This is a genomic window from Candidatus Schekmanbacteria bacterium (assembly GCA_016219965.1).
Lineage (GTDB): Bacteria > Schekmanbacteria > GWA2-38-11 > GWA2-38-11 > J061 > JACRJM01.
In genome coordinates, this window is sequence record JACRJM010000003.1 from 173,015 (window position 1) to 230,178 (window position 57,164).

Sequence of the window (57,164 nt, forward strand, 5' to 3'; positions counted from 1 at the left end):
GAAAGGGGATACTTCTCGGAGGGGCCCCGGGTATTGAACCCGCGAAAGTTCTTATCATAGGAGCAGGCTCAGTCGGAAGAACTGCGGCGAAAATAGCAGCGGCAATCGGAGCGGAGGTCCTCATTGTTGACAGAAATGTCAGAAAGCTCCGGCAGATTGAAGATACGATAGGAATGGGTATATCAACAGGGTTTTCAAGCATACATGGACTTTCAGACTGGATAAAAGATGCGGACGTTGTGATCGGGGCAGTTTACCTTAAAGGGGCAAAAAGCCCGGTTGTCGTAACCGAGGAGATGGTAAGCTCTATGAAGAAAGGTTCCATCATTATTGATCTTTCCATCGACCAGGGGGGATGCGTTGAAACAAGCAGAAGGACTACGCTCAGCTCGCCTGTCTTTGAGTATAAAGGAATAATCCATTATTGCGTTCCGAACATACCATCGCTTGCGGCAAAGGCATCTTCTCAGGCATTAAGCCATGCTCTTTATCAATATATTATCCAGATGTCGCATCATGGGAGTGATTTCCTTAAAAACATCCCGGACATTGCACGGGGCACGTACACCCATAAGGGGAAAATCACCATGAAGGTCCTCGCAGAGCTTTTCAGGAAAGAATACTTCCCCATAGAGGGACTTCTCTGATGGAGTGGCCGCTTGTTTATCGCGAAAAGGTGACAACTCCTGAGAAAGCAGTCAGATATATAAAATCCGGGAACAGGATAATTATAGGTTCCGGCTGCGCAGAACCGCAGTCGCTTGTCAAAGCCTTAAACAGCGTTGCTCCGGAACTTCACGAAGTCGAGGTTGTCAGCATGCTCACTACCGGCATTGCAGACTATACCGGACCAGAATTTAAAGGTTCCTTCAGACATAACGCATTCTTTGTAGGTGCAAATGTAAGGGATGCAGTAAACGCTGGCAGGGCTGACTTCATTCCCATATTTCTCTCCGAAATTCCGAGGCTTTTTAAAAAAAAGATCCTCCCCATAGATGTTGCCCTTATACAGGTTTCACCCCCTGACACGCACGGCTTTTGCTCATTCGGCGTCTCTGTTGATATCATAAAACCGGCTGCGGAGAATGCATCAATAATCCTTGCTGAAGTGAACGATAAAATGCCCAGGACTTTGGGAAACAGTTTCATCCATGTAAGCAAGCTTACGGCAATAGTTGAAAGCTCATCTCCAATACTCACACTTGCACGTCCTGAGATATCTGAGACTAACATGAAGATAGGAAAGCATGTTGCCGAGCTTATAGAAGACGGCTCAACTCTTCAGATGGGCATCGGAGGAATCCCTGATGCAACGCTGGCGCAGTTGAAGGATAAAAAAGATCTCGGTGTTCACACGGAAATGTTCTCCGACGGTGTCATAGACCTTGTGGAACTTGGGGTTATAAACAACGAAAAAAAAACCCTTCATCCGGGCAAGATTATTTCAAGCTTCATCATGGGGAGCGAAAGCCTTTATCGCTTTGTTGACAACAATCCCATCATAGAGCTTCACCCTTCGGACCACACTAATGATCCATTTATTGTCTCACAGAACAAAAAAATGGTTGCCATAAACTCAGCCATTCAGGTTGATATCACCGGGCAAGTCTGCTCTGACAGCATGGGGACTTTACAGTTTAGCGGCATTGGCGGTCAGGTAGATTTTATCCGCGGCGCGGCAAAATCTGAAGGGGGAAAACCAATAATAGCTTTACCGGCCACAGCCAAAGGCGGACGCATATCAAGAATAGTCCCCAAGCTAGACGCAGGTTCAGGGGTTGTAACGTCAAGGGGCGATGTACACTGGATTGCGACTGAGTTCGGCGCAGTTGACCTTCATGGTAAAAATCTCCGTCAGCGTGCAAAATCCCTGATCAGCATTTCCCACCCTGATTTCAGGGAAGCCCTCGAATGCGAAGCACGGGAGAGAAAGTTCTGGTGAAGAGCAAAGCAGTCCTTGTCTTCAGCACCACCCATATGACCCTGAAGGCAGAAGAAATCCTCAAAAATAGAAAAATCCCCAACATGGTAATCCCTAAGCCTGAAAGCGCAAAATCAAAATGCGGGATGGCGCTGAGAATCTACGAAGAAGATTTAACGCGGGTTAAGGATTTGCTGCGGAAAGAAAACATAAAAACATTTACTGTCTTGAACAACGAAATATAAAAGGCTTGGCAGTCCCGCTTAGGCTTAAAACTTCATGCGCCTGCCGCGGGAACTGCCAAGCCTTTTTAGAAATTAAATGGTATTCTAATAGGTTTGGGTTACTGATTGAACAATTAAGAAAAAACATTTAGAAAGCGGAGGCAGCCTGCATAGGAGCGCATGTAGTTTTAAGCGAAATGCAGGTTGCCTCCTCTTTTCAACATAAGTATTTTATCTCCACGCTCACTAAGCAACTTCAGATAGCATTGAAATTGAATAAGAGAATAACTGGCTTGGCTGCTTCCGCGGCAGGCACCTGCTTTTTAGTGCCAGAGCGGGAGCTGCCAAGCCAGCCCAGGAACACAATTAATTTGTATTTAATTTTTAACTTCGCTATCGGGTCTTGGCATTAATGGAGGCCTGGTTTTCTTCTCGGGTTTTCTCTGCAGTTCTATTTCTTCAATCAACACGCTTGGTGCTACTGTAGAAACAGGCACTGAGCCGGATTCTGCCGAGCAGTAACCGTTAAACACATCATAATCTTTTCCGGTGGCTATTATCCTGTTTATGCTGATAAGGGGAGTCCCTACTATTTCAACCCCACGGACAAGCTCTTCCTTCCCTGTTTCAACATCAACCCTGTAAACAAACTTGGGTGTACTCCTGAAAGCCTGGAAATTAAGCTTTGCTGTTGAAGTTTCTCCTCCCCCTTCGATATCTTTAACTATGAATCCGAAAGTCTTTCCTCTTTTTTTTGCCTCTGCGATAAGCATCTCTTTGAGTTTGTCTTCGCTAAATTCTCTGGAAGACCTGACTATGATGTTTCCCATTCTCCCCATAGGCTTCTGGAGCCCGCTTGATCTGCCGTGGCCATTTGATTTTGAAAACCCCTCAACAGGAGTTCTTGACATGAGATAGTTTTGAAGTATCCCATTGCTGATAAGCGTTACCTTCTGTGACTTTACTCCTTCATCATCATATTCATAGAAGCCGTTCAGCTCGGTTCCGTTATATTCCTTTAATGTCGGGTCATCTTCAACGGTTATAAAATCAGGAATTACCTTAGCGCCTATTTTCCCCTTGAAAGTCTGCCCTTCCTTTTCAAGCCGTTGCCGTTCTCCCTCAAGCCTGTGTCCCACTGCCTCGTGGAAAAAAACTCCGGTAACCGTTGGGGAAAGTATAGCGGGAGCAGTATAGGGATCACTACGCGGAACTGCTTTAAGCAGTTTTAGCTCTTCCATAACTTTTGACACGCTTTTTGAAAGCGCACTTTCGCTGAATATATCTTCCGGTGTCCTTGCATAGATGTAGTCAGCGTTCCCTATTTCTTCTCCAGTATCAAGGACAAGGCTTGCCGAAGCAGAAGCAAGATAAATGGGATAGGATGTAAATATCAATGAGCCATCGGAGTTTACAAAATACTTTGATTCTATCCTTCCCTCTATCTCAACTTCGCTTGTAGTTATACCCGGAAGCTCCTTAAAAAGCAGGCTTGCTTTGCGAATGCTCTCTTTCCATTTCTCTTCATCCATCTTAAAAGTAAAAGTGTTCGATGTGTGGATCTGTTTTTCTTCAACAGAAAAATCATCAACATCATTCTTTTTTTCAACATTGAACACTTTGTCGCCCTTCTTCTTAAGATATGAAGAAAGCGCTTCTTTGTATTTGTAATCCGTTAATAGCCATAGGGCGCTCTTTAATGCCGGCACATTATCCTCAAGGGGAGCGACAGAGAGCATATAGGAATCCATGAAAGAATAACGGCTGTCGAGCTGGAATCCGGGCGATTCTATATTAGAGCTGTCCAAGTGGTGATTCCCGACTCTCGTCTCGCAGTATATACTCCTCGCCTTGTCTTTGTTATCCGAATAGAGAGCTCCGTCGCGTGCCGAAAAAGAGAAGGTATCTTTCTCTCTCATAAGATAGCTTATAAAATATGGAGATTCAAAATCAGGAAGCTTCAATTTCTCCATGGAGCGGTCGACCTCGCTTTTCATGGCATTTAAAATATTCCCCGCATTGTCATTGCTGCTTCCTTTGTCACTCTTTTCATCAGTTGAAAACCATCCAACCAGGAAAAAAATAAAAATGACAGGAAAGATCTGCCATAACCTTATTCTTTGGCCATATCTCATTAAAATCCTCCATTTATATTAAGGAAACAAAAATATCCCATTAGACCATAAAATGCAAATATGCTTTTCTCTTGAATTAATAATTGGATTAATAATTGACATCATAGGTATTATTATAATTAAATTAATGAGATATACTTTTTTTCAGCTCATAGTTTTTGAGTTTATGATTTAATGGTGTCGGTGCAGAACTTTATTTAGAGGGGGGAATATAAAAATGCTCGGTAAAGAAGAGCTCAAGACAGTTATTTCAAAGCAGAAAACCATATTAAAAGAAAAGATGAAGGAAGAAGGGGACATAGACCTCACAGAACTGAGAAAATGTAAAAAAGACCTCAAACGTTCCCAGAGAAAACTTCGCTCAATTCTTGCAGTAGAAGAAAGAGAAAAAATTAAAAAGGAAAAAAAGAAAAAAGAAGCAGAACAGACAGCTTAACTTCTCTCCATATCTGCTATAGCTGAATTAATAAGACTTTCAGCGCTTTCGCCGTCAGTTGGATAAGTAGCAACTCCTATCTTTATGTCTGGCCATTTTTTCTCTTCTGCAATCTTGAGGAGCCTGTCTTTGATAATATTTGCCGAATTGTCTGCAGTTATATGTGAAAGCACGACTTTGTATCTTCTGTAATCAACCTGCAAAAATTGATCTGATTTCCTTATCTCCTTTTCAACATGCTCAACATTCACAGTTCTGCCCGGGAGGAAATAATGTATTCCTCTTCCCACAGAGTCTTCAATATCCATTATCATTATGCCTGTCCTGTGACCGTGCCTTTTTGCACGTTCAATCTCAGAGACAAGCAAATTCTTTGTCATAGTTTTTTGCGCTGAATAGAAAGTTTCCCTCTGTCTTATCATGAGGAGATAGAGAAGTATTCCAACTACGGCTATTGCGCCAATGGCCGGCAGTAAAATGATAGCAAATGGGGTATCATTCAAATCATTTTGGGTACAGCTGGATATAATTGCCGGTGTTAATAAGGATAAACCAAAGAAACATTTCGTTGCTGATTTCATTGCTTTCCTCCTTTTTCAGGAAGCTTTAGCGGTTTTAACTTCTCTTTTCATTGACGCTATAGTTTCAACTATATGGTCCTGTGCAAGTTTTGCCGCGATTACATCCCTGCAATTGTTTATAATAATGGAAAACACAATCGGTTCTTTTTCATCTGTCATTACATATCCTGATAAAGCTGATGTTCCGTTTACATATCCTGTCTTTGCACGTATGTGTCTTTTAAGCGGCGATTTTTGAAGGCGTCTGTGTAATGTTCCATCAACTCCCATGATTGGCAAAGAGGCAATAAACTCAGGTCCCTGCCCCAAATCTGTATAAAGGTCTTCAAGCACTTTTGTTATAAAATGTGCTGTGAGCCTGTTCTCCTTGGAAAGTCCTGAGCCATCCTTGATCTTAATTCCCTCACTGTATATCTTGTCCTTTTTAAACAGTTCGATCTCGGTACTGATACTTTTTTCAGCAGTTGCCGGCATTCCCAGGGCCTTGGCGCCGACTGCTACAAACAGGTGGTCGGCTATGAAATTATTGCTGTACTTGTTCATATCTACTATTATCTGCGACAGAGGTTTAGAGCCGTGCCTGTAAACGAGAACAGACTTTTCAGGGATTGTGCCCTCTTTTACTTTCCCTGCAACCTTCACCCCGTCAGACAGAAGTAATTTTCTGAAGCTCTCTCCTGTAAAGAGACAGGGGCTATTAACGCGGCTGTAGCCGGTCACAGGAAGTTTACCGTTGAATTTTCCGTTGAAGACTACTTTTTCACCTTTATCATTATTTTTATAGGTTGTTACCTGTGTAGTATTTTCCTCGGTCGGTTCTCCGGGTTTCACGTTGTTTGAAAGGGAAAGATATGATGAAAACGGATCAGCTGAAATGAAAGGTGAGCTTCCGTTCGGAGACTTGTTGTAAGGAGACACTGTATATCTGACTGAGTTAAAATTCAGAGGCAGAGCCGAGAGAACAGTCGAATCTGAGGTGCTGCCGAGTTTTTGCTCTGCTAATGATTTGGCAAGGTAACTGCCGTCTACAACTATATCGCCCTTTACCTCATTGATACCGAGAAGAGAAATCTCTTTTGCCATTATCCATATGTCTTCAGGATAAAGGACAGGATTCCCAAAGCCTTTGATATAAAGATCCCCGTCAATCTTTCCCCCTGAAGGGGTGGACTGCGAGTAAATATCGGTATTAAAAGTATATTCAGGGCCAAGTATATCAAGAGCAACAGCGCTTGTTATTATTTTCATGTTTGAAGCAGGAATAAGCAGCAGGTTTTCATTTGCGCTGTAAATGATTTCGCCTGTCTTTAAAGACTTGATGTAAATGCCATACATTGTATTGCTCAGCAATCCTGATGTGACAACCCGCTTTATCTCATTTTTTATCCCTTCAGGAGAATAGTCTTTTAATACTGCGGGTGCCGGCTTTGGCTTGGCCTTGGGTTTGGCTTTAAGCCTCTGTGCTGAAGAATCAAAGACGCAGGGAAGCAGAAGCATCTGAATAATAAAAACAACAATAGTTCTTTTAAATATTTTTTTTATATTCATTTATTATTCCTGAAAAACTGTATGATGTTTGTTTTGGACTGTCGGTTATTCATCTTCGCTTTCATCTGGTGCTGTTTCATTTTGAGGCTCTGTTTCACCGCTATCAGGCTCGGCAACCGGTGCTTCATCATTTGAGCCAGGTTCTGTCAAGGCCGGAGCATTTTCATCTTCTGTTGAACCAGGCTCCTCTGCATTATCCTCTCCCTGTTGATCTGTGCTTTCCCCGTTTTCTTCGCCTTGTACTTCCGTAGCAGTATCATCAGCATAGTTCTGCGCTATGAGCCTCTTTCCATTGCCTCCCGGCAGGAACACAGCTCCCAATATTAAGAGCAAAACTGCAAAGAGAGACATAGCCCAAAAAAGATACTTCCCGCGGGAATTGTCTTTTTTATTGCTATCCATTCCATTGAGCTTGAATATCCTGCCGCAGGACGGGCAAGCTCTGGCATCAGAATCTGCTTTCTCCCCGCAAAACGGACAGTTTTTTAATTCTTTTTTTTTGGATTTCATTTTTCTGATTTCTTTTCCTTTATTTTTGTAGAGCGTTCATCAGTTCTTTTCAGTTCATCATCTATAAAACTTTTCATTGCCATAAGAAGTTCTTTTTTTGAATTGCAAAGATGTTTTGCAACGTCTTCAGGCATCTTTGAAAGCATGGAATCAACCACCATTTCCCCCATCTCACGCAGGCTTTTCCTGTTGTCTTTTTTCTTTTCTTCTTTATCACAGGTATCAGACATTTTTTTCACCTCCTTTTCACTATAGTCTCATCTGAAAGGATAATCCCTTCCCATCTCCCTTTCAACTCTTTTTGCATGTCTTGACCTATAGTCAAAGAGCCTCCTTGCAGGAAGAAGGAAGGTAAGCGTCATCAGCAGAACGGAAAACCCAAGGAACAGGCATAGAACTATGAGATTCCCGTTCCTGATATATATCATTGAACCTACAACTGCATTTGTCAAAGAAGATATCCCCACAATCACTCTTCTCAGTATATAACCAAGATAACCTTCAATTCTCAAAATATCTACCGGATGAAGCCTTACCCGGAAAAGCTCTCTTTCCGCCCGCTTTAAAATAGTTTCAAGATTTTCTGTCATTTTATACGTATCTTTCATTTTTTGAAACAGAAAATCTATAATGTCAGTTTTTGGTTCGCTCATCGCTTCCCTAAACATCTCTTTCACTATGGGGGTACCGTCCTTAATTCCGTTGAAGGAGGGATCGAATTTCATTCCTATCCCTTCTATCATTACAGCAGACTTGAAGAGATATACGAGGTTGGACGGCAGATTGAGAGGGAACTGATAAAAGGTATTGAAGATCTCATTAGTGAGTTCCTTGATACGTTTTTTGTTTACCTTCTTTTTATCGAATATATCTGTCATCACTGAGATAGCATCCTTCATTACCGAGACATTTATTTCAGGGCCGATTATGTTAAGCTTTATAAGCGCATCAACAAGCCCGTCATAGTCCCGTTTTGCCCCTGATATCGCGGCTTTTACGAGTTCCCTTTTGGTCTCATCATCGATTGGCACCACCATTCCGAAATCAAGAAGTATTATTTTCCCCTCTTCGTTTACAAGGATATTGCCGGGATGCGGGTCTGCATGGAATATACCGTCCACAAGGACCTGATGAGAATAAAGCAGGATGAGTTTTTTAATGAGATCCTCTACGCTTATTCCCATTCCCTTAAGAGCTTCCACATCATCAACCTTTACCCCCTTGTAATATCTGAGCACCAGCACTTTCCTGGAAGTAAGCGCGGTAAAGATTTCGGGGATTATGATATCAGGGTGTCCCTTGAAGTTTTCGCTGAAAATGGAGATGTTCTCAGCCTCTTTGCGAAAATCCATCTCTTCTCTTATTATCTTGGAAAATTCGCTGACTACGGTTGAAAGAATGTCAGCCTCATGGGAAGGATAGAAAAAATTAAATGCATCTGTAAGCCTCATCATGATGTCTAAATCCATCTCGACAAGTTCTGGTACTCCGGGTTTCAGCACTTTCACTATCACCTCTTCCCCGCTATAAAGCGCCCTGTGAACCTGCCCGAGCGATGCTGCCGCTATCGCCTCTTTGTCAAAGCGTTCAAAAATATCATCTATCTTTTTTCCAAACTCATTTTCTATGGCCTCAATTATATATTTGCCGTCTATGGGAGGAACCTGGTCCTGCAGTTTGCTCAACTCCAGCAGATAATGAGGAGGAAGGATGTCCGCCCTGCTGCTTAGAATCTGTGTAAGCTTTATGAAAGTGGCACCGAGGGATGAGATGGTTTCACGAAGTTCTACAGCCCTTTTCTTGTGTACCTTGTCAGTTACATCCCTTGGCCTTCCAAACAGTATGAACCTTTTCCTGTCGCGCAGAAGGTCTGTGAGATGCGGGATTAACGCCAATATTACTTTTAGAGTTCGTGAAAACATTTGTATTGTCCCTTTAAAAGCACGTCATTGCGAGGAGCAACTGCAACGAAGAAATCATCAATATATTTAATGATAGCAATATAACCGCGGTGCTTTCAAGAAAAAAGGGATAGAAGAGAAACTCTGAAGAAATGTTAAACTGTGAGCACTGATATGACAATAGCAAGGAGTATGCTGACCCCTACCAGTCCTGAGAATATATATGCCCCGCTTTTTAAAGCTTCAGGCTTGTCTTCCTTTTCTCCATTAAATGAAAGTATCCCCCATATAACGGAGATACCCAAAACAAGAAACAGGAAGCTTAAAATAAATCCAAAACTGTTCAACTTTTTTTCCCTTTTACTATGTCGTAGTTATCAAAAATTATGAGTATATTCAAAATGCCTGCCACAAGGATATAAGTGCCGCCTATTTCATCAAACTCAGGCGGCGCCTGGAAACCTGAAAAAAGAAATACAGAGAGCCAGAACACGAGTCCATTGAAAGCCTCTATGAAAACAGAAAGTATCTTTAACGCTCCGAAAAGCTCTGGATTGCTTAGTTCTCCGCGTGGCACAAAATAGGAGCCGAGGAGCATGAATCCGATCAGCGAAAATGTTGTGACTATAATAAATGAAATTATTCCCCTGTACTTTTTCCCCAAATAAAGATAACCGCCTCCGGGAATAATAATCCCCGCAAGAAATGCCATCGCTAAATTATTTATGCCACTCTTTTGTTCCTGCATCTGTTTTGCCTTCATGGTTTAAAATACTACGTATAAAAGTTATATTTATTTATCACCTATAACAATAATTAGCAAGTGACATCAAAAGAGGAATTTGTGGGGTTTGGTTAAGAAAAAACTGAACTGGAAGAGAAAAAGTGATAATGTAAAAATTGATAATAATTTTTTTCATTCAATATTAAAAACATAAAGGATGAGCATGACAATCAACAAACTCAGGGAAGATATTATCAAGGAAATATCCCTTCATAAAAAAAAGTCTGTCCCCCTTTCCGAGCTTGCAGAAAGTGTTGGATTAAACCGGAAGGACCGCGATTTTAAAGAGCTGTGCAGGGAACTTGAACTCGAGGGGTTTCTTTATCTTGAAGGGGGAACAGCAGTAAAGCCTTCTGCATGGAACCTCGTGCTAGGGAAAATAAAGATTGGCAGGACGGGTGATGCCAGAGTTGCCCCTAAAGACGATCCATCAAACTCCATATATATAGATTCCCGCGATACCGGTGATGCCTTAAACGGCGACATAGTCTTTGTTAAGATAGCTCAGTGGGGAAGAAACAGAAGGCCTGCCGGAAAAGTGGTAAAGGTTGTCAAAAAAGGTTTCCCCAGAATCGTTGGTGAAGTAGAAAAAAAATCAGGGCGGACTTATGTGATTCCGCTTCCTGACTACCGTATGCCTGATATTCATTTATCACCGGTTGATGCAGAGAGTTTAAAAAGAGGAGAGCTTGTTGTAGTAGAGCCGCTCGGATTCAAACAAAAACAGGGGATAATCGAAGCTAAGCTTCTCAAAGTAATAGGCAAAAAAGGGGAGGATTTCATAGACACCCGCATTGTCGTGGAAAAATACGGACTTCCGGAAGAATTCACCCCTTCCGTCCTTGAAGAAGCAGACCGCCTCTTTGAGCCATCCGAGGGAAATATAGCCGGGAGAAAAGATTTCAGGAAACTTCGCACTGTCACGGTTGACGGCGAGAAGGCACGCGATTTCGATGATGCTATTTCAATCGAAAGATTTAAAGAAGATGGATACCGCCTTTATGTCCATATTGCAGATGTTTCCCACTTTGTAAGGGAAGAGTCGGCAATTGACCGCGAAGCGCTGCGGCGCGGCACAAGCGTTTATTTTCCCGATTATTGGATCCCCATGCTCCCCATGAGGCTTTCAAGCGGGCTTTGCAGTTTAAACCCGCATGAAGACAGGCTTACATTGACAGTTGTAATGAATTTTGACCGCATCGGAAACATAGTGAAGTATGAGCTTTTTGAATCTGTCATAAACAGCAATGAGCGCATGACCTATACAGACCTTCACACACTCCTTGATGGGGATGACCAGTATCTTCAAAAACGTTACAAGGATAATATGGATGATTTCAAGCTCATGAAAGAGCTTTGCCTGATCCTCAAAGATAAGAGGAATAAAAGAGGAAGCCTTGACTTTGACTTGCCTGAACCTGAATTCGTCCTTGATGCTACGGGTGACATAGTTGATATAATGGCTGCTGAGCGGAACATTGCGCACAAATTGATCGAGGAGTTCATGATCGCCGCCAACGAAACCGTAGCTTCCCATTTAAATAAGAATCAGGTCCCTTCAATATACAGGATACACGAAACCCCGGACAGAGACCGTATAAAAGAATTCAATGAATTTTTAAAAGACCTTGATATTGGGATAAAAGGGGTCGGGAAGATAACTCCAAAGGCATTCCAGACTGTCCTTGATGCAGTGAAGGGGCTGGAGATGGAGCATCTTATCTCAACGGTTCTTCTCCGCTCTCTAAAACATGCCTCCTATTCCACATCCACTTTGGGACACTTCGGGCTTGCATCAAAATATTACACACATTTTACTTCGCCCATCAGGCGCTATCCTGACCTTATGGTTCACAGGATTTTGAAAAAATTTCTTAAAGGAGAAAGCGGCCAAACAGGGCGAAAAGCAGCCGGCAAGGCGCTTGACAATATTGCCCTCTCCTGCTCCGTGACAGAAAAGACTGCTGAGAATGCTGAAAGGGAAGTGCTTGACCTAAAGAAGCTTGAATATCTTAAGAGCCGGATAGGTGATGTGCTTGAAGGAGTAATAGCAGGTGTTGCTGATTTCGGATTTTTCGTTGAGATCAGCGGATATTATGTTGACGGACTTGTAAGGATGGCATCAATGAAAGATGACTACTATATACTTGAGCCAGAAAAACACCGCATAAGAGGAAAACGCCGCGGCAAAATCTTCCGCATCGGCGACAAGGTTAAAGTCGTTCTCGATGATGTTCACCCCGACCGCGGAGAGATGGATCTGAGGATGATAGTGGATTAAATTTTATTGAAATGCTGTCATTCCGCACTTGATGCGGAATCCAGTTTTGTTCATTATTTCTGGATCCCCGCTTTCGCGAGGATGACAAAAAAATGATAACAAAAATTAATGGGCGTTGTCGCTATTTTCCCCACCTTGAATTGACACATCTTCCATGCTTTGGTAGAGTTAGCTCAAGCTAACGGAAGGAAACTACATGTCCATATTTATACGAAACATTCTTATAGACCTCGATGAAGCACAGGAAAACGTCATGCGCGTTTCAGCCCACATGAAAGACGTTGTCCATGATATCAGGGTGAGCCTTTTCGTGTCGCTTCCTGATTACACCATAATAGATGTTTCCCTTGAAATGAGGGAAACCCCTGAGAAGGCATGCCAGAAGCTTAACGATGTGATAGGGAGTATAAAGGGGATTAAGATCGAAGCAGGGTTTAATACAAAGATCAAAAGGCTTCTCTCAGGGAAAACAGGGTGTACTAACGTGCTAAGCCTTCTTACAGTTGCCGCTCCTCTTGTCATAAATATATCATGGTTTCTCTACCGCAAAAAAAACAAGATGAGCGACGAGGAATACCAGAAGATGAAGCGGGCTGACATGATAGACAAATGCATAGCCTTCAGCGAGACGTCAGATGCCGAGGCTGCAAGAACATCGCTTTCTTCCGGTGAAGAGGCTATTGTGCGTGACTGCGCAAGGTGCTCTTCAGTGACAAAAGGGGACAACATAAAAAAAAGGCTTACCAATAACATTATGTCCCTTTCAAAGCTCTTTGATATTCCTGAAGCAACCGTTGAAGAACTTATAAAAGATGTGGAGCTTCTGGAGAAAAAAAACGCCTAACCTTTTAAGCTGTGTTCTATGAGCCGTGAAAACTGGATAGCACTTAATCTTATTGCCGGTATCGAAGGGCGTGTTTTCACCTCGCTGATTTCGCATTTTGGTTCTCCTTCGAATGTACTTGCCGCTTCAAAAGATGAACTCCTTAAGGTAAATGGAATAAGCAGGAAAGAAGCTGATGCAGTAGTTTCCATGAAAGGAGGAGAAAGGCTCGATGCAGAGCTTGCGGCTATTAACAAAAACAATATAAAGGTAACAACGCTTGAAGATGAGGATTATCCTGCACTTTTAAAGGAAATAGATACGCCTCCTCCGGTCATTTATGTAAAAGGCAGCCTGCCATCTCAATTTCTCGGGATTGCCGTAGTGGGAACAAGAAAACCGTCAAGCTACGGTCTTCTAATGGCAGAGAGGCTGGTATCTGAAATTGCAGGGGCAGGGATAGTAACAGTGAGCGGTATGGCGCGAGGTATTGATACGGCAGCGCACAAGTCTGCCCTTTCCAAAGGAGGATTCACCGTAGCAGTGCTCGGTTGCGGCGTTGACAGGGTTTACCCGCCGGAGAATAAAAAACTTTATGATGAGATCGCAGATAAGGGAGCAGTTATTTCCGAATTCCCGATGGGAACCTTTCCCCATAAAGCCAATTTCCCGAGACGTAACCGCATAATAAGCGGCATGAGCAAGGCTGCCCTTATTATAGAAGCCGGAGAAAAGAGCGGCACCCTTATCACTGCCCGCTTTGCCCTTGAGCAGGGACGCGATGTTTTAGCTGTACCGGGAAGAGTGACATCTTCAGAGAGCAGGGGAACAAACGACCTCATAAGAAAAGGCGCAAGACTTGTTGAGACTTTCAGTGATATCTGTGAAGAGCTTGATCTCAAAATCAAGACAGACAAAAAAAATTCAACGAAAAATACAGAGAAAAACAATCTGACAACTGTTCCGCAAAACCTCAGCGATGAAGAAAGAAGACTGCTCGGTGTTTTAAGCGATGAACCGCTTCATATAGATAAGATTGTCCGTAATTCAGGTTTGCCAGCCGGGAAAGCATCATCTATACTTATGAAGCTTGAAATAGAAGGGCTTATCCGGCAAACAGCCGGGAAACTTTTTTTAAGATTGTGAGGTCGGATTGACTAAGCAGACAGAGACTACACCGAAGAAGAGAAGGACTATCATAGCGATAGTAAGCTTCGTCCTCCTCTTTGTTGTTCTCCTTACAATGGAGATTTCAACGCAGAACATAGCGACGTCATCTCCCATCGCCAACTATGTAATCTTTTATTCCTTTTACAACATTAATTTTATCCTTCTTCTTGTGCTCTTCTATCTTGTCATAAGAAACCTCGTAAAACTGTATTTTGAGCGGCAGCGGCGTGTACCCGGAGCCAAGTTCAGGACAAAGCTGATAGTTTCCTTTTTCCTTCTTACCATAATCCCATCGGTGCTGCTCTTCCTGTTTGCCCGGGTCCTGATAGCCCAGACAATAGAATACTGGTTCAGTGTCCCCATAGAGCAGTCATTGAAAGGGGCAATAGATGTTTCAGACCAGTACAACAAAACCCGCCTTGAGAAGTCGCTGCATTTTTCTTCGCTTATAGGAAAAACCGTAGTACGCAGGAACCTTCTTGCTCCGCGCAACAACACCCATCTGAAGAATTATCTTAATGCAAAACTCAGGGAGTATGACCTTGACTCTATTTTTATCTACAATGATAAAGGAAATGAGATAATCCATATAGACACCGGAAAGAAAGGGGAACCCAAACCTGACAAGAAACTCATAGCGCAGTCATTGCTAGGGAAGAAATATACCAAGGTTGAATCTGACGTTGAAGATGATTCGATTTTTGGGACTTTCACAATGAAGGAGGGGGGGAATAAAACAATCGGCGTGGTGGCTGTAGGCTACTACCTGCCCAAAAGCACATCACAGGATATAAGGTCTGTTGCCCTTGCTTTCAAAGATTACAGGCAGAAAGAGATATTTAAAAAGCCTATCATGGACAACTACATTGCCATGTTCGCCATCGTGACTGTGCTCGTCATATTTGCAGCAATGTGGTTCGGGTTCCAGCTTGCAAAGGAGATAACAGTACCCATACAGCAGCTTGCCGAAGGAACGCATGCGGTCGCAGAAGGGAACCTTGATTTCCATATAGATATCAAAGTCAAGGACAGAAGCCAGGATGAGATAGGAATACTTGTCGATTCCTTCAATAAGATGACGCATGATTTAAAGATCCACAAGCTTGAGCTTGAAGACAAGAACATGAGCCTTGAGAATACCAACAGGGAACTTGACAGGAGGAGAAGCTACATTGAAACCGTTCTTGAAACAGTAAGCACCGGAGTTATATCACTTGACGCATGGGGAAAGATAACAACCATCAATGATGCGGCAGAAGACATGCTCCAGATAAGAGGGGAGGATTATGCCGGCAAACATTACCAGCAGGCTTTCGGGAAATCCCAGCTTGAGCCGCTGAAAAAAGTCATAAACGAGCTTGAGGAAAAAAGGGACCGAAGCATTCAGCAGGAGATTAACCTTAACATCAATGGCGAAGTTTTCACCTTAATGACAAATATCAGGGAACTTTACGACGGGAATGGCACGCTGATGGGAATGGTCATGGTGCTCGATAACGTTACTGAACTAGTCCGTGCACAAAGAGTGGCTGCATGGAGGGAGGTCGCAAGGATGATCGCCCATGAGATAAAGAACCCACTCACCCCGATAAAACTTTCTGCCCAGAGGCTCAAAAAACGTTATTTTCAGAAGATCAGCGGAGACGATGCGGTCTTTGAAGAATGTGTTGATACTATCATACAGGAGGTGGATGATTTAAAGGGCATGATTAATGAATTTTCAAATTTTGCACGCATGCCGGTTTTCGACCCTGTAGATACCAATATCGAGAATGTCATAAATGAAACTATTTCTCTTTACAAAACAAGCATGAAAGATGTTAAAATAGACCTTGTTTCGGGCGGGGAGATGCCTTCGCTGAAACTTGACCCTGATCAGATAAAACGTGTATTCATCAACCTTGTCGATAATGCGATTGAGGCAATGGGGGGCAAGGGAGAGATAAAAGTAGCGCTTGAATATTTAAAAGATTTGCAGACTGTTAAAATAGAGTTTTCCGACAATGGAGCCGGCATTGCTCCAAACATCAAGGAAAAGATGTTTATGCCCTATTTTTCGACCAAGAAAAAGGGAACGGGGCTGGGGCTGGCCATAGTGAACACCATAATCTCGGAACACCGGGGTTACATAAGGGTAAAAGACAACAATCCGCGGGGGACGACTTTTGTAATTGAGCTCCCCGTGAGAGTAGCTTAATAGCGGAGAAAAAAGTGAGAAAAGGACACATATTAGTTGTTGATGATGAAAACAACATAGGCACAACCCTTGAAGGGATTCTTACTGACGAAGGGTATGAAGTGTCGAAGGCTGAAAACGGGCTTCAGGCACTTGACATGATAAAGCGGGTCCCTCCGGATGTGGTATTGCTTGATATCTGGATGCCGGGAATGGACGGGATAGAAGTCTTAAAAAGCATAAAAGAACATGAGAGCGATACTGAGGTGGTTATAATGTCAGGGCATGGCTCTATTGATACCGCCGTAAGGGCCATCAAGCTGGGTGCATTTGATTTCATCGAGAAACCTCTTTCGCTTGACTCCCTGCTTTCTACAATCAACCATGCCCTTGAAAGACAGAGGACAGCAAAAGAAAGCCAGGAACTTAAAAGAGAACTTCTTCAGCGGTATGAGCTTATAGGTGAGAATCCGAAAATACAGGAGGCACGAAAGCTTATCAGCGCAGCCGCAATCTCAAATGCAGGGGTATTGATAGAAGGGGAACATGGCACAGGCAAAGAACTTGTGGCAAGGACCATTCATATCAACAGCATCAGACGCAACAGGCCTTTTGTAAAAGTAAATTGTGCTGCTCTTCCTGATGATATAATAGGGAATGAAATGTTCGGCTGCGACTCAAACAACGGAGGAGGAATAAGCAAAAGGGGAAAATTTGAGCTTGCAGAAGACGGCACTCTCTTCCTCGACGGCATAGAAAAGCTGGACATCAATGTTCAGGAGACAATCCTGAAAGTTCTTCAGACAGGAAAATTCATGCGGATTAACGGGAAGAGGCTTCTCCCTGTCAACTTCAGGATAATAGCTGCAAGCGAAAAGGACATTCAGAAACTGATTGAAGAGAACAAATTTTCCAGTGAGCTCTATTCATTCATATCTACCTTTGTCATATATCTGCCCCCCCTGCGCGACAGAAAGGATGACATCCCGTCACTTGTAAATTACTTTAGCCGCGAGCTTACACAGGATTACGGCAGAGGTGTTAAGGAAATCGACGACAATGCCATGGCAGCCCTTGTGACTTTTGACTGGCCCGGCAATGTGAAAGAAATCAAGAATATTATCGAGCGTCTGGCAATATCTGTTCCCACAGGGAGGATATCTGCCGACGATATCCCTGTTTCGATCCGCGGAATAACGCCAAAGACTTCCCAGTACCAGTACAACGGCTACTCATTGAAAGACGCGAGACAGAAATGGGAAAAGGAATACCTCATTCACTGTCTGACCATGACAGGATGGGACCTCAAGAAGACCGCAAAGGAAATGGGAATAACCTGCAAGACCCTTGAGAAGCACATAAAATCCTTCGGTCTTAAAAAACCTAAGAAAGAGACAAGCACTGCTGCAAGAATCCAGCGCACACTAAAGACAAGCGTAGTCCTCTGCGGTCAGGGGCTCCATTCCGGACTTAAGACAGGTCTGATACTTGTCCCCCAGAATCCAAACGCCGGTATCGTATTTGCTAATGTTTCTACCGGAGAAACCATGACAGCAGTTCTTGATAACGTGGAATCAACAGACTATGCCACATCGTTAAAGTGCGGCAAGTCCCATGTAAAAACAATAGAACATATCATGGCTGTGCTTAATATTTACGGGATAAACAACCTTCTCATAAAGATAACCGACGAGGTTCCCATAATGGATGGTTCATCCCTTGATTTCTGTGAACTTATTGAGGATGGGGGCATTCTTGAGCAGGATGAGTTTATAGAGGAAATAGTCATAGACAAGGTCATAGTTCACGGCAAGGAAAGTCCCAAGGAAAAGTATATTAAAATAGAGCCCTGCGATAAGTTTTCCGTGAAGTATATAATGGATTATCCTCCGCCCATCGGCAAACAGGAAATGGATTATGTTTTCAAGGGGGCCGAGGATTTTAAAAAGAACATTGCCCCTGCCAGAACCTTCGGTTTCCTCAAGGACGTAGAATACCTTGAGAAGAAGGGGCTGATCAGCGGAGGAAAGCTTCACAATGTCATCCTCCTTGATAACGAGAAGGTAATAAACACTGAGCTGAGGTTCAAGAATGAGTTTGCAAGGCACAAGGTGCTCGACATTATCGGCGATTTCTATCTCCTCGGCAGACCGCTAAGGGGCAAAATTACCGCGCACCTTACAGGCCATTCAGAAAACATAGCTCTTCTTAATAAGATACGTTCTATCTACTGATACCTTTTATTTTTACTAAGAGTTGGAGTGTAAATGGATAACAAAAAAATAGATTACAGATCGTCAGGAGTGAACATAGATGCCGGCAATGAGTTCGTGCGGCGAATAAAGCCGCTTACGAAATCGACTTTTATAGAAGGCGTTGTTTCAGATATCGGGGGGTTCGGCGGATTTTTCAGGCTCCCCCAGGGATTGAAGAATCCCCTCCTTGTGGCGACTACGGACGGAGTCGGCACAAAGCTCAAGGTTGCCTTTGATGCAGGAATACATACCACCATCGGAATAGACCTTGTCGCCATGTGCGCAAATGACCTTATAGCCACAGGTGCTACACCTCTTTTCTTCCTTGATTACTTTGCAACAGGGGCGCTCACAATAGAGCAGGGAGTCGATGTAGTAAAAGGGATTACCGAGGGGTGCCGCGAAGCCGAGATGGCTCTCATAGGCGGCGAGACCGCTGAAATGCCGGGTTTTTATAAAAATGGCGAATATGATATTGCAGGATTTGCGGTAGGTGTCGTTGAAGAAGGTAAAGCCCTCCCATCCAAGGACATAAGGACAGATGACTGTCTTATTGGAATCGCATCCAACGGACTTCACAGCAACGGCTATTCCCTTGCAAGGAAGTTGTTTTTTGATGAGCTTTTAATGTCTGTAGAAGACGATTTCCCCGGAGGTCAGGGGCAGTCGGTGGGCAATGTGCTTTTAAGACCTACCCGCATATACGTCAAGCTTATGAAATCCCTTTTAAAATCTTACCATATAAAGGCTGTCGCACATATAACAGGCGGAGGATTCATTGACAACATACCGCGCGTGCTTCCGGATATGGCTACTGCCATAATCGAAGAGGGAAGCTGGGAGATGCCCGATGTTTTCCGCTTCATAGTCGAGACAGGAAAAATAGAGAGGAATGAACTCTACAGGACATTCAATATGGGAATAGGACTTGTCCTTGTGGTAAGCCGGGAATCCTGTGATGATGTTCTTTCCCTTGTCAAGGCTTGCGGCGACAAGGGGTGGAAAATCGGAAGAATAGAACGAGGGGAAAAAGAAGTAGTGATAAGATGACATTATGAAAAACATCGGCATACTTGTTTCAGGACGCGGGAGCAACCTCCAGGCATTGATTGACTCAATCTCAAAGAGAGAGATAAATGGCACCATTGCCATAGTTGTCAGCAATATTGAAGATGCGCAGGCCTTGAACCGTGCAGCCTCCGCCGGTATCAGGACAGCCGTAGTTGACCACAGGAAGTTTAAATCGCGCGAAGATTTTGAGAAGGAACTTATAAGGGTTCTCGATGATTCAAAAGTCGACCTTGTATGCCTTGCAGGTTTCATGCGTGTCCTTACATCCTTTTTTATAAGGAACTACAGGAACAGAATCATAAATATCCATCCTGCGCTTCTCCCGTCATTCCCAGGTATCCATGCACAGAAGCAGGCTCTGGATTATGGGGTGAAGGTCAGCGGATGTACTGTCCATTTTGTTGACGAAGGGACCGACACTGGCCCTATCATACTTCAGAAGACTGTACCTGTTTACGATGCGGACGATGAAGAGAGCCTTTCAGAGAGGATACTTGCCGAAGAGCATAAACTCTACGTTGAAGCAGTCAAACTTTTCTGCAGTGACAGAATCATTGTGAACGGCCGGAAAGTTTTCATAAAACAGGATTATGAAGAGGATAAAACCACGAGATAAAAGGTACTGCAAAGTTATTGCAGGGCAAATCCGAAGCACTCCCGTTTTCTGGATATTACTTTTTATTGCAGCCTTTCCCATAAATTCCTTCTGCGGGGAAACTGCGCCCTCTAAAAACGTCCTTGCTGTTATTGATGGAAAGAATATCAGCGTATCTGAAGCTGAAAAATACCTGATGCTTCTTCCTGAAGCAGATAGAGTTAAATTCCAGAACAGCAAGATGAAGAATATATTCATCCGTGATTTTATCGATACTGAACTTCTCTTCAGGGAAGGGGTTGCTAGGGGAGTTTCAAATGACGAGAGAGTGCGTCTAAGGCTTCAAAGTCTTGAGAGGATACTGGTAAGGGATCTTTATATAAACAACTTCATCATGCCAAAGGTGAAAGTGACAGAAGACGATGCTTTTAATTATTATAAATCGCACAAGAATGATTTCGTTGACAGAGGCTATGCATTGGCTGAACATATTGCCGTGCTGTCTAAAGAAGAGGCTGAGAGGATTAAAGAGGAAATAAATTCAGGGAAGATTTCATTTGAGGATGCGGTAAAAAAATATTCCATAGACAAATATACTTCAGGCAATAAAGGGGCACTCCCGCTTATATTAAACGGAAGACCTATTGAGGGATACAGAGATAGCGGCGAGATAATAAAACTTGCTTTCTCGGCAAAGGTCGGGACTGTGGCAGGTCCTGTAAAGAGCCTGATGGGGTGGCATATTCTACGCATAAAATCTAGGAAGGATGATATGCCTCGTGCTTATGATACAGTAAAAGGGGAAGTGAAAAATATGGTAACCAAAGAAAAACTGGTAAAGGCTCTGGATGAGGAAATAGATAAGCTCAAAAAAAATTATAAAGTGAAAGTATTTCCGGAAAACATGAAGTAAGTTGCGAAGTCAAAATCCCCCGGCAAGCCGGGGGATTTTCAATGTCTATTATTTTTTGCTTACGAACTTCCAGATCGATGTGATTTTTGATTTTGGAATATAATAAAAAGACTGCATTGCACCGGTACCTACCTTGAAAGCAGCTTTGAATTCCTTCAAAGTTAATTTTTTTATGTTTGGACCGGCAAGAGTCCCCTGCCCCCTGCTCCCATGACATGACTTGCAGTGATCCTTGTAAATTACCTTCCATGGATTAGCCGACGCATTTCTTTCGGCAATCTGGCTAAAGACAATTGTAAAGCTGAATAATACTGCAATAATTACCACAATTCTTTTCATCTTTTACCCCTTTCATAATCCAAGTGATTTTGACCATCATTATACAGAAAAAATACAGAAACAAAATATCAAGTTGTAATTCTTTCCTTTAACAGCGTATATCGTTCCTGCACACGATTGTTGCTGATTGCCATGCCGATGGCTTTCTTGGTACCGACCATTATCACAAGCTGTTTTCCCCGTGTCACTGCCGTATAGATGAGATTTCTCTGGAGAAGGAAATAATGCTGGACAAGGATAGGTACTATCACCGCCTTATATTCCGAACCCTGCGATTTATGAATTGATATGGCATAGGCAAGGGCAAGCTCGTCAAGCTCGGAAAAATCATAATGCACATATGATGAATCAAAATCAACGACTACAGTCTGCTCCTCAAAATCAATCGATGTTATCCTTCCCATATCGCCGTTGAAAACATCCTTCTCGTAGTTGTTCTTTATCTGCATCACCTTGTCGTTTACCCTGAAAATGCGGCTTCCCCTTACAAGCTCCTGCTTCTGGGGGTTAAGAATATTCTGAAGCACGCTGTTTAAATTCATGGCTCCGACAGTTCCCTTGTGCATCGGGGTGAGCACCTGTATATCTGTAAACGGGTTAAACCCGAATTTATCAGGAATCTGTTTACAGTAAAGGTTTTCTATGATTTTTAAAACCTTATCCGGCTCCTCTTCCTGAAAGAAATAGAAATCCCCTCTCCTTGACTGCTCAAACTTAGGAATAAATGGAAACTCTCCGCTGTTTATCCTGTGTGCATTGGTTATGATGTTGCTGTTTCCCTCCTGCCTGAAAATCTTTTCAAGCCTTACGACGGGAATCCTTTTCGATTCAATCAGGTCGCGAAGCAGATTGCCGGGTCCAACAGAAGGAAGCTGGTAGATGTCTCCCACCATAAGGAGCCTCATATTTTGAGGCAAAGCCTCTAAAAACTCGCTGAAAAGTGGGATGTCGATCATTGATGCCTCGTCTAAGATTATAATGTCTGCCTTCAACTGAGAACCGCCGTTCTTTTGAAATCCTCCGAGATTGGGATTGTACTCAAGCAAGCGGTGGATCGTCTTTGCCTCCATCCCTGTCACCTCAGAGAGCCTTTTTGCAGCCCTTCCGGTAGGCGCAGCAAGGAGCGCCTTCAACTGTCTTCTTTTGCAGAGCCTTGTAATGAATTTAAGGATAGTGGTCTTTCCTGTTCCGGGTCCGCCTGTGATTATCGCAAGACGGTTTTTAAGCGCGCAGTTTATTGCCTCCTTCTGCTCATGTGCGAGCCTTATCTTAAGGACCGTCTCCATCTCAGCAAGCTCAAGCTCGATTGACTCCGCAGGTAAAAGCGTGCCATCCAGGCAGACAGAAGAAATATAATCTGCGATCTTCTGCTCTGCTTCATACATACTTCTAAGATATATAAGAGAGCGGCGGTCAGGCGATATATTTTCCTCGCGTATGGCGAGACCTTCAAGGATAAGCGACTGTAAAGCCCCGGAAATCACTTCTTTTTCCTCATGCTCAAGGAGCTTTACACATTCATCTATAAGCAGATCTTCCGGATAGCACACATGGCCGTCTTCTAAAATGGCTCCAAGCTGATAGAGAAGCGCAGCCTTTGCACGCTCAGGAGAGCTCTTGTCAAACCCGCTTGCAAGGGCAATCTTATCCGCAGTCTTGAATCCGATTCCAATTATGTCGTATGCAAGGCGGTAGGGATTCTCCTTTAATATGGGAATACATCCGCTCCCGTAAGTCTTGTATATCCTCGATGCATAGGCAGGACTTATCCCGAAGGATTGAAGGAAAATCATTACATCTCTTATCCCCTTCTGCTCAGACCAGGATTTTGTAATGACAGCAAGTTTTTTCTCGCCTATGCCTTCGATATCTTTTAAAAGCTGGGGGGAATTGTCGAGGACATCTATCACCTTGTCACCGTAGGCATCAACAAGGCGTTTTGCAAGGACAGGCCCAACTCCTTTTATCAATCCTGAGGCAAGGTACTTCTCTATGCCGCTCCTTGTCTTGGGGAAGACCCACTTGTATAAATCAACCCTGAACTGTTCGCCGAATTTCTTATGTGTTATCCATTCCCCTTCAAGACGGAGCGTCTCGCCGGCACTTATCCCCTGCATATTACCAACAGCGGTCACGCCTGACTTGTCGTCAACGAGGATTTTGAGAACAGTGTAGCCGTTCTCCTCATTGTTGTAGATTATGCGGTCAATCATTCCCTGTATTACAGCCATAGTGCTGCTAATGTATTTTATATGTTAGCTTGATGTCAAACAGTTTAGCTTTCAGATATCTGTTTATTCGTAGTTTTTTAATGGAAATACCGGATGGTTTTTGTTAAAAAGATTATAATCTTAAAATTAGATTTAAGTTCAGTGCGTTGGTTTACATTTATTAAAAAATTGATTTTTTATAACAACAGATAAATGGCAAAAAATATATTAAATATAGTTCTGTCTGGACTTTGTGATAAGAATATTAGATTTGAAGAGTTAAAGAAGCTGATTTTGAGTTTTAGTTTTGACTGTCGTGTTAGAGGAGACCATCATATATTCTCAAAGAGCGGCATTGCTGAAATTATTAATCTTCAGCCACTCCGTGATGGTAAAGCAAAACCATATCAGGTTAAACAGGTGAGAAATATTATCCTGAGATATAAACTCCATAAGGAGGATAAAAATGTATAAATATGAAGTGATTGTTTACTGGAGCAATGAAGATAAAGCATACATAGCTGAAGTGCCGGAACTGCCAGGATGCATGGCAGATGGTACAACCTATGAAGATGCCATCCGGAATGCGCAAGTAGTTATTTCCGAGTGGATAGAAACTTCAAAAAGACTAAAAAGAGAAATACCTAAACCAAAAGGCAAGCTGGCATACGCGTAATCTAAAGGAAGGGACTGACTCCTGGTAAAAAATTGATGAGCCGGAAAAAATATTATGAAGATACTTGACCGATATGTTTTAAAGGAATTTTTGAGGTACCTTTTTCTGACACTTTGCATCTTTGTCGCCATCTATCTTATTGCTGACCTATTTGAAAGGGTAGATGAGATCATAGAGCACAAGGTATCGCTGATGGTTGCTGTAAAATACTTTATCTACAAATCCCCGCTTATGTTCTTTAATGTCTTCCCCTTTGCCATGCTCTTTGCTTCGCTTCTTACGGTAAGACAGTTTGTCGGGAATAATGAGCTTATTGCAGTTTGCGCAAGCTCAGTTTCTCCCTACAGGTTCTTTTTTCCTGTTGTTATGTGCGGAGTGTTTTTTTCGGTCACTATATTCCTTGCCAACGAGGTAGTTCTTCCCTACACAAACGGGGTCGTCGAGAACCTTGAGTACGAGATAAAAGGTAAAGTCAACCCCATATACCGTCCCTCAAGCAACAAGGTTCAGGAGATATGGTACCGCGGGGCAGGAAATACCTTCTACAATATGGACATGCTCATAAAATCTTCAGAAGAATTGAGGAAGGTCACAATCTATAAGATAGATAATGATTTTGCCCTGAAAGAAAGGGTTGATGCCGAGAAGGCAAAGTATCGAGATGGCAAGTGGACATTAATAAACGGCATGGAACTTAAATTTAAAAAAGATAACTGGGACATTAAGGAAACTTTTACCAAACGACCCGGGGACATCAAAGAGAAATTTGAAGATTTCCTCAAGGTTGAGAAAAAATCCGAATCAATGTCATTCTTTGAGCTTCAAAGTTATCTGGCACGCATAAAGAACACAGGGATCGCTCCCCAGCAGTATGTAAAGTATCTTGTGGATCTTCACAGCAAGATTTCCGTTCCTGCGTCAGCAGTGGTAATGACTATACTTGGAATACCCTTTGCACTAAGGAGCAGAAGGTTCAAGGGTGCAATGTCAGGAATAGCTTTAAGCATTGCCATCGGATTTTCTTACTGGATAATCTTCTATATGCTCATATCTATGGGGCATGGCGGGAAGATCCCTGCCATAATCGCAGCTTATGGCGCTGTAGCAATATTTGGCGCCGCGGGATTTTATCTGTTCTCAGATCTTAACAGGAAGATCATCTGATACATCCCTACCCCTGCTTTTATATTTATTACGCTGAGGCAGTTTAGCGCAGAGTGCGAATTGCTTCAGCGTTAACGGTAAGCCCTGCAAAGCTCTATATAATTCACTGCCGACTGCAAAATCCCTTCAATCTCTTCTTGTGCAAGTTTCCTTTTTGGCTTTGCCGGTATTCCCATAGCAAGGGTTCCCGGCTCGATTACGGCATGTTCCGGAACAACAGCGCCTGCGCCTATTATACAGCCATCACCTATCTTAGCATCGTCTAATATTACGGCACCCATCCCGATGAGACAGGAGTTTCCTATTTTACAGCCGTGCAATATTGCGCCATGCCCAACTGTGACATCATCTCCGATTATCAAAGGATATTTGTCGGTTGTCACATGAAGCATTGAGCCGTCCTGTATGTTGGTGCGCTTGCCAATCCTTATGAAATTGACATCTCCCCGAGCCACGGTCTTATACCAGAGGCTTGAAAGCTCATCGACTATGACATCTCCTATTATATCTGCCGACTCTGCTATGAATGCGTTCGGGGCGATTTGCGGTTCAATGTTTTTGTATTTTATTATCATTGTTAAAACCAGCTCCTATTTTATTAAGGAATTTATTTATTTCCTGTAAGCTTTCTTTCCTTCGAATCATTTCAAGCAAAACCCCGTCTGAGACTTTATTGAAGATTCTTTTCTTTGCAGATTGCGGGAGATTGTTTTTTATTGCCTCCTCTCTCACCTTTGAAAGAATCTTTGCGTAAAGTGTGTACTCCCTTCCAATTTCCTTTTCAATATACTTTCTCATTGCCTTTGCAAGGAACGGCGCGTTCCCATCTGTTGATATTGCAATGGATAATGTGCCACGCCTGACTATTGATGGAAGGGTAAAATCGCAAAGTGAGGGCTTGTCCGCGACATTCACGATTATGCCGGCTTTACGGGCATCAGCGGCTACTTTTTTATTTATGCTTTCATCGTCTGTCGCAGCCATTACAACAAAAGCTCGTTTTAAATCAGTCCCTCTGTAATTTCTCGCAAGAACCTTTATTTCTCCTTTTTGAGCAAGCCTTAAAAGCGAGGGCAAAATTTCTCTTCCTATCAGTTTCACATTGGCGCCGCATCTTAAAAGCCCTCTTACTTTTCTTTCAGCAACCTTTCCCCCTCCTATGACCACACATAGCTTGCCGCTTAGGTTGAGATTTGCCGGGTATAGAAATTTTTTTGTCATATCCTTGAGAGTTTAGTAAATGACTTCTCCGCAGCATCTAAAGTTTTTCGAAGTTGCGCATCACTATGCGCAGAGGATATGAAATTCGCCTCAAACTGCGATGGCGGGATATAGACCCCTTCGCAAAGCATGAGGTTGAAGTAACGGGCATAAAGAGAAGTATCAGAACTTTGCGCATCGGTGAAATTCTTAACCTCATCGCGATTAGTAAAAAAAACAGTGAACATGGAGCCAGCCCTGTTTATCACTACATTTATTCTGTTTTTCGAAGCTATATTTTTAAGCTCTTTGCAGAGCTTCTCTGCTTTTGAATCAAGCCTTCTGTAAAATCCTTCCTTTAAAATTTCTTTTATGGTCGCAATGCCGCAGGCGCAGGAAACGGGATTTCCCGACAATGTCCCTGCCTGATATACATCCCCTACCGGAGAAACCTTATCCATTATCTTAGCTTTCCCTCCATAAGCTCCAACCGGCATCCCGCCTCCAATAATTTTTCCGAGGCATGTAAGGTCAGGCTTTATCCGGTAAAGCGCCTGTGCTCCTCCAGCTCCGAGCCTGAATCCTGTAATCACCTCATCGAATACAAGGAGTGAACCGTATTTTTCTGTGATACTGCGAAGAGAAGATAGAAAATCTTTTTCCGGCAGCACTACTCCCATGTTTCCTGCCACAGGCTCAACAATTACACAGGCAATGTCTTGGCCGTATCTGGCAAATAGTTTTTTAACAGCTTCAATGTCATTGTATGGCGCAATAAGAGTATCTTTAATTATGTCGTGAGGAACGCCCGCAGAGGAACTCACAGAGAATGTGGCAAGCCCTGAGCCTGCACTTACAAGAAGAGGATCCCAGTGTCCATGATATGAGCCTTCAAATTTGATTATTTTATTTCTTCCTGTATATCCTCTTGCAAGACGGATTGCGCTCATCACAGCCTCGGTGCCGGAATTTACAAGCCTCACTTTTTCAATCGATGGGATCTGTTTTACGATAAGCTCGCAAAGCTTAAGCCCTGCCTCAGTGGGAGCGCCGAAGCTTGTTCCATTATGAAGCGCTTTTTCTGTTGCAGAGATTACCTTTGGATGAGCATGACCAACTATAAGCGGTCCCCATGAGCAGACATAATCAATGTAACTGTTCCCGTCAGCATCAAAGACTGCCGCGCCTTCCCCTCTTTCTATGAAAATAGGCGTGCCGCCCACAGCTTTCCATGCACGCACCGGACTGTTGACGCCGCCGGGGATGATTTCTAGCGCATGTTTAAAAAGATTTTTTGAATAAGTTTTCTTCATTGTTGCCTATGTTAAAATATGTGTTATTACTTATTGGAAAACTTATAACTGTATCAAAGCCATTAATCAATATTGGTATTTGAAGCATGGGTAATTCACGAAAAATCCTAATAGTTTTCGCTATAGCGTCATTTTTAAATGACCTTGGCTCGGACATGATCCAGCCCCTCTGGCCTCTTTATGTAAGAGAGGTTATGGGAGCAAGCATGGTTGTGCTCGGTTTCATTGATGGACTTGGCAACGCCATTGTCTCAATCTCACAGGCGGTTTCAGGATATCTTTCAGATAAAATGAAGCGGAGGAAGATTTTCATCTGGGTTGGCTATCTGATGGGAGGAACTTCAAGGCTTGGCTATTCCATTGCCCCCACATGGCATTGGCTCATTCCCTTCAAATGTTTAGACAGGGCAGGAAAAATGAGAGGAGCACCCCGCGATGCCATGATTGCCGATGAATCAACCAATGAGACAAGAGGAAAAAATTTCGGAATATTGAGAGCAATGGACAATGCAGGAGCTCTTTGCGGTGTGATATTGGGAATCCTGCTGATAGAGAGCATAGGTTACAGGTCCCTTTTCATTCTTGCCGCCATTCCATCAATATTAGGAGCCATTCTTATAATTCTTTTTATAAAGGAACAGCGGAAGGGGACGGATGGGAAGGAGTTCTCATTAAAGAACATTAATAAAAATTTCAGGCTATTTCTTATTGCGAGCTCTATCTTCGGGCTTGGAAACTTCAGCTATTCTTTTCTTCTTATTGCCGCAAGGGGCGCAGGTTTTAAGACTACATCCATTCCTGTTCTATATCTCATCTACACTTTCATTGCAGCTTTGATGTCCCTCCCCTTTGGAAAACTTGCTGATAGTTTAGGGAGGAAAAAGACGCTTCTAATCTCATTCATATTCTTCATGCTCATGTGCCTTGGGTTTTCAGTGATAGATTCAAATCCTGTGCTTGTAATAACGCTTTTTGTCCTCTATGGTCTTCACCTTGCAGCAATAGAGCCTGCACAGAAGGCATTAGCTTCAGAGATTGTCCCGCAGGCAATGCGGGGGACAGCGCTTGGCACACTCCAGATGGCAACAGGGATCCTGACCCTGCCGTCTTCGATAATCGCAGGATTCCTCTGGGAAAAATCAGGGAATATCTATCCATTTATTTTCTCTTTCCTCCTCACCGCCGTGGCCTCGGTGTTACTCATGTTTGTGAAGGAGGAAAAGCAATCTTTATAATCTATTTGACTGGAGCAATAAAAAAACATTGCTTCAACATAGCAAGGTTAATTATTATATAAAAAATAACTTATCTCCCAAATGCCAGCTAAAAAATTCAGCCATCTGAAGAAAAAAGAAACAAAGAACTATATCTCCCAGAAGATTACGAGCATACTCAAGATACTGAGCATGATTGACATGGGGAAAAAGGTCACTGCCCGAAGCCTTGCCGAAGAATTCGAATGCTCTGAAAAAACAATCTACCGCTACATTAAAACAATAATCGAAGCGGATTTTCCCATATATTTTGACAAGGAAGCAGGTTCTTATGTTTTCCAGGAGGATTTTTCCCTTAAACAATTTGTGCTGAGCCCTGAAGACCTTTCTGATTTTATTGTTTTGAAGGATCTCGTTAACAGTCTGGGGCTTCCGGCAGATTCAGCCATAAAAAAGATATTTGATAAGATCACCGCCGCCGTAAAGGGTGCTCATGACGGAAAGAAGTCTTCCATAGTAATAGATCTTGGCGAAAAGCCGGCTTCTCCGGTTATAGACAAAGCACTCAGCATAATAAACGAGGCTATAAAGAAAAGGGTAAAAGTCCGGATGAAATATTTTACTTTGGGAAGAAAGAAACTGACGGAAAGAGAAGTCTCTCCCTATGGGCTCATATTCCATGAGGGTTTCTGGTATCTTATTGGGAAATGTAGTTTGCATTATGAAATCCGCACCTTTGCATGCGACCAGATAAGGGAAATAGAACTAACTGACGAGCGTTTTGGATACCCTTCTGATTTTAGTCTTCAAAAATTCATGTCCCAAAGCTTCGGAATTATAACAGGCGAGGAGCCGATTGATGTTGCTATAAGATTCAGCTCTACAGTTGCCGCTCAGGTATTAAGAAAAAAATGGCATTCATCGCAGAAAGAAGAAAAACTTCCTGACGGAAATGTCATCCTCAGGTTTCAGGTTTCCGGTATAAAAGAGATAAAGAACTGGATAAATTCCTGGCTTCCTCATTGCGAAGTTTTAGAACCTACCGAGCTTCGCGAAGACATAAAAGAAGAATTAAAACAAGCAGCTAAGCTCTACAAATAAAATATTTTCCACCCGGACACCCCCCTGTCTGTAATCCCTTTTATATTGGATTCAGAAATGGAGATAAAAAGTAAATGAAAATTTTAAGGAGGCAATTTCCATGACAACTACCTATTCTTATTCAAGACTCGGAACATACGAGACATGTCCTCTCCAATATAAGTTTGCCTACATTGACAGGATAAAAAGCGACACCGAGGGGATAGAAGCTTTCATGGGTTCATGCTTCCATAAAGTAATGGAGCATCTTTACAAAGAGCTTCCCTTCAAAATTCTTCCCCTTGAAGACCTTCTTGTCAGCTATGACGAACTCTGGGAGAAAGGATGGCACCCGGATATTGTGGTGATAAGAAAAGACAGAACCACTGAAGACTACCGCGCCTGCGGTAGAGAGAGCATAGAAAAATATTACAGGCGCTACCATCCCTTCAACTCATCGAAAACGCTCTTCGTGGAAAAGGAAGTGAAGCTTTCACTCGATAGCGAAGGAAAATATCTCATAAAAGGCTATGTTGATAGGATAGATGAGCAAGCAGACGGCTCATACGAAATCCATGACTATAAAACAGGGGCGCTTCCTGACCGGAAAAGAATAGATGGAGACAAACAGCTCGCCATTTACCAGATAGGGCTTTCAGGGTTATTTGATGATGTAAAGGATGTGAAACTCATCTGGCACTATGTGGCTTATGACAAGGAATTTATCTCGACAAGAACTTTGGAACAGCTTGAAGATGTAAAGGCTCAAACAATTGCGCTCATAGATGAGATAGAAGCTCAAACAGAATTTCTCCCGAGCGAAAGCTTCCTTTGTGAATGGTGCGGCTATCAGGAACTCTGTCCCAGGCGCAAACATCTTTTTAAAACAGAGAGCCTTCCAGTGAATGAATACCTTAACGATGACGGAGTGAAGCTTGTAAACAGATTCATGGAGCTTAAGGGAAAGGTCAGTGAACATAAGGCAGAGATTGGCAAATTGGAAGAAGAGCTTGAGAAGGTAAAAGAGGCGGCGGTTGTCTTCGGGAAAAAAGAAGGTGCTGAAACAATTGCTGGAAGCGGCTTCAAGCTAAAGATAAGCAAAAAGACCGATGTTTCCTTCCCTGAAAAGAAAGACCCTCAACGCCTTGAGATTGAAAAAATCATCAGGGATTCAGGCAAATGGAATGAAGTAGAGGGGCTTGATATTCCCGCTCTTAAAAAAATCTACCTCGAAAAGAAATGGGACGCTTCGCTGATTGAGAAGCTAACGCCCTTTGCAGAACTAAAGACCACAACGCAGGTCACATCTTCAAAGTTAAAGGAGAAGGAATAGGAGGTTTATATATGAATAAAAACCCATCAAAAACTGATACCTTTGACAAAATCACTCAAAGGATAATTGAACTCCTTGAAAGGGGATATATCCCGTGGAAACGACCGTGGAATATAAAGAACGGTCCTCCCGCTAATCTTTTTACCAGAAAACCTTACAAAGGAGTCAACGTTTTTCTCCTCTCCTGTACACGTTTTTCAAGCCCCTACTTTTTAACGGAAAATCAGGCGCAGAGGATGGGAGGGAACGTAAAGAAAGGAGCCGAGGAGTTTTTAATATTTTTCTGGAAATTTCCCGGGACAGCTGAAAAAAAGAAAAAAGATGGCAAGGGAAGCAGGGTTTATCTGAGCGGGCCTCTTCTTTTTGGATATTCCGTTTACAACGTGGAAGAGTGCGAAGGTATCCCTGTCCCCGGAATTGAAACTAAGGAATTCGATCCAATCAAAGAGGCTGAAGATATCGTTTCCAAATTTCCGGACCTGCCAGAAATAGAGACTGGCGGCGATCGTGCCTCCTACTCGTCAATCGATGATCTGATCAGGATGCCGGCAAAGGAAAGTTTCTTCTCCCCTGAAGAATATTACGGCACGCTTTTTCATGAAATAGTCCACTCCACAGGACATATCCGCAGGCTTAACCGTCCCGGATTTAAAGAGCATCCTGCTTTTGTATCGGAAGAATACAGCAAGGAAGAGCTTATAGCCGAGCTTGGAAGCGCCTTTCTTTGCGGCAACGCAGGCATAGAGCAGAAGACTATCAGGAATAGCGCCGCTTATATCAAAGGGTGGATAAATTCCCTCAATAACGACAAGAGACTGCTATTTTTTGCGTCAGCATCTGCCCAGCGCGCAGTCAACTATATAACCGGCGAGGCGCAAAAGCCAAAGACGGTCAACAAGAATATTAAAACTAAAGCAAGGTTAGCACAAAATTTAACAGAGAAAAGATATGCTTACAGATGAAACAGATTCCAATAATTTTAACGATGCATTAACAGTAAATTATATAGACAAGTATCCGGCGCTCGGAATGCCCGGCTGGATTTACCTTTACTGGCAGCCCAGGGGAAAGGGAGACCCCATCACCAGCGCGCACTATCAGAATATGACTGCTGAAAGCCACTTTGAAAAAGCAGGTGAGCTGAAGAAGCTTGCAAGAATGGAAAAGAAGAATGCCGACATCTTCAAAAGGCTCAAGGATAAAAAACGACGGGAGAGAAGTCTTAAAAAATCCGCCGCCTACGAGGAAGCGGCAAGGCACCACGAGCTCAAGGCGAATGGGACAATCGAAGAAGAATTTTATGTAGATGAAGAGGAAGCCCTAATAGATAACCTCAAGGGGATCCTGAAGATTTCAGAGGAAAGCACGGACCTCATTTCAGATCTGATTGAAGAGATAAAGAAGATGGGCTGAAAATTCTATGAATAAAAAAATAACTGTAAGCCTTACATCTAAACAGGTTAAAGAGCTGACTAAGATTATGGAAAAAGACTTGGATGAATGCGGCAGGAAAATCTCCATGGAGTATCTAATCAGGAAAGCGGTAGATGATTACATTATCATGCAGAAAAAACTAAACAGAATGGCGAAGCTTTCAGCAGCAGATAGAGCAGCGGAAATGTGAAAGGAGCATATTTCGCTGACATTCCCCCTGATGACCAATAGAAAAAGGCTATGGCATTTGATGATGATGAGCAGGCTGAAAGGCTTGAAGAAACATTCACTAATCTTGGCAACGTGCAAAGATGCACAGCAAAAGGGCTGATGCTTTCAGACGGGCGGCGGTGCATCATCGCCTTGCAGCACGCAATAAGTCAGGAAAGGCCGCGCAAAAAGATTAAGCACGAATATCATTAGGAACACAAATAAAAAAAGAGAGTTTATGCAGGGATACATTGATAGCATAGAAAGTTTGATGGTTACATTCGAAAAGGTTAAAAAGAGAATAGCAATCTGAAATCCATTTCTGATAATATAATACTTAGTTTGAATTAATTAACTTTTCTCAGAAATCATAGAAAACAAACAGTAGTAGAATAATATATTATGCGTCATAGACGTAAGGGATGTTCAACGATTAAAAGGAGTACCGAATGACATATCTCGAACAATCCATAGAGAAAGGCTACGCCACTATCGCCGGTGAAGGGACAAAACAACGAATCACCTATGTTGCTGTTAATCATTCCGAGCGTTTCTCTGACCCAGAGGAGCAAGTCCGCGCCGAATACTGGGCTGAGCTTATCTTCCGATACGGCTACGAACCCGCCCGCATCGGCGTTGAAATCACTGTCCCAGATCGCACACCTAAGGACGCTGCAGATCTTGTCGTCTTCATCGATGATGCCCGCACTCGCCCCTTTGCGGTTATCGAGTGCAAGCGTGATGGTGTCACCGACGCTGAATTCGCACAAGCAGTTGAACAGGCCTGTGGTAACGGAACATGGGCTAAATTCCGCGCCCCATATGTCGGCGTTGTCGCTGGCCAGACCCGCCGATTCCTGGACTTTTCAGAAAAATATGGCGTGCTCGAACGCGAGGCCAACATCATCGCCGACCTGCCCCGCCAGTATGGCAAACCCGAGGAATGGCGCTTCCGCAAAGGCACGAAGGACGATATTCAATCCGTTAACAAGGAAACTCTGATTGCCACAATCAAGAAATGCCATCAAACCCTATGGGGCGGTGGACGCCTTTCGCCTCCAATGGCATTCGGCGAACTCTGTAAGCTCCTCTTCGTAAAAATTCAAGACGAAAAGACCCCGCGCAAGAACGGGCAACCCTACGAATTTCAGATCAAGACGCACGAGCCAAGTCGTAAACTTGCAGAACGTATCAAGCTAATCTATGAGCAAGCCAAGGTGAAAGACCCGCAAGTATTCACCGACACCATCCGCATCGACGATGCCACACTTCGCACCCTAGTATCACATATGGAAGGTGTCAGCTTCAGTAAGACTGACCTCGACACCAAGGGTGTCGCATTTGAGCAGTTCATGGACGGTTTTTTTAAGGGCGACTTCGGTCAGTATTTCACGCCTCGTGAAATAATCGCCTTTGCCGTTGAGGTAATGCTCGACGAGCGCGACCATCGAGGGCGCAAACTCCCACAAAACGAAAAATTTATTCTTGATCCTGCCTGTGGCTCCGGCGGCTTCCTGCTCCATGCACTGGACCATCTTCGCAGAGAGGCCGATGAATACTATTCAGATCAGAAGGGTGATCCACAGCGCGGAATTGACGAAGGAAAAGATCACTACAAACACTGGCACGACTTTGCTGAAAAACGGCTCTACGGAATTGAGATCAACGACGAAATCGCTAGAGTCGCGAAGATGAACATGATCTTGCACGATGACGGACACAGCAACGTCATCGGTGTTGATGCCCTGGATCGGTTCGGCGGCATCCTCCAGCGCACAGGAAACAAAGGATTCACAGAAGGTGTCTTTGACCTGATCCTGACCAATCCCCCCTTCGGCGCACAAATCAACCTCACCGAGCGCCCCTACTTGCCAGATTTTGATCTCGGCAACCAGGAAGACTCCAAAGGGAAGAGGAGGCCTCGCAAGAATCAAAAAACAGAAATCCTCTTCATTGAGCGCGTGTGGCAATTCCTTAAACCAGGCATAGGCCGCGCAGCCATCGTACTACCTGACGGCATTTTGACCAACTCTTCGTTGCAATACGTTCGTGACTTTCTCATTGAACGCTTCCAAGTTCTCGCGGTTGTTAGCCTTCCGCAGACAGCCTTCGCCCACTTTGGAGCTGGTGTCAAAGCCAGTCTTGTGTTCCTGCGCCGCCGCGCTGAAGGAGAGAAACCTAGGGATGATGAAGCCATCTTCATGGCTGCGCCCGAAAAAATCGGCTACGATGCTACTGGACGAAAGTGCGAGAACCAACTGCCAGAGGTGGCGCAACAATACCAAGCGTTCTGCAAGAATCCAGAACCTTTTTTCGTCTAAGCCCTGCTGAGTCAGGCAAAGCCCTGTGCTTTGCCGTCAAGCGGGGCGAAATAGCAAGACTGGATGTAAACTTCTTTCAACATCGACCAAGCATACGTTCTTTCTGCTTCCCATGTTTGAGCATGAAAGACGCTTGCGATAAGGTATTTCAAGGTGTTGGACGTGCTCTTATCGAAGAATCCGATACTATTCTTTTAAAGGTTAAGAACATTAAAGGATTTGACGGTATCGATTTTGAAGATATTGAGTTTCATGAAAATCCGATTGCAGCAAAACTTCTGCAAAAGGGAGACATCGTAACTGCCTTTATTGGCGAAGCAATGAAACTCCATTCCTTCTCATTGTTCGTGGGGGCAGAATATAAATGTACAGTTGACAATAACTGTGGTGTTTTTCGTCCAAATGTAGACCGGGTGATCCCACATTTTCTATATTATGCCCTTCAAACAATATGGGTTCGCGAGCAGTTTGTTCAGCTTATCGGTGGTGGCGGAGTTCCTTTTCTTGGGTCAGCAAATGCAGAAAAGTTATGGACGGTAATTCCTGAAGATAAGCGTGTTCAGCGGGATATGGTGATGGAGATGGAGCGGGCACGGAAGATGCCGGCAGCGTAAACTGACAAAGGCCTATGCACTTCTCGCAGAGCTCGACTCCTTCCTTCTTGACAAACTTGGCCTCAGCCAAACGAAAACCTTGTTTCCTCGATACTACTCTGCAAGACTCAAAGAATCATGGGCTCGTTGCGATCCAGATTACCACTCTCCAAAATTCAAAGAACTACGCCTAGGCATTGAGAACTCACACTATCCGGTTTATGACCTTGGAATCCTTGCTCCGAATCCCAGAACTGGATTCGCCGCAGGTCGAGAAGTTCAATCTTTCAACGAAGATGAAGGCATCCCACATGTTCGCCCATTGAACATTACGCAGCATGGAGAAATCACATTTGAAGGCACAAAACTTGTTCCGCACAACACAGTGCGCTCGAATGACAAACTCCAACCAGGCGAAGTTTTGCTTAATAACACTAACTCTACGGAATGGGTCGGCAAAACAACCGTCTTCGAGGGGCAGCGAGAATGCTGTTGCTCGAATCACATAACGCGCTTGACACCAGATCTTTCGCTAGTTCTACCGTGGTTTTTAGCAGCGCTTCTCAACGCCATGCGTTCAACAGGTTTTCTGGGCCTATTGGCAACAAACTTTGTTAATCAAGCCGGAATCAACACGGAAACTCTGTGTTCGCTTCGTCTCCCGATTCCCTTGCTACCTCAACAGAAAGAAATAGTTGCCGAGTTGACACGCCGTCGTCTGGAAGCCAGACGTTTGCGTGAGGCGTCGGAGCAAGAATGGGAAGAGGCCAAGGCACGGTTCGAGGCACGGTTGCTGGGATGTGAAGGAGCGCAATGAATCTGTCACTTACTTATCTGGTGGATGAAATCTGCGCCGGAGTGGAAATCTACTATACAGGGCGCACTGGTGGCCAATACATGAAAACCTCCTTCATTCTCTGCGATGATTATTCGGAATTGGTTTCTAAACTATTCCTACTAACGGATAACCAGAATTGGACGGACAAAAAGCCCAATGGCAATTTCAAGAATTACCACGATGTCTTGCAAAACGTTAAAGCCGTTGTTGCTACAAAAATGGTGGTCCATTTGCAAAAGGTAAATGATCTACAAGATGCGATGAAGAACAGACGCAACCGGCGCAATGACTTCTTCCATTCAGCGAGTTTGCTTGATCTGAATGTTACTTCGCGCAACTGTGTGGAGGCATTCTGTGACGTTCTTCAATATGGGGAAATTCTTTTCGGTACGGATTGGCGAATGGCTTTAGAAGCATGCCGTAACCTTGCAACCCTCGAAGTCATGCTTCAACTGGAAAAACTTGCTTTCTCAGATCCGTCTGTAACTCCCAAGGTAAACAAAATCCTTCAAGACTGGCCCCGCAACATTCAGAACAACAAGAAGAAGGGATCTCATATAGCGGAATATCCCGAAGACCTACATTTTCGACTGTGCATAACCTTCGGGGGAAAACCTTTGAGGGACAAACTTAAAGCGCTGATTACACCTTAGTGAAAAGAACATGAACGAAAGGACTTTTAACAATCACGTTTCATCCCTGCTAACGTACAAGCTAAATAGAAAAAAAAATGAATCAACACAGGCGACTTTGAAAGCAGCTAAAAAATACTTCTCCTAAACTTCAAGGCAAAGCTGAATTGCTTCTTTAGTTCTTTTCATAAGTGTATCAAGGGACTTTGCCTGAGTGTGACATCCCTTAAGCACTGGAACTTCTGCAATAAAGTATGCCCCCTCATCCTGCTCAATTATTACAATGAACTCTCTTTTCATTTGAAAGCCACTTTTTCTCATGCAGCTTTACGTCTATCCCGGTTGTTCTATCTCGTATATCAGAGAAATTAAGATTGTGAAAAACCCAATTGACAAATCGTGCCTGGTGTTGTAATTTTTATACAACATGAGGGAGGAATTATGAAGGCAATCAGCTTTGGAGAGTTTTTTAAGGAGCAACGGATAAAGAAAAGAATTACATTGAGGCAGTTTTGCATAGAAAACGGTCTCGATGCAGGCAATATCAGCAAACTTGAAAGAAATCTTTTACCACCGCCTCACTCAAAGGACAAGTTGACTCAGTATGCGTTAGCACTCGGGATAAAAAAGGGGAGCAGTCAATGGTATGAATTTTTTGATTTGGCTGCAGCGCATAGAGGAAAAATCCCTGATGAAATTATGAAAGATGAAGAATTAGTTGGAAAACTTCCGGTACTGTTCAGGACATTAAGAGGCGAAAAAGTATCTGATGAAAAACTGAATGAACTAATCGAGAGAATCCGGAAGAGTTGAGAGATGACTTACACTGAAGTCCCGCATTATACTTATAATGATATAAAGAAAAGAGCATATGAATTTTTAGCCACATACCACCCGTCTTTAGAAATTCCTGTCCCCATCGAAGAAATATTGGAATTCCAGTTTAACATCAACATTATCCCATTACCGGGTCTTCACGAAGGCTATGACATAGATGGATTCATATCAAGTGATTTAACTACTATAAATATTGATGAATTTGTCTATCAATCTCGTCTAAGGAGATACAGGTTTACTTTAGCTCATGAAGCAGGTCATATCATTCTCCATAAGAAGTTTTTTAAAGAAAATGTTTTTTCTTCAGTCAGAGAATGGAAAAAATTCACTCAGTCGATTGAGGACCGCGACTATTCTTTCTTGGAATGGCATGCAAATACATTTGCCGGTTTAGTATTGGTATTTCCTTCAATATTATCAAAGCTGTTTTACGAATCAGTGGAGACAGCGAAAAATGCCGGGTTTTCCTTTAAGAATTCTTTGGATATAATCCAAGATTACATTGCGAGCGATCTGGCGAAAAAATTTTCTGTTTCATCAGAAGTCATAAGAAGACGCTTAGAGAAAGATAATTTGCTGGTAAAGTTAAAATAGTAAGTAATAACGACTGGCTTTTGCAGCCTTTGACAATTATAAAATTGAACTTTATAATTTCCATCTGTATATTCCAACACTTCTTTCTGCAACTCTTAAGAAATCTTTAAAACAGTTTCCTGCCGTCTTCGTCGGGGGGCTGCGGCAGGCTGGTAAAACGACTTTCCTCCTTTATGAGCTTCACGGCAAGGCTCATTATGTCAGCTTCGACACTCCGCCACCATGCAGAGCGGAGAAAAACAGGGATACTTGTATGTATTATTTGCAAAAAGTTGCGAAAAGTGTTAGTTTTTGCTAACAATCCATACAAATGGAGCAATTATGCTTGCCGATTTCATTCTTAAACTATCAGCAAATGGGCGCTCTTCTTTTAGTTTCGATGATGTTAAGAAGCTGAAAAGCTCAACCCCAATGGCAATCAAAGCTGGGCTCCACCGTTTACAGAAAAAGGGGGAGATTGCAATGCCCTACCGGGGGTTTTATGTCATTGTTTCCCCGGAATACCGTTCGGCAGGCTGCATACCTCCCGAACAGTTCATACCTGATCTGATGGAGTATCTGGGTGAGGTTTATTACACCGGTCTTCTGAGCGCTGGTGAGTATCATGGGGCTGCACATCACCGTCCCCAGGTTTTCCAGGTTATGGTTGCAAAACGTCGAAGGCCAATAAAATGCGGCAAGATGCGGGTGGAATTCATCTTCCGGAAGAATGCAGCAAAGATCCCAACTCAGCAAAGAAATACTCGTGCAGGAATATTGAAAATAGCAACTCCTGAAGCAACTGCTCTTGATTTAATCGGCTATGTCAGGCATTGTGCCGGACTTGATAATGTGGCAACTGTTCTAACTGAACTTGCGGAAAAGATAGATGCTGATCACTTATTGAAAGTTGCTAAACTTTCACCAATTGCCTGGGTACAAAGGCTTGGTTATCTGCTTGATCTTATTGGAGAACAGAAAAAAGCTGAAGTGCTTGCACGCTACATCAAAACTAAACAACCAGTTCGTTCCCCTTTGATGCCAAACCTTAGTATAAAAGGGGCAAAATTGGATAGTAGGTGGAAGATATTTGTAAATGCTCAAGTGGAGTCTGAAGTTTGATTTCTCTTGCCTATATTAAAGAATGGAAGGCGTACGCCCCGTGGCCGCAGAGCTATCAGGTTGAACAGGACCTGATAATCAGCAGGGCGCTGGTGGAGATATTCAGCCATCCGATAGTGGCAAAAAACCTTGCCTTTCGGGGAGGAACAGCTCTTTATAAGTTGTATTTAAAACCTGCCAGATATTCTGAAGACATTGATCTAGTACAGGTCAATCGCGGCGCTATCGGGGGAGTCATTGATGCCTTGCAGGAAAATCTCAACCATTGGCTTGGCGTGCCAAAACGCAATTTCTCTGAAGGCAGAGTAACACTGATATATAAAGTGCAATCTGAAGAAGGACCACTGCTAAAGCTTAAGGTTGAAATCAATTCACGGGAGCATTTTACGGTTCTGGGTTTTGAAAAACGAAAATTTGCTGTCAATTCAAAATGGTTTACAGGGAGCGCTGATATCCTGACCTATCAGCTTGAAGAACTTTTAGGTACAAAGCTTCGCGGTCTTTATCAACGTAAAAAAGGGCGCGACCTTTTTGACCTTTGGACAGCTCTAACAAATACAAATGCAAAACCGGAAAAAGTGATTGAATGTTTTCTGAACTACATGGAGCATGAAGGTAACAAGGTGACACGTGCGGAATTTGAAAAGAATCTTTACGAGAAGCTCTATGACGCTCGCTTCATCGAAGATATAAGTCCGTTGCTTTACGCTGAAGGTGAATGGGATTTACATAAAGCAGGCGAGGTTGTTATGAATCAGTTGGTCACTCTTATTCCCGGAGAGCCGTGGAAGCGGGAAAAAACAAGAAAAGAACAAAGAATTAAAAAATAATAAATATGTATTATTTTCCTTAAGTCTTCTTTTGAAATTTCAACAAACCTCAAGGCAAAGCTGAATTGCTTCTTTGGTTCTTTTCATAAGGGTATCAAGTGACTTTGCCTGAGTGTGACAGCCCTTAAGCTCGGGGACTTCTGCAATAAAGTATCCCCCTTCATCCTGCTCAATTATTACGGTAAACTTTTTATCCATTTTGAAATTTAGACAAAACCGTCAAAGATTTTTATCTTTCTATATTCCAGATTACATTTAGACTTATTTCATCAAGAGCTTTGATTAAATTCATTTTCGGAGAATTCAGGACTTCCTTGTTTGTATGAAGATGGTAGGGAAAAGATTTAATTTCCGGATGATGAGGCGCTGAATCCCATCTGCAAATCAGTTTCATATTTTTATCCATATAATGGAACCGGTAATCTATTTCTTTGATACCCATTATTTCTCTAAAATCAAAAACTGAACCATCTATAAAAGTGATTTTCCCCTTAATTATCCCCATTTCCTCAGATATCATGTCATAGTTGATATCTTTAGATTTAATCAGCCATTCACATAACTTAATTTTTCTTTCGAGTTTCTTGAAATATACTCTGATCAGAAAGCAATCTCCTTGATATTGGAAATCTTCTGTTTGGAATGATTGACAGCTTTATAGGCGAAAAGCCAGTCAAACCATTCTTCATCATCTCCAAGTTTTCCTTCTTTAAACTTTTTAATGAATTCTTCTGAAGATAGTTTGTGTTTCTTTTCAAATGCCCTGAGCTGGCTTTGATATTTTTGAACACTCAATTTTAATATATTCTTTTCAATTTCTAAGCCTGCTTTTACTAAGTCGAGAGATTCTTTTTTTAAAGCTAATTTTCCCATAATATTAATTCCTTTTTTCTAATGCATAGATTTGTTTTTATTTTCCTATACTAAGCAGAATTGTCAATTTAAGAATAACAAATAAGGAAGTAAGCTTGCAAGTAATAATGCGGTTGTCCCTTCACGCCGGTGACATAGCCGAGTTTGCGGAATTTGCCGCTGAGCTGCTGTTGTTATAAGAGTTATGCAGCTTTAAGCTATCTAATCTGGATTGACATCGTTAATAGTTACTGTATTCTATCTTTAAGAGACACCTTAATCTATTGGGATGATTATAACATTATGAAAGGCATGCAATTTAAGATTACGCTTCTGGACATTGAGCCGCCTATTTGGAGGAGGATAATAGTACCTGAAAATTATTCATTCTGGGATTTGCATGTTGCGATTCAGGACGCATTTGGTTGGTTTGATTCCCACCTTCACTCTTTTGAAATTAACGAAAACGACGACTTTTATATTGGCATTCCCGACCCGGAAGAAATGGATTATAAAGAAGTGAAAGCCGGCTGGGAGACTAAGCTCAAAGAATATATCAAAGAGATTGGTCAAAAGGTTCTTTACACTTATGATTTCGGTGACGGATGGGAGCATGAAATTGAATTTGAAGAAATCATTGATAGAGAAACAAAAAAACCCAAATGTACTGATGGTGCGCGAGCATGTCCTCCTGAAGATTGCGGCGGCACTCCGGGATACGAAGAGTTCTGCGAGATTATGAAAAGAAAAAAGGGTAAAGAATATAAGGAAATGAAGACATGGTACGGTAAAGATTATGACCCTGATGAATTCGATGCTTCCAAAGTTAAATTTGATAATCCTAAAACAAGACTTAAGATGGTGTACTATTGACCTGAATAAATTATAAAACGCATGCTGATAGTAATATTTTATTAACATATTGCGTTAAAAAAATCCGAGCCATGAAAAAGAAATTGGTAGTTTGCAATAATAATATTTTTCAAGGAGGTGTTAAATGACCAAAAAACGACAACTAACAATGTTAAATCATATATCAATTGATTCCAAAGTTTGCCATGGTCAAGCATGTATTAAAGGAACGCGTATCCCCGTACATCAAATTCTGCACATGCTGGCAAATGGATACACTGTTGATGAGCTTCTTGAGGAATACCCAACAATTACACGTAAAGACATTTTTGCTTGTATTGAGTATGCTGCAGAACTGACTGAAGAGCAGATTATCCCCGATGAAATAGTGGCACGAGGATATTTGCAGATGAAAATATCCCTGCGTTAACTGTAAAAGAGCTGCGCAGTGCCAGTCATGATGTTATGGATATTCGCGGCACAGAAAATCAAGGAATGACAGATGACGAGATATGGAAAATTCTACAAAAAGAAAAAATAATGACGTCTTAAGCTGTGTCACTTCACGCCTGTAACGTATTTATCCCTCCCGTTTCCTCTAAATAATTTTTTGCATGTTTTTTGCATTGACAAGGATATTGTTTTATTTGTATCAAAAATCCCCTTGTCATATTTTTTTTGTATTAGTAATAGTTATGGTAATCAGGGATGTACGGTTAACAGTAAAACAGGGAATTACGTGAAACAAATAATTTTATACAGATGCCAGAATTGCGGCGGTGTGGAAAAAAAGATAGATCTTCCTTATGTACGCGAATTCGTGTTGAGCTGCTCGGGTCAGCTTGAAGCGATTCATATATTGCGGGCTTTTGAAGATGGAGAGCAGGGCGTTTGTATTGGTATCTGCGATACTACCCGATGCAAAACCCTCGAAGGAAGCGCGCGGGCATTGCGGAGAATAAAGCTTGCCGAGCATTTGCTTATGGAAGCTGGTATCGATAAAAAAAGGCTTATGACAATCCGGTATGAACCGGGCAGAGATATTAAAAAGGAATTATCTGATTTCCATGCACTTTTACAGGGAGCATGATCAGGTAACCGGTCATATTAACTTATAAAAAGGAAACTCTAACATGATAGTCGCACAAAGAAAGCCATTACAGGAAATCATCGAAAAACTGGAAAAACACAAAAAAGTCCTGATTGCCGGCTGTGCCACCTGCGTTGCTGAATGCCGTTCCGGCGGGCAAAAAGAAGTTGAACTGCTGGCAAGCCAGTTGCGGATCGCATTTGCTGATAAAAAGATTTCCATCAAAATTTCAGAATGCTGCATAGAAAGGCAATGCGAGCCGGAAATGATCGAAGAACACGCTCAAAAAGTATTGGAGCAGGATGTGGTGCTTTCTATAGCATGCGGTGTGGGAGTGCAGGAAATGTCCCTGCGGTTTGCGGACATCACCATACTTCCCGGATTGAACACCACATTTATGGGCACGCATGCCAAGCAAAACTCCTGGGAAGAGCGCTGCGGCGGTTGTGGTAACTGCATCCTCGATTTAACCATGGGTATTTGCCCGATAGCCCGCTGCAGCAAAAGCCTTCTCAATGGACCCTGCGGCGGCACCCATGACGGAAAATGCGAAATATCAGAAGATACACCCTGTGCGTGGGCATTGATTGTAGAACGGCACAAGGAAAAGGGAAAACTGGAGCAGATGGAAAGCATAATCCCACCTAAAGACTGGTCAACGTCCAGAGACGGAGGACCAAGGGTGCTTGCGAGGGAGGAATTAGAATAATGAAATCAGGCAGCAGGCTGGAGAAAATACTGGAGCAGGGCAATTTTGCAGTCACCGCAGAATTGGGGCCGCCCATGAGCGCAGATGCAGAGGTTATTGCAAAAAAAGCGGCAATCCTCAATGGAACGGCAGATGCTTTTAATGTAACAGACAACCAGACAGCGGTTGTACGCATGTCATCGATAGCAGCCTCGGCAATCTGCGTAAAAGAGGGTATTGAACCTATCATGCAGATGGTTTGCAGGGACAGGAACCGGATTGCCATGCAGAGCGACATACTCGGGGCCGTGGCACTTGGAATCCGTAATTGCCTTTGTCTTTCGGGCGACCACCAGTCTTTTGGAAGAGCCGGAAAGCTTCTTGGACATCCCGGAGCTAAAAACGTGTACGATGTTGATTCCATCAACCTGATAAGCATCCTGCGTACCATGCGGGACGAACATAAACAGCAGGGAGGCGACCCGATTAAAAGCGATGTGCCGCTCTTTATAGGAGCAGCGTGGACACCTCTGGGAGATCCTGTTGATTTTAGGGTAATCCGTCTTGGAAAGAAGATACAGGCAGGCGCAGATTTTGTGCAGACGCAGGGAATTTATGATGTTGAACGCTTTAGCGATGCAATGAAAAAAGCCAGGGAAAAAGGGTTTCATGAAAAGACCGCTATCCTTGCTGGTATCATAGTTCCTAAAAGCGCGGGTATGTTGAATTACATGAACACAAGTGTCGCCGGTGTTTCGGTGCCGGAAAAGATGATCCAGCGTATGAGCCAGGCTGAAAACCCAAAAGAGGAAGGCATAAAAATCACCATTGAATTGATAAATGAAATCCGCAAAATTGAGGGTGTGCGGGGCGTGCACATTCAGCCGATCGAATGGGAAACGGCCATGCAGGAAATTTCCGGCAAGGCGAACCTGCTTCCCCGCCCGGAGACAGCCTGATGCCGGAAAAATATCATATCCATGCGGAACCTGCTGAACCGCGATATCAACCTGTATTCAAACTAAGTTCAACCGAAAGAGACCAGTGCTTAGGCTGTAATGATTGCGCCAAGCGAAACTGCATTTACGACGTTTATAAAAAAAGGGAGTTTTTGTCATCTGAACTTGTGGATTCGTCCGGCAGTTTTTGCAAATCGTGCATGCGCTGCGTTCAGGAATGCAAAAACAACATCCTGTCAAAATTATTGAATCCTGAGTATACCCAAATTGGAAACAGTTACTGGACCCCGGCCATACTTACTTCTCTCTGGCAGCAGGCGCATGCAGGTAAAATTCCCGTTTCAGGAGCAGGATACGACGGCCCTTTTTCCGGCACAGGATTCGACGATATGTGGACTGATATGTCCGAAATCGTCAGGCCCACCCGCGATGGCATACATGGCCGTGAATACATCAGCACATCCATTGATATTGGCACAAAATTAGACCGGTTGCATTTTAATGGTCAGGAACTGGCAGACGACCTTCCTCCTATGTTCTCTTTACCACTGCCGATTATTTTCGATGTGCCCAGGCAGGCTGGTACATGGCGCGGGGTGAAGCAGGCTGTGCAGCAGGCAGCCCGGAAACTTCAAACCCTCGCATTTTGCGACGACAGGGAGAGCACCGGTTCTCACATTATTCCACGCTACAGTATTAACGAGAAAATAGAGCCTGATAATTCCAGCAAAATGATAGAAATATTTCTTGAATCCTGTGAAGGACAGTTAATTGATAAAGCGGAAAAGCTTGCCGGAGAGATTTCTAAAAGCAAACCGGGGCTTGTAATATGCATTGGCCTTCCTATTTCAAAGAATACAGCTCAAACTGTTGTAAAGCTTGCAAAGAATAAAATAGGAACTTTTCATCTTTATGCAAATCACAGCGGCAGAGGAACAGGCTCCGATTCAGATTATTTCATAAAGGAAATAGTCAGAGAAACGCACCGGGGGCTCCTTGCCGAATCGATAAGGGATTGCGTTACCATTCTGGCGGGAGGAGGAATTGCCATGGCCGAGCATGTGGCAAAACTGATCGCTTGCGGTGCAGATGGAGTTGTCGTTGACAATGCGCTGCTTGTAGCCCTGGAATGCAGGATGTGCCTTGAATGCCTGGAAGAAGAACCCTGCCACGTGCATATCGATGCGATAGATCCTCAATGGGGAACCAAAAGAATCGTAAACCTTCTTGCATCGTGGCATTCACAACTGATTGAGGTTATGGGCGCTATGGGCCTTCGCGAAGTGCGAAGGTTAAGAGGGGAAACCGGCCGGGTAATGTTTTTCAGGGACCTGGAAGAAGAATGTTATGCACCGATATTCGGAAAGAGAGTATGGTAAACATCATAAAAACCCCATCCCGTTTTAAAAACCGCATCGGCAAATTCGCCGTTCACCGGTCCGAGCGCTGCACAAGCTGCGGGAAATGTGTAACAGTATGTCCTTACAGCGTATTTGTAAAAGCAGGGGATAAAATGCTGCGCCCTAAATCCTACTTGTGCTCAGGTTTAAAGTGCGCGGAGTCGGAAAAAGGCTGTGTAAAAAACTGCCCTGCAGGCGCCCTTTCAGTTGCAGTCAATCCAAATTATAAAGTATTGGGTGATTACCGTTGGACGCCAGACCTTATTGTCTCCACCTGGTACCAGGCTGAAACAGGCGAATTACCCTATATGGAAATTGAGTCCGACAGCGGGAATTCCGGCGGCGGATTGGATAGGATAAGGATAAAAGCGCGGCCGAAGGAATCAATAGATCCTAAAAAAGTCGATATGCGGATCAACCTTAATAAAAGAAACGACGGCCGGCCAAGCCTCATTATAGATATGCCCATTTACGGGGGCGGAATGTCATTCGGTTCCATAAGCGAAAGCACCATGATCGGCCGCGCCAAAAACGCAGCCGCATGGAACACCCTTACCTGCACAGGCGAAGGAGGGTATCCCGAGGCCCTTCACCCGTACGATAATCATGTTATTACACAGGTTGCAACCGGGCTTTTTGGGGTAAGAGAAGAAACCATCCAGCGGGTACGCATGGTGGAATTCAAATATGCGCAGGGTGCAAAACCGGGTCTCGGCGGACACCTCCTTGGAGACAAAGTCACCGAAGCGGTCGCAAGAATGCGCGAGTCCGTCAAAGGAAACCCGCTTTTTTCTCCTTTTCCTTTTCATTCGGTCTATTCAATTGAAGACCACAAGAAACATGTGGACTGGATCAAGCACATAAACCCAAAAACTCTGGTTTCCACCAAAGTATCAACGCCTACAGATGTAGAAATGGTAGCCGTGGGCAGTTATTATGCCGGAGCGCATGTCATTCATATAGACGGAAGCTATGGCGGCACCGGTGCAGCACCGGAAATTGCTAAAAAAAATATCGCCATGCCTATAGATTATGCCATAAATAAAACTCACCGTTTTCTGACGCAGGAAGGCATAAGAGATAAAATAACGCTTATCGCCTCAGGAGGATTAAGAACCGCACATGATATTTTCAAGGCAATCGCCCTGGGTGCAGACGGTGTTGTAATAGGCACTTCAGAAATGGTCGCACTGGAATGCCTGCGCTGTAAAAACTGTGAGAGCGGACGCGGATGTGCGCGCGGGATTGCAACCACAGACCCATTATTAGGCGTTATGTTCAGCGTTGATTGGGCTTTTCAGCGGATGTATAATTTATATGCTTCCTTCGATAAGCAGTTGAGGAAACTTGTCGCTGCGGCAGGCTGCAGCTCAGTTACAGAGGTTGTCGGGCGGACAGAGCTGCTGCTGCACCTTGACTATGAAAACAATGAAAACAAGGATAAAGATGGATAATTTTTCTGATACCATACAAAGGTCCCGTGCCCTGCTTCCAGCCCATGCACATAATAATGCGGAAGAAAAACCGGCGCAGGAAGGCGGGTGCGGAGTCGTAGGCTTTGCCGCAAACGTTAAAATAAGCGGTCGTCATATCTTTGAGCCTTCCTGCCAGATGCATAACAGAGGCAATGGCAAAGGCGGGGGTATTGCCGCCGCCGGACTTGATGCCCGGTATTTTGGAATTTCACAAGAGATGCTGGATTCGTGTTATCTGCTTAATGTTGCCTACATGGATAGCGGCATTGTAAAGGAGCTTGAAAGCAGTTTTATTAACCCCCATTTTGATATTCATCACATTCATCAAATGCCAACAGTGAAAGATTTTAACGCCCTGGGTCTGGAGACAAAACCCCCGGATGTAAAACAATATTTCGTCCGTGTAAAAAAAGACGTTTTAAGCAAGTTCTCAAAACCCTTTGCAAAGGCAGCTCATCGCGACATTGAAGATGAATTCGTTTGGCAGAATTCATTTAAAATAAACCAGAAATACTACGCTTCGCTTGGAGATAAAAAGGCGTTCGTTCTTTCGCATGCCAGGAATTTAATGATCATGAAAATAGTGGGCTATGCAGAAAACGTGGTAAAGTATTACCAGCTCGAAGATATGCAGGCACATATATGGATCGCACACCAGCGCTACCCGACCAAGGGGCGGGTCTGGCATCCAGGAGGAGCGCATCCTTTTATTGGAATGAACGAGGCACTTGTACATAACGGTGATTTTGCAAACTATCATTCCGTGTCCGAATACCTTAAAGAACGTAACATGATACCCCAGTTTTTAACGGATACCGAGGTTTCGGTCATGATATTTGACCTGTGGAACCGCGTTTATAAATATCCAATGGAATACATTATTGAAGCGCTTGCTCCCACCACTGAGCTTGATTTTGACCGGCTTCCAAAAGAAAAACAAAAAATTTACGCAGCCATTCAGGCCATGCACATTCACGCCTCCCCGGATGGTCCGTGGTTTTTTATAATAGCCAGAAGCCAGCCCGATGCAAACGAATACCAGCTTTTGGGAATAACAGATACATCCATGCTGAGGCCCCAGGTGTTCGCCCTTTCCGAAGGAAAGGTGCAAATAGGTTTATGCGCTTCCGAAAAAAAGGCTATTGACGCGGCTTTGGGAAGTATTTCAAAAGAAGACAGCAGATTCAGACCCATTGCCGACAAATATTGGAACGCCCGGGGCGGCAGTCACGCAGACGGCGGAGCGTTTGTTTTTAAAGTAAAACCAAACGGCGCAGAAGGTGAATTGCGCTGTTTTAATAAATTCGGGCATGAGGTAAAAGCTGATCCCGAAAAAATTGCGTGTAATTTTTCTGAAAATTTTGCCAGCGCCGGCACCATTGCCGAAGGCGATGAAATAAAACGGCTTTTAGAAAATGGCAGCGCGCCGGAGCTTTTTACATTAATTTCCGGCAAAATATCTGAATGCGATTATATGAAGCTGCGCTGGTATATAGACCATATCGTTTCTCACGGAAGCGGCAGAAACACTGCTTCTGCCATTGAGACGCTCACCCTGCTCAATGATATGAAATATGATAATGGACATAAAAAGAGAAGCTCTGTTTTGCAGATAATCCGTTCCGGCATCGATTCTTTACTGCACAATACACCTTCTATTGCTGAAAAAAAATCCGGCAATTCTGAATATTGCAGAATCACCTATGCAACCAAAGATCTGTTAAGGCCTCCTGCAGCAGGCGAGAAAATCCTTGTTGTAGATGCCGCCGAGTTTGAGCCTGAAGGGGAAAACTGCGATTCCACACTTGCGGTAAAATCATATACCTTAGGGTGGAAGCATTTTGTGGTGTTTAACCTTAAAGGGCAAAGGTTTCATGGCTGCGGATTCGGTCCCGGCTCCCATGAAATCCGCATGGATCTCTACGGCAGTTCAGGGGACTACGCGGGCAGCGGCATGGACGGATGCCAATTATATATCCATGGCGATGCCCAGGACCAGCTTGGGCAGATACTTAAAGACGGAAATTTGGTCGTCTACGGAAGCGTGGGACAAACATTCATGTACGGGGCAAAAGGCGGAAAGGTTTTTATTATGGGAAATGCTGCAGGCCGCCCATTGATTAATGCCGTAGGACGTCCCAGGGTTGTGATTAACGGAACCTGTCTTGATTTTCTCGCGGAATCATTTATGGCGGGCGATGCCCTAAACGGCGGGGGTTTTGCTATTGTCAATGGAATTGAGTTTGACCAAAAAGGCGCTTTACGTGAATTATCGTTGCCCTATCCCGGTTCAAACCTTTTTTCTCTGGCTTCCGGCGGGGCGCTTTATATCCGTGATCCGAAAAATACAATTGTTGAGCAGCAGTTAAACGGCGGAACAATCGTTAAATTGAAAAAAGCCGATTGGGACGTTATTGCGCCATATCTGGATGAGAATGAAGAATTATTCAAAATAAAAGTTTCGGATTTACTTACCGTAGATGGCAAAAGGCTGCCTCCGGAAGACGTTTACAGGAAAATAATGCCCATCCAGGCCGAGGTCCTTGCCAGTGAAATGGCTGATGAAGAAGAATAGGTCTCTACTTTAATAATTACGTTGTCACTTCACCCCGGTTACATAACCGAGGTTGCGGAACTTGCCGGACAGCTTTGTCATTGTCTTGAAGCTGATATTCTTGAAGCCTGCATCTTTTAACCACTTAGTCATCTCGCCGCGGGAGCGCGAGTCGCCCCCTTCAGTTTCAATCATGAGGGCAATCGAGAAAAGCACTGGGAAGAGAGGTCCTGTGCGGTCATCTTTTACTATAGATTCTTTTAATATTATAGCACCGCCTTTGGGGAGATAATCATAAGCCTTGTTTACCATCTTGCGGCAATTCTCCTCGTTGTAGCCGTCGAGGATGCCGGAGATTAAAATAAGATCTGCACCCTGCGGGAATGGGTCTTTAAGTATATTGCCGGGATGGGTTTTCACCCGGCTATTCATCTTGTAATTTGCTATTGTCCCTTCTGCAACCTTGCATACAGGAGGAAAATCAAAGATAGTTGCCTTGAGCTTTGGGTGTTTCTTTGCAGCCATTACAGAGATGATCCCTGAGCCTCCGCCCAAATCAAGGAGGTGTTTGTATTTTGAGAAGTTAAATGAACTCGCAAGCTCTTCTGCAGGCTTAACGCTGTAGGCATGCTGTGCCGCCATTGCAGCTTTTGCTATTTCAGGATCAATTGATATATTTCCTATGGTGTCTCCTTTTTCTCCGAAAACACGCCCATAGGAATCTTTTTTTATCGCCTCTCCAAGCTCGCCCCATCTGTCATAGAGAATCTTGTCATAGGCGCGCATCAGACCGCCAAGATAATCAGGTTTTCCTTTTACAAGATATGCAAGCGATACAGGTGTGTTGAAATACTTTCCGTTTTTATATTTGAGAAGATTTATGGCAGTCAAACCATTAAGCAACCTTGTGGCAGACCGTACAGGGAGATAGCATTTCCCGGCAACTTCGGCAGGCGTGAGCTTTCCCTTGCCAATTAAGCTGAACACATCAAATTCCACACCCACAAAAAGTATTTTTGAAAGATGAAAGGCGGTCGCTATCTCAATTATCTTGTCAGAATTAAGCCCGCCAACTTTCCTGGGTGGCATCTGTTTCCTTTTAATAGGCGTAGAGCCTTCCGTAAGGGCGATGGCTTACTGGTATAATTTTAAGAAAAGGTTTGGACATGATATTCTCATAATCAAGATCCAGATCTGCGGCATACTCTTTCAGTAGTTTCTCAAGTTCTTTCATGTCAGCATCTGTCATGTCAACAATGCCGACCTCTTTTCCAAGTTTCTTCTTATTTACTTCGCCGCGAACATAGATGATCCCGCCATGCATTCCTGTCCCGAGATAATCTCCAACTATTGGTCTTTCATCTTCTTCTTCAAGACCAAGAAGTACCAGTATTCCTCCTGCCATATATTCGCCGAAGAAATCCCCTGCATTGCCGCCAGCCACTATATATGACATTCTCTCCTTGTATGCTTTCATGTGGATTCCTACCCTGTAGCCCACATCACCCTTGATGAATATCTTGCCGCCCCTCATTCCGTAGCCGATTACATCGCTCGCCTGACCATGCACAACTATCTTGCCAAGACTCATCGTGTTGCCCACTGCATCCTGCACATTGTCATTTACTATTATGGTTGGACCGCTCATGAAAGCGCCAAGGTCGTTTCCGGGGACACCATTTATTATTATGGTAGCTTCCTTTTCTATGGCATCGCCGATATAGCGCTGTCCGTTTACATTATCAAGCTCAACAATATTATAATCCTTATTTAAAATGGCATCACGCACCATCTCATTAAGTTCTTTGTAATAAATATCATGGGCGTCAATTACTAATTTTTTTTCGTCCATTTTAGCGGGATTTCCCCTCACGGTTAGTTTCTTGTTAAGCCGAGTAGTTAAGTTTCCTTCCATTTTACACTATACTCCTATTTACTTATTATTTCCCTGCCGCTTTTACGGCAAGTATATCAAGGGTCTGCGAATCAAGCCCTATGCCCCTCAACCTTTCCCTGCTTCCACGCAGAGATTCAATTGCGTTAAGCCCCAGGCTTCCAAGCACTTCTTTTATCTCAAGACTCCATGCCCTCAAAAGATTTATCAGTCTCTCTGCAGCTATTTCAGGGTCAAGCCTTCTGGTAAGCTCTGGTCTCTGCGTTGCAATACCCCATGCGCATCTTCCCATATGGCATGTCTGGCAGACGCGGCATCCAATGGCTATGAGCGCCCCTGTTCCTATGGCCACAGCATCAGCGCCGAGGGCAATTGCTTTAATCGCATCGGCAGCCGAGCGTATGCTTCCTGCCGCGATAAGCGAAGCATGGTTTCTTATACCTTCCTGTCTAAGCCTGTCGTCAACTGAAGCCAGGGCAAGCTCAAGGGGTATTCCAACATGGTCCCTTACTATCCTTGGCGCAGCACCGGTGCCGCCCCTGAAACCGTCAAGATAGACGATATCTGCTCCTGCCCTTACTACGCCACTTGCGATGGCAGCAATATTATGGACTGTCGCTATCTTTACAGAAACCGGCTTGTAGCCTGTTGCTTCCTTGATTGCGAATATAAGCTGTCTTAAATCCTCTATGGAATATATGTCGTGGTGCGGGGCAGGCGAAAGCGCATCGGTCCCCATCGGAATCATACGGGTCTTTGAGATATCTAGACCTACCTTTTCACCCGGCAGATGGCCGCCTATTCCGGGCTTTGCACCCTGACCGATTTTTATGTCAACCGCAATACCCCTTTTGAGGTAATCGGCATGGACGCCAAACCTTCCGGATGCGCACTGCGTTATTGTATATTGTCCGTAGTCATAAAGTTCTTCATGGAGCCCGCCTTCACCGGTATGCATGACTGTCCCCATTTCTTTTGCAGCCATTGCCATTGCCTTATGGGAGTTAAGACTTATAGCTCCATAGGACATAGGCGCAAAGACGATTGGGATTTCAAGTTTTAAATTCTTTGGCGGTTTCTCTTTGAGCTTAAGTTTTCCGTCAGGTGTTTCAACAAACTCAAGTGAGTCAGGTTTTTTCCCAAGATAGGTCCTGAGTTCCATGGGCTCCCTTAACGGGTCGATTGACGGGTTAGTGACCTGGCAGGCATCGAGAACAAGATGGTCAAATATGATCTCATAGGGGAGATCGTTGCCCATCCCTGTTAAAAGTATGGAGCCTGTTTCAGCCTGCTTCCATATATCGAGGCGGTGCCTGTCTGTCCAGTTGGCACTTCCCTTGAAATCAGTCGGGTTTTTCCTTACGGTTATTACCTGTTCCGGGCAGTATACGACACACCTGTGGCAGGCAACGCACTTGAAATTATCAGGCACGACTTTGTTTTCAAAGCTTAATGCTTCATAACTGCAGTTCATAACGCAGCGTTTGCATCTGCGGCAGTTTGTATGCTCTATGTCAACTACGAATTCCGGTATGAGGTAGCTTCTTCTCATTATTAATCTTCTCTTTCAGCTAAATGTTCTTATTGTCAAGGTTCACGATCACAGGCTCACCTGCCCTTGGATACCAGACTTTTGCAGGTTTCGCACATATCTCCCTTATCGAGGATTCCTCAGACGCCATGTAAACCCTGTCGTCCTTTTCAGCTACCACGAGGGGGCGAAGCTTTATCCTGTCGCTCAGCCCTATTAGACCATTGCTGTGTCCAAAAAGTATGGAGAAAGGCCCGTTAAGAAGGGCGCTTCCGTAAACCATTCTTATCGATGTGAGGGCTTCCTTTTCATCTTCAGGCATATCATCTATATCCTTCCAGAATGGAGCGGCAACAGCTTTGCAGGCTGTCTTAAAGGGCATCCCATGCCTTCTTATCATTAGGTCAAAAATATAGGCTATAACTTCGGTGTCAGTTAAGAGTGTGCATCTGTAGCCAAACATCTCGAGGTATCTCTTGTTTATCCCGTAGGATGAAATCTCGCCATTATGGACTATTGACCAGTCAAGAAGAGTGAATGGATGAGCGCCTCCCCACCATCCCGGAGTATTTGTCGGGAACCTGTTGTGAGCTGTCCATATATATCCCTTGTAATCCTCTATCATGTAGAATTCCGCTATTTCATCAGGAAATCCTACACCCTTGAATGCGCCCATGTTCTTTCCGCTTGAGAAAACATATGCTCCTTCAATCTCAGAGTTTACCTTCATTACAGTTCTTACTACAAAATCATCACCCTCAACATCTGCAAATTCCTTGTCCGGGCGTCCGCTCTTGGGTTTCACAAAGTAGCGGTAGAGCATTGGATGATAAACTATGTACTTTGTTTTCTGATGAGGGATACGTTCATGCTTTGCAACTTCATAGTTTGATTCAAGGAATTCCTCGGTGAGTTCCCTTGCAGTTCCATGGTCAAACATTATATGCAGAGCATAGTAATCTTTGTAGTCAGGATATATCCCGTAGGCGGCAAACCCTGCTCCAAGACCGTTCCCCCTGTCCCTCATGGGGCAGATTGATTTTATTATCACGCTTCCCGGAACAAGCTCTCCAGACTTGCTTATCAGTCCTGTAAGTCCGCATCCTGAGATGTCTTTCTGGTAATTATGGTTCATAAAACACCTTCCTGTTTTTCATCTTTTGTCTTCTTTATTGAATCTATCATCTCTTTCCACTGGGTAAACCCGCTCTCAGGCGGATTAGGGAGATTAAGTTTCTTTCTCTGAGCCATGGACGGCTCTCCGATGCGGCTTGTTTTTGTGAACATCTCAAGCCCCTTCTCTACAGAAGCAGGCCTTATACCCTGTTCTCCCGCCATTTTCTTTAGTGTCGTGAAGACCTTTTCCATTCCGAATCCCTGCGGACAGAGTTCGGTGCAAGTGTGGCATTCAAGGCATTGCCATATCCTGTGATCATTAACTGCATCATCAAGCTTACCTGCAATTACTTTTTCCATAACCGCTTTTGGGTCATAATCTTCCAGAATCCTTGCAGACGGGCAGTCATCAAGACATGCGCCGCATTCATAGCACGCCTTCAATGCATCAAGGTCAAAATGCTGCGCTGATTTTCCTGTGCTCTCATCAACCTCGTTCCATCTCTCGAAGAATCTTTCAGTCTTCACCCTGTGTGATTCTATTCCAAGGTCCTTTGGCTCTATGCCAAGGGTAAGCCCTATGAGCTCGGAGATATAGAAAATCGGTATGCTGAAATCCTCTCCATCCCTTTGCATCATGAACTGCTGGTTGTCGAGCTGTTTAAAGCAATTGGGACAGGCAACAGCCATGGCATCTACCTCAAGGCTGCGCGTTTCAATAAGTTTCTGCCTTGTCACGTCAGTTCCTTTTTCTATGTCACCTATATTTGTAAGCTCTCCGCCGCAGCAGAGCATCTTGGCATGATAGTCTATATTTGTACCTCCAAGGGCTCTTATCAATGAATCAAATTTCTTTGGCACGATCGGGTCATCAAAATCTATGGCGCTGCTCGGTCTTGTCATGTGACAGCCGGGGTGGACTGCGATCTTAAGTCCGTTCAAACTTCTTTTAATCTGAGATTTGATAACGTCTGCGCCAATTACGTCATGGAACATTTCAACTATATGTTTAACCTCTACTCCGCCCCTGTATGATAAGTTGACTGAGTTTAATCCATCATTTACTTTTGAAAGAAGAGCCGGGTCGTGGTCGAGATTTTCCTGCACGGTTTTCAATGTGCTGAAACATCCGTTGCATGCCTGTATAAGCGTAAGGTTTTCCCCTGCGCCTTCTCTTGCCACTGCAAGGTTGCGGGCTGCCGTAAGTGTCCAGACATCTTTGCTCATGTTGCCCACAAGGGCTTTTTCAGGACAGCAGGTAAAGCCGTTTACATCGCGTATCCTGAAATCAAGCGCATCAAAAACCTTGCGCAAAGATTTTTCTATAAAGGGAAATCTCGCAGGTATCTGACACCCCCAGAACATTACATTAACAGACATACTATTCCTTTCATGAAGCTACCACTCATAAATACAGTCTGCAATCTCTATGCCACTTTATTGTATTTGGCATTATTTTGTAATTAGCGTTAAAATCAACAGGTTAGAATTAATTTAAATTCTTCTGTCT

General features: G+C 43.6%; 62 protein-coding genes (1 of these 62 cut by a window edge). 39 read left to right on the plus strand and 23 right to left on the minus strand.

Annotated features, from left to right (window positions below):
- The 3 genes in view from HZA77_03005 to HZA77_03015 are tightly spaced (each overlapping or abutting the next) and all read left to right on the plus strand, a layout consistent with a single transcriptional unit that may run on beyond the window.
- Positions 1-647: the 3' portion of an alanine dehydrogenase gene (locus HZA77_03005; GenBank protein ID MBI5374375.1), read on the plus strand. 466 nt of this gene lie to the left of the window's left edge; the window shows 647 of its 1,113 coding nt (coding positions 467-1,113); its start codon lies off the left edge, out of view; it ends in the stop codon at positions 645-647.
- Positions 647-1,942 carry an acetyl-CoA hydrolase/transferase family protein gene (locus HZA77_03010; GenBank protein MBI5374376.1) on the plus strand — a complete coding sequence of 432 codons (1,296 nt, stop codon included), beginning with the start codon at positions 647-649 and terminating at the stop codon, positions 1,940-1,942. Before HZA77_03005 ends, HZA77_03010 begins: the two co-directional genes overlap by 1 nt.
- A complete protein-coding gene (locus HZA77_03015; GenBank protein ID MBI5374377.1) occupies positions 1,939-2,166 on the plus strand; it encodes a DUF3343 domain-containing protein in 228 nt (75 codons plus the stop codon). Before HZA77_03010 ends, HZA77_03015 begins: the two co-directional genes overlap by 4 nt.
- A gap of 356 nt (positions 2,167-2,522) precedes the next feature.
- Here HZA77_03015 and HZA77_03020 read toward each other — a convergent pair whose 3' ends face one another.
- Positions 2,523-4,280: a TldD/PmbA family protein gene (locus HZA77_03020; protein MBI5374378.1), complete on the minus strand. Its 1,758-nt coding sequence runs from the start codon at positions 4,278-4,280 to the stop codon at positions 2,523-2,525.
- A 217-nt stretch (positions 4,281-4,497) separates the two neighbouring features.
- Between HZA77_03020 and HZA77_03025 the strand changes: the two genes are divergently transcribed.
- A complete protein-coding gene (locus HZA77_03025) occupies positions 4,498-4,716 on the plus strand; it encodes a hypothetical protein (GenBank protein ID MBI5374379.1) in 219 nt (72 codons plus the stop codon).
- On the opposite strand, the gene HZA77_03030 is transcribed toward HZA77_03025, so the two are convergent.
- The 7 genes from HZA77_03030 to HZA77_03060 form a co-directional block, all read right to left on the minus strand.
- On the minus strand, positions 4,713-5,297 hold the full coding sequence (locus HZA77_03030) for a hypothetical protein (GenBank protein MBI5374380.1): 585 nt from the start codon (positions 5,295-5,297) through the stop codon (positions 4,713-4,715). The genes HZA77_03025 and HZA77_03030 overlap by 4 nt on opposite strands.
- Before the next feature lie 15 nt (positions 5,298-5,312).
- Positions 5,313-6,845, minus strand: coding sequence for a D-alanyl-D-alanine carboxypeptidase/D-alanyl-D-alanine-endopeptidase (dacB, locus tag HZA77_03035; protein ID MBI5374381.1), 1,533 nt, complete (start codon positions 6,843-6,845; stop codon positions 5,313-5,315).
- A gap of 45 nt (positions 6,846-6,890) precedes the next feature.
- Positions 6,891-7,355, minus strand: a complete 465-nt coding sequence (locus HZA77_03040; GenBank protein MBI5374382.1) for a hypothetical protein — start codon at positions 7,353-7,355, stop codon at positions 6,891-6,893.
- Positions 7,352-7,585 (minus strand): hypothetical protein, encoded by a 234-nt coding sequence (locus HZA77_03045; protein ID MBI5374383.1) that lies wholly within the window; start codon positions 7,583-7,585, stop codon positions 7,352-7,354. The genes HZA77_03040 and HZA77_03045 overlap by 4 nt, the downstream gene beginning before the upstream one ends.
- Before the next feature lie 27 nt (positions 7,586-7,612).
- On the minus strand, positions 7,613-9,277 hold the full coding sequence (locus HZA77_03050) for an AarF/ABC1/UbiB kinase family protein (protein MBI5374384.1): 1,665 nt from the start codon (positions 9,275-9,277) through the stop codon (positions 7,613-7,615).
- 134 nt (positions 9,278-9,411) lie between these two features.
- Entirely contained in the window at positions 9,412-9,603 is a 192-nt protein-coding gene (locus tag HZA77_03055) for a hypothetical protein (protein ID MBI5374385.1), read from the minus strand.
- Complete coding sequence (locus HZA77_03060) at positions 9,600-10,004, minus strand: hypothetical protein (GenBank protein ID MBI5374386.1); 405 nt, start codon at positions 10,002-10,004, stop codon at positions 9,600-9,602. The genes HZA77_03055 and HZA77_03060 overlap by 4 nt, the downstream gene beginning before the upstream one ends.
- A gap of 199 nt (positions 10,005-10,203) precedes the next feature.
- Here HZA77_03060 and rnr point away from each other — a divergent pair, with 199 nt between their 5' ends.
- The 8 genes from rnr to HZA77_03100 all read left to right on the plus strand — a co-directional run bounded on the left by rnr (position 10,204) and on the right by HZA77_03100 (position 21,324).
- Positions 10,204-12,321 carry a ribonuclease R gene (gene rnr, locus HZA77_03065; GenBank protein ID MBI5374387.1) on the plus strand — a complete coding sequence of 706 codons (2,118 nt, stop codon included), beginning with the start codon at positions 10,204-10,206 and terminating at the stop codon, positions 12,319-12,321.
- Between the two features lie 196 nt (positions 12,322-12,517).
- The gene (locus HZA77_03070; GenBank protein MBI5374388.1) at positions 12,518-13,165 is read left to right on the plus strand and encodes a DUF2889 domain-containing protein; all 648 of its coding nucleotides are present in this window, start codon (positions 12,518-12,520) and stop codon (positions 13,163-13,165) included.
- Between the two features lie 18 nt (positions 13,166-13,183).
- Positions 13,184-14,290 carry a DNA-protecting protein DprA gene (gene dprA / locus HZA77_03075; protein MBI5374389.1) on the plus strand — a complete coding sequence of 369 codons (1,107 nt, stop codon included), beginning with the start codon at positions 13,184-13,186 and terminating at the stop codon, positions 14,288-14,290.
- A 7-nt stretch (positions 14,291-14,297) separates the two neighbouring features.
- On the plus strand, positions 14,298-16,511 hold the full coding sequence (locus HZA77_03080; GenBank protein ID MBI5374390.1) for a PAS domain S-box protein: 2,214 nt from the start codon (positions 14,298-14,300) through the stop codon (positions 16,509-16,511).
- 14 nt (positions 16,512-16,525) lie between these two features.
- Positions 16,526-18,724 (plus strand): UDP-3-O-[3-hydroxymyristoyl] N-acetylglucosamine deacetylase, encoded by a 2,199-nt coding sequence (lpxC, locus tag HZA77_03085; GenBank protein MBI5374391.1) that lies wholly within the window; start codon positions 16,526-16,528, stop codon positions 18,722-18,724.
- Positions 18,725-18,757: 33 nt separating this feature from the next.
- Positions 18,758-19,795: a phosphoribosylformylglycinamidine cyclo-ligase gene (locus HZA77_03090; protein ID MBI5374392.1), complete on the plus strand. Its 1,038-nt coding sequence runs from the start codon at positions 18,758-18,760 to the stop codon at positions 19,793-19,795.
- A gap of 4 nt (positions 19,796-19,799) precedes the next feature.
- Positions 19,800-20,432: a phosphoribosylglycinamide formyltransferase gene (locus HZA77_03095; GenBank protein MBI5374393.1), complete on the plus strand. Its 633-nt coding sequence runs from the start codon at positions 19,800-19,802 to the stop codon at positions 20,430-20,432.
- Positions 20,407-21,324, plus strand: coding sequence for a peptidyl-prolyl cis-trans isomerase (locus HZA77_03100; GenBank protein MBI5374394.1), 918 nt, complete (start codon positions 20,407-20,409; stop codon positions 21,322-21,324). The genes HZA77_03095 and HZA77_03100 overlap by 26 nt, the downstream gene beginning before the upstream one ends.
- Positions 21,325-21,372: 48 nt before the next feature.
- Here the strand turns inward: HZA77_03100 and HZA77_03105 are convergent, their stop codons facing one another.
- Together HZA77_03105 and HZA77_03110 are read right to left on the minus strand one after the other, a co-directional pair.
- Positions 21,373-21,663, minus strand: coding sequence for a cytochrome c (locus HZA77_03105; GenBank protein ID MBI5374395.1), 291 nt, complete (start codon positions 21,661-21,663; stop codon positions 21,373-21,375).
- A 68-nt stretch (positions 21,664-21,731) separates the two neighbouring features.
- Positions 21,732-23,894 carry an ATP-dependent RecD-like DNA helicase gene (locus tag HZA77_03110; GenBank protein MBI5374396.1) on the minus strand — a complete coding sequence of 721 codons (2,163 nt, stop codon included), beginning with the start codon at positions 23,892-23,894 and terminating at the stop codon, positions 21,732-21,734.
- A 192-nt stretch (positions 23,895-24,086) separates the two neighbouring features.
- On the opposite strand from HZA77_03110, the gene HZA77_03115 reads away from it, so the two are divergent.
- Genes HZA77_03115 through lptG form a run of 3 tightly spaced genes read left to right on the plus strand, consistent with a single transcriptional unit; the run spans position 24,087 to position 25,713 of the window.
- Positions 24,087-24,347: a type II toxin-antitoxin system HicA family toxin gene (locus tag HZA77_03115; GenBank protein MBI5374397.1), complete on the plus strand. Its 261-nt coding sequence runs from the start codon at positions 24,087-24,089 to the stop codon at positions 24,345-24,347.
- On the plus strand, positions 24,340-24,549 hold the full coding sequence (locus HZA77_03120; GenBank protein MBI5374398.1) for a type II toxin-antitoxin system HicB family antitoxin: 210 nt from the start codon (positions 24,340-24,342) through the stop codon (positions 24,547-24,549). Before HZA77_03115 ends, HZA77_03120 begins: the two co-directional genes overlap by 8 nt.
- Before the next feature lie 54 nt (positions 24,550-24,603).
- Positions 24,604-25,713 (plus strand): LPS export ABC transporter permease LptG, encoded by a 1,110-nt coding sequence (gene lptG, locus HZA77_03125; protein MBI5374399.1) that lies wholly within the window; start codon positions 24,604-24,606, stop codon positions 25,711-25,713.
- Between the two features lie 71 nt (positions 25,714-25,784).
- Here lptG and HZA77_03130 read toward each other — a convergent pair whose 3' ends face one another.
- From HZA77_03130 to hemL, 3 genes are read right to left on the minus strand one after another with little or no spacing between them, the layout of a single operon-like run.
- On the minus strand, positions 25,785-26,288 hold the full coding sequence (locus HZA77_03130) for a gamma carbonic anhydrase family protein (GenBank protein MBI5374400.1): 504 nt from the start codon (positions 26,286-26,288) through the stop codon (positions 25,785-25,787).
- A complete protein-coding gene (locus HZA77_03135; protein MBI5374401.1) occupies positions 26,263-26,934 on the minus strand; it encodes a bifunctional precorrin-2 dehydrogenase/sirohydrochlorin ferrochelatase in 672 nt (223 codons plus the stop codon). The genes HZA77_03130 and HZA77_03135 overlap by 26 nt, the downstream gene beginning before the upstream one ends.
- Complete coding sequence (hemL, locus tag HZA77_03140; GenBank protein MBI5374402.1) at positions 26,931-28,226, minus strand: glutamate-1-semialdehyde 2,1-aminomutase; 1,296 nt, start codon at positions 28,224-28,226, stop codon at positions 26,931-26,933. Before hemL ends, HZA77_03135 begins: the two co-directional genes overlap by 4 nt.
- A gap of 86 nt (positions 28,227-28,312) precedes the next feature.
- On the opposite strand from hemL, the gene HZA77_03145 reads away from it, so the two are divergent.
- The 11 genes from HZA77_03145 to HZA77_03195 all read left to right on the plus strand — a co-directional run bounded on the left by HZA77_03145 (position 28,313) and on the right by HZA77_03195 (position 37,902).
- Complete coding sequence (locus HZA77_03145) at positions 28,313-29,461, plus strand: MFS transporter (GenBank protein ID MBI5374403.1); 1,149 nt, start codon at positions 28,313-28,315, stop codon at positions 29,459-29,461.
- Between the two features lie 81 nt (positions 29,462-29,542).
- A complete protein-coding gene (locus HZA77_03150; protein ID MBI5374404.1) occupies positions 29,543-30,541 on the plus strand; it encodes a transcriptional regulator in 999 nt (332 codons plus the stop codon).
- A gap of 100 nt (positions 30,542-30,641) precedes the next feature.
- On the plus strand, positions 30,642-31,853 hold the full coding sequence (locus tag HZA77_03155; GenBank protein MBI5374405.1) for a PD-(D/E)XK nuclease family protein: 1,212 nt from the start codon (positions 30,642-30,644) through the stop codon (positions 31,851-31,853).
- 11 nt (positions 31,854-31,864) lie between these two features.
- Positions 31,865-32,815, plus strand: coding sequence for a DUF1738 domain-containing protein (locus tag HZA77_03160; protein ID MBI5374406.1), 951 nt, complete (start codon positions 31,865-31,867; stop codon positions 32,813-32,815).
- A complete protein-coding gene (locus HZA77_03165) occupies positions 32,802-33,266 on the plus strand; it encodes a hypothetical protein (GenBank protein ID MBI5374407.1) in 465 nt (154 codons plus the stop codon). Before HZA77_03160 ends, HZA77_03165 begins: the two co-directional genes overlap by 14 nt.
- Positions 33,267-33,273: 7 nt before the next feature.
- Entirely contained in the window at positions 33,274-33,477 is a 204-nt protein-coding gene (locus tag HZA77_03170; GenBank protein ID MBI5374408.1) for a hypothetical protein, read from the plus strand.
- A 50-nt stretch (positions 33,478-33,527) separates the two neighbouring features.
- Complete coding sequence (locus tag HZA77_03175) at positions 33,528-33,710, plus strand: hypothetical protein (protein ID MBI5374409.1); 183 nt, start codon at positions 33,528-33,530, stop codon at positions 33,708-33,710.
- Between the two features lie 236 nt (positions 33,711-33,946).
- Positions 33,947-35,818, plus strand: a complete 1,872-nt coding sequence (locus tag HZA77_03180) for a restriction endonuclease subunit M (GenBank protein MBI5374410.1) — start codon at positions 33,947-33,949, stop codon at positions 35,816-35,818.
- 122 nt (positions 35,819-35,940) lie between these two features.
- Complete coding sequence (locus HZA77_03185) at positions 35,941-36,432, plus strand: hypothetical protein (GenBank protein MBI5374411.1); 492 nt, start codon at positions 35,941-35,943, stop codon at positions 36,430-36,432.
- 79 nt (positions 36,433-36,511) lie between these two features.
- A complete protein-coding gene (locus HZA77_03190; protein MBI5374412.1) occupies positions 36,512-37,228 on the plus strand; it encodes a restriction endonuclease subunit S in 717 nt (238 codons plus the stop codon).
- Positions 37,225-37,902: a hypothetical protein gene (locus tag HZA77_03195; protein MBI5374413.1), complete on the plus strand. Its 678-nt coding sequence runs from the start codon at positions 37,225-37,227 to the stop codon at positions 37,900-37,902. Before HZA77_03190 ends, HZA77_03195 begins: the two co-directional genes overlap by 4 nt.
- 123 nt (positions 37,903-38,025) lie before the next feature.
- Here the strand turns inward: HZA77_03195 and HZA77_03200 are convergent, their stop codons facing one another.
- Positions 38,026-38,181, minus strand: a complete 156-nt coding sequence (locus HZA77_03200) for a type II toxin-antitoxin system HicB family antitoxin (GenBank protein MBI5374414.1) — start codon at positions 38,179-38,181, stop codon at positions 38,026-38,028.
- Between the two features lie 141 nt (positions 38,182-38,322).
- On the opposite strand from HZA77_03200, the gene HZA77_03205 reads away from it, so the two are divergent.
- Together HZA77_03205 and HZA77_03210 are read left to right on the plus strand one after the other, a co-directional pair.
- Positions 38,323-38,694, plus strand: coding sequence for a helix-turn-helix transcriptional regulator (locus HZA77_03205; protein ID MBI5374415.1), 372 nt, complete (start codon positions 38,323-38,325; stop codon positions 38,692-38,694).
- A 3-nt stretch (positions 38,695-38,697) separates the two neighbouring features.
- Positions 38,698-39,312, plus strand: a complete 615-nt coding sequence (locus tag HZA77_03210) for an ImmA/IrrE family metallo-endopeptidase (protein ID MBI5374416.1) — start codon at positions 38,698-38,700, stop codon at positions 39,310-39,312.
- Positions 39,313-39,418: 106 nt separating this feature from the next.
- Here the strand turns inward: HZA77_03210 and HZA77_03215 are convergent, their stop codons facing one another.
- The gene (locus HZA77_03215; protein ID MBI5374417.1) at positions 39,419-39,580 is read right to left on the minus strand and encodes a hypothetical protein; all 162 of its coding nucleotides are present in this window, start codon (positions 39,578-39,580) and stop codon (positions 39,419-39,421) included.
- A gap of 53 nt (positions 39,581-39,633) precedes the next feature.
- Between HZA77_03215 and HZA77_03220 the strand changes: the two genes are divergently transcribed.
- Positions 39,634-40,413, plus strand: coding sequence for a type IV toxin-antitoxin system AbiEi family antitoxin (locus HZA77_03220; protein MBI5374418.1), 780 nt, complete (start codon positions 39,634-39,636; stop codon positions 40,411-40,413).
- Positions 40,410-41,243 carry a nucleotidyl transferase AbiEii/AbiGii toxin family protein gene (locus tag HZA77_03225; protein ID MBI5374419.1) on the plus strand — a complete coding sequence of 278 codons (834 nt, stop codon included), beginning with the start codon at positions 40,410-40,412 and terminating at the stop codon, positions 41,241-41,243. The genes HZA77_03220 and HZA77_03225 overlap by 4 nt, the downstream gene beginning before the upstream one ends.
- Before the next feature lie 39 nt (positions 41,244-41,282).
- Here the strand turns inward: HZA77_03225 and HZA77_03230 are convergent, their stop codons facing one another.
- The 3 genes from HZA77_03230 to HZA77_03240 form a co-directional block, all read right to left on the minus strand.
- The gene (locus tag HZA77_03230) at positions 41,283-41,441 is read right to left on the minus strand and encodes a type II toxin-antitoxin system HicB family antitoxin (protein ID MBI5374420.1); all 159 of its coding nucleotides are present in this window, start codon (positions 41,439-41,441) and stop codon (positions 41,283-41,285) included.
- 31 nt (positions 41,442-41,472) lie between these two features.
- Complete coding sequence (locus tag HZA77_03235; protein MBI5374421.1) at positions 41,473-41,748, minus strand: hypothetical protein; 276 nt, start codon at positions 41,746-41,748, stop codon at positions 41,473-41,475.
- A gap of 95 nt (positions 41,749-41,843) precedes the next feature.
- Positions 41,844-42,116 (minus strand): hypothetical protein, encoded by a 273-nt coding sequence (locus HZA77_03240; GenBank protein MBI5374422.1) that lies wholly within the window; start codon positions 42,114-42,116, stop codon positions 41,844-41,846.
- A gap of 282 nt (positions 42,117-42,398) precedes the next feature.
- Between HZA77_03240 and HZA77_03245 the strand changes: the two genes are divergently transcribed.
- The 9 genes from HZA77_03245 to HZA77_03285 all read left to right on the plus strand — a co-directional run bounded on the left by HZA77_03245 (position 42,399) and on the right by HZA77_03285 (position 51,134).
- A complete protein-coding gene (locus HZA77_03245; protein MBI5374423.1) occupies positions 42,399-42,968 on the plus strand; it encodes a plasmid pRiA4b ORF-3 family protein in 570 nt (189 codons plus the stop codon).
- A gap of 124 nt (positions 42,969-43,092) precedes the next feature.
- A complete protein-coding gene (locus HZA77_03250) occupies positions 43,093-43,377 on the plus strand; it encodes a DUF433 domain-containing protein (GenBank protein ID MBI5374424.1) in 285 nt (94 codons plus the stop codon).
- A complete protein-coding gene (locus HZA77_03255; protein MBI5374425.1) occupies positions 43,347-43,499 on the plus strand; it encodes a DUF5615 family PIN-like protein in 153 nt (50 codons plus the stop codon). Before HZA77_03250 ends, HZA77_03255 begins: the two co-directional genes overlap by 31 nt.
- 187 nt (positions 43,500-43,686) lie before the next feature.
- Positions 43,687-44,037 carry a hydrogenase iron-sulfur subunit gene (locus HZA77_03260; protein ID MBI5374426.1) on the plus strand — a complete coding sequence of 117 codons (351 nt, stop codon included), beginning with the start codon at positions 43,687-43,689 and terminating at the stop codon, positions 44,035-44,037.
- Positions 44,038-44,080: 43 nt separating this feature from the next.
- A complete protein-coding gene (locus HZA77_03265) occupies positions 44,081-44,746 on the plus strand; it encodes a methylenetetrahydrofolate reductase C-terminal domain-containing protein (GenBank protein ID MBI5374427.1) in 666 nt (221 codons plus the stop codon).
- Entirely contained in the window at positions 44,746-45,684 is a 939-nt protein-coding gene (locus HZA77_03270) for a methylenetetrahydrofolate reductase (GenBank protein MBI5374428.1), read from the plus strand. Before HZA77_03265 ends, HZA77_03270 begins: the two co-directional genes overlap by 1 nt.
- Positions 45,684-47,063, plus strand: coding sequence for a hypothetical protein (locus HZA77_03275; GenBank protein MBI5374429.1), 1,380 nt, complete (start codon positions 45,684-45,686; stop codon positions 47,061-47,063). Before HZA77_03270 ends, HZA77_03275 begins: the two co-directional genes overlap by 1 nt.
- Complete coding sequence (locus HZA77_03280) at positions 47,027-48,538, plus strand: alpha-hydroxy-acid oxidizing protein (GenBank protein MBI5374430.1); 1,512 nt, start codon at positions 47,027-47,029, stop codon at positions 48,536-48,538. The genes HZA77_03275 and HZA77_03280 overlap by 37 nt, the downstream gene beginning before the upstream one ends.
- Entirely contained in the window at positions 48,504-51,134 is a 2,631-nt protein-coding gene (locus HZA77_03285) for a glutamate synthase (protein MBI5374431.1), read from the plus strand. Before HZA77_03280 ends, HZA77_03285 begins: the two co-directional genes overlap by 35 nt.
- 24 nt (positions 51,135-51,158) lie before the next feature.
- Here HZA77_03285 and HZA77_03290 read toward each other — a convergent pair whose 3' ends face one another.
- The 5 genes from HZA77_03290 to HZA77_03310 all read right to left on the minus strand — a co-directional run bounded on the left by HZA77_03290 (position 51,159) and on the right by HZA77_03310 (position 57,034).
- Entirely contained in the window at positions 51,159-52,202 is a 1,044-nt protein-coding gene (locus HZA77_03290; GenBank protein ID MBI5374432.1) for a methyltransferase, read from the minus strand.
- A 10-nt stretch (positions 52,203-52,212) separates the two neighbouring features.
- Complete coding sequence (locus tag HZA77_03295; GenBank protein ID MBI5374433.1) at positions 52,213-52,965, minus strand: hypothetical protein; 753 nt, start codon at positions 52,963-52,965, stop codon at positions 52,213-52,215.
- A gap of 88 nt (positions 52,966-53,053) precedes the next feature.
- The gene (locus HZA77_03300; protein ID MBI5374434.1) at positions 53,054-54,559 is read right to left on the minus strand and encodes an FMN-binding glutamate synthase family protein; all 1,506 of its coding nucleotides are present in this window, start codon (positions 54,557-54,559) and stop codon (positions 53,054-53,056) included.
- A 19-nt stretch (positions 54,560-54,578) separates the two neighbouring features.
- The gene (locus HZA77_03305; protein ID MBI5374435.1) at positions 54,579-55,673 is read right to left on the minus strand and encodes a glutamine amidotransferase family protein; all 1,095 of its coding nucleotides are present in this window, start codon (positions 55,671-55,673) and stop codon (positions 54,579-54,581) included.
- Positions 55,670-57,034: a 4Fe-4S dicluster domain-containing protein gene (locus HZA77_03310; protein MBI5374436.1), complete on the minus strand. Its 1,365-nt coding sequence runs from the start codon at positions 57,032-57,034 to the stop codon at positions 55,670-55,672. Before HZA77_03310 ends, HZA77_03305 begins: the two co-directional genes overlap by 4 nt.
- Positions 57,035-57,164: the final 130 nt, after the last annotated feature.

Bases quoted from the DNA above. Each gene is read 5' to 3' on its own strand.
- HZA77_03010 (MBI5374376.1), top strand. From the start codon at position 647: ATGGAGTGGCCGCTTGTTTATCGCGAAAAGGTGACAACTCCTGAGAAA.
- HZA77_03020 (MBI5374378.1), bottom strand. From the start codon at position 4,280: ATGAGATATGGCCAAAGAATAAGGTTATGGCAGATCTTTCCTGTCATT.
- HZA77_03025 (MBI5374379.1), top strand. From the start codon at position 4,498: ATGCTCGGTAAAGAAGAGCTCAAGACAGTTATTTCAAAGCAGAAAACC.
- HZA77_03030 (MBI5374380.1), bottom strand. From the start codon at position 5,297: ATGAAATCAGCAACGAAATGTTTCTTTGGTTTATCCTTATTAACACCG.
- dacB (MBI5374381.1), bottom strand. From the start codon at position 6,845: ATGAATATAAAAAAAATATTTAAAAGAACTATTGTTGTTTTTATTATT.
- HZA77_03040 (MBI5374382.1), bottom strand. From the start codon at position 7,355: ATGAAATCCAAAAAAAAAGAATTAAAAAACTGTCCGTTTTGCGGGGAG.
- HZA77_03045 (MBI5374383.1), bottom strand. From the start codon at position 7,585: ATGTCTGATACCTGTGATAAAGAAGAAAAGAAAAAAGACAACAGGAAA.
- HZA77_03050 (MBI5374384.1), bottom strand. From the start codon at position 9,277: ATGTTTTCACGAACTCTAAAAGTAATATTGGCGTTAATCCCGCATCTC.
- HZA77_03060 (MBI5374386.1), bottom strand. From the start codon at position 10,004: ATGCAGGAACAAAAGAGTGGCATAAATAATTTAGCGATGGCATTTCTT.
- rnr (MBI5374387.1), top strand. From the start codon at position 10,204: ATGACAATCAACAAACTCAGGGAAGATATTATCAAGGAAATATCCCTT.
- HZA77_03070 (MBI5374388.1), top strand. From the start codon at position 12,518: ATGTCCATATTTATACGAAACATTCTTATAGACCTCGATGAAGCACAG.
- dprA (MBI5374389.1), top strand. From the start codon at position 13,184: ATGAGCCGTGAAAACTGGATAGCACTTAATCTTATTGCCGGTATCGAA.
- HZA77_03090 (MBI5374392.1), top strand. From the start codon at position 18,758: ATGGATAACAAAAAAATAGATTACAGATCGTCAGGAGTGAACATAGAT.
- HZA77_03095 (MBI5374393.1), top strand. From the start codon at position 19,800: ATGAAAAACATCGGCATACTTGTTTCAGGACGCGGGAGCAACCTCCAG.
- HZA77_03100 (MBI5374394.1), top strand. From the start codon at position 20,407: ATGAAGAGGATAAAACCACGAGATAAAAGGTACTGCAAAGTTATTGCA.
- HZA77_03105 (MBI5374395.1), bottom strand. From the start codon at position 21,663: ATGAAAAGAATTGTGGTAATTATTGCAGTATTATTCAGCTTTACAATT.
- HZA77_03110 (MBI5374396.1), bottom strand. From the start codon at position 23,894: ATGGCTGTAATACAGGGAATGATTGACCGCATAATCTACAACAATGAG.
- HZA77_03115 (MBI5374397.1), top strand. From the start codon at position 24,087: ATGGCAAAAAATATATTAAATATAGTTCTGTCTGGACTTTGTGATAAG.
- HZA77_03120 (MBI5374398.1), top strand. From the start codon at position 24,340: ATGTATAAATATGAAGTGATTGTTTACTGGAGCAATGAAGATAAAGCA.
- lptG (MBI5374399.1), top strand. From the start codon at position 24,604: ATGAAGATACTTGACCGATATGTTTTAAAGGAATTTTTGAGGTACCTT.
- HZA77_03130 (MBI5374400.1), bottom strand. From the start codon at position 26,288: ATGATAATAAAATACAAAAACATTGAACCGCAAATCGCCCCGAACGCA.
- HZA77_03135 (MBI5374401.1), bottom strand. From the start codon at position 26,934: ATGACAAAAAAATTTCTATACCCGGCAAATCTCAACCTAAGCGGCAAG.
- hemL (MBI5374402.1), bottom strand. From the start codon at position 28,226: ATGAAGAAAACTTATTCAAAAAATCTTTTTAAACATGCGCTAGAAATC.
- HZA77_03145 (MBI5374403.1), top strand. From the start codon at position 28,313: ATGGGTAATTCACGAAAAATCCTAATAGTTTTCGCTATAGCGTCATTT.
- HZA77_03150 (MBI5374404.1), top strand. From the start codon at position 29,543: ATGCCAGCTAAAAAATTCAGCCATCTGAAGAAAAAAGAAACAAAGAAC.
- HZA77_03155 (MBI5374405.1), top strand. From the start codon at position 30,642: ATGACAACTACCTATTCTTATTCAAGACTCGGAACATACGAGACATGT.
- HZA77_03160 (MBI5374406.1), top strand. From the start codon at position 31,865: ATGAATAAAAACCCATCAAAAACTGATACCTTTGACAAAATCACTCAA.
- HZA77_03165 (MBI5374407.1), top strand. From the start codon at position 32,802: ATGCTTACAGATGAAACAGATTCCAATAATTTTAACGATGCATTAACA.
- HZA77_03170 (MBI5374408.1), top strand. From the start codon at position 33,274: ATGAATAAAAAAATAACTGTAAGCCTTACATCTAAACAGGTTAAAGAG.
- HZA77_03175 (MBI5374409.1), top strand. From the start codon at position 33,528: ATGGCATTTGATGATGATGAGCAGGCTGAAAGGCTTGAAGAAACATTC.
- HZA77_03180 (MBI5374410.1), top strand. From the start codon at position 33,947: ATGACATATCTCGAACAATCCATAGAGAAAGGCTACGCCACTATCGCC.
- HZA77_03185 (MBI5374411.1), top strand. From the start codon at position 35,941: ATGAAAGACGCTTGCGATAAGGTATTTCAAGGTGTTGGACGTGCTCTT.
- HZA77_03195 (MBI5374413.1), top strand. From the start codon at position 37,225: ATGAATCTGTCACTTACTTATCTGGTGGATGAAATCTGCGCCGGAGTG.
- HZA77_03200 (MBI5374414.1), bottom strand. From the start codon at position 38,181: ATGAAAAGAGAGTTCATTGTAATAATTGAGCAGGATGAGGGGGCATAC.
- HZA77_03205 (MBI5374415.1), top strand. From the start codon at position 38,323: ATGAAGGCAATCAGCTTTGGAGAGTTTTTTAAGGAGCAACGGATAAAG.
- HZA77_03210 (MBI5374416.1), top strand. From the start codon at position 38,698: ATGACTTACACTGAAGTCCCGCATTATACTTATAATGATATAAAGAAA.
- HZA77_03220 (MBI5374418.1), top strand. From the start codon at position 39,634: ATGCTTGCCGATTTCATTCTTAAACTATCAGCAAATGGGCGCTCTTCT.
- HZA77_03230 (MBI5374420.1), bottom strand. From the start codon at position 41,441: ATGGATAAAAAGTTTACCGTAATAATTGAGCAGGATGAAGGGGGATAC.
- HZA77_03235 (MBI5374421.1), bottom strand. From the start codon at position 41,748: ATGGGGATAATTAAGGGGAAAATCACTTTTATAGATGGTTCAGTTTTT.
- HZA77_03240 (MBI5374422.1), bottom strand. From the start codon at position 42,116: ATGGGAAAATTAGCTTTAAAAAAAGAATCTCTCGACTTAGTAAAAGCA.
- HZA77_03245 (MBI5374423.1), top strand. From the start codon at position 42,399: ATGAAAGGCATGCAATTTAAGATTACGCTTCTGGACATTGAGCCGCCT.
- HZA77_03250 (MBI5374424.1), top strand. From the start codon at position 43,093: ATGACCAAAAAACGACAACTAACAATGTTAAATCATATATCAATTGAT.
- HZA77_03265 (MBI5374427.1), top strand. From the start codon at position 44,081: ATGATAGTCGCACAAAGAAAGCCATTACAGGAAATCATCGAAAAACTG.
- HZA77_03270 (MBI5374428.1), top strand. From the start codon at position 44,746: ATGAAATCAGGCAGCAGGCTGGAGAAAATACTGGAGCAGGGCAATTTT.
- HZA77_03275 (MBI5374429.1), top strand. From the start codon at position 45,684: ATGCCGGAAAAATATCATATCCATGCGGAACCTGCTGAACCGCGATAT.
- HZA77_03280 (MBI5374430.1), top strand. From the start codon at position 47,027: ATGTTATGCACCGATATTCGGAAAGAGAGTATGGTAAACATCATAAAA.
- HZA77_03285 (MBI5374431.1), top strand. From the start codon at position 48,504: ATGAAAACAATGAAAACAAGGATAAAGATGGATAATTTTTCTGATACC.
- HZA77_03290 (MBI5374432.1), bottom strand. From the start codon at position 52,202: ATGCCACCCAGGAAAGTTGGCGGGCTTAATTCTGACAAGATAATTGAG.
- HZA77_03295 (MBI5374433.1), bottom strand. From the start codon at position 52,965: ATGGACGAAAAAAAATTAGTAATTGACGCCCATGATATTTATTACAAA.
- HZA77_03300 (MBI5374434.1), bottom strand. From the start codon at position 54,559: ATGAGAAGAAGCTACCTCATACCGGAATTCGTAGTTGACATAGAGCAT.
- HZA77_03305 (MBI5374435.1), bottom strand. From the start codon at position 55,673: ATGAACCATAATTACCAGAAAGACATCTCAGGATGCGGACTTACAGGA.
- HZA77_03310 (MBI5374436.1), bottom strand. From the start codon at position 57,034: ATGTCTGTTAATGTAATGTTCTGGGGGTGTCAGATACCTGCGAGATTT.